Origin of the sequence: uncultured Eubacterium sp. (assembly GCF_937958975.1) — a bacterium.
Classification (GTDB): domain Bacteria; phylum Bacillota; class Clostridia; order Lachnospirales; family Lachnospiraceae; genus Eubacterium_G.
Genome location: NZ_CALGRE010000054.1, coordinates 1 through 57,671, shown reverse-complemented (window position 1 = coordinate 57,671; position 57,671 = coordinate 1). Strand labels below are relative to the sequence as shown.

The 57,671-nt window shown below is 35.2% G+C and carries 47 protein-coding genes, 1 tRNA gene and 1 pseudogene (1 of these 49 running past the window's edge); 45 read left to right on the top strand and 4 right to left on the bottom strand.

Annotation, left to right across the window (positions count from 1 at the left end):
• From groL to Q5O86_RS10120, 6 genes are all read left to right on the top strand, one after another.
• On the top strand, positions 1–1,000 hold the 3' portion of the coding sequence (groL, locus tag Q5O86_RS10145; protein ID WP_302627032.1) for a chaperonin GroEL. 623 nt of this gene lie to the left of the window's left edge; only the last 1,000 of its 1,623 coding nucleotides appear in the window; its start codon lies beyond the left edge, outside the window; the stop codon is at positions 998–1,000.
• A 383-nt stretch (positions 1,001–1,383) separates the two neighbouring features.
• Positions 1,384–4,020: a hypothetical protein gene (locus tag Q5O86_RS10140; RefSeq protein ID WP_302627031.1), complete on the top strand. Its 2,637-nt coding sequence runs from the start codon at positions 1,384–1,386 to the stop codon at positions 4,018–4,020.
• 148 nt (positions 4,021–4,168) lie between these two features.
• On the top strand, positions 4,169–6,199 hold the full coding sequence (gene recG / locus Q5O86_RS10135) for an ATP-dependent DNA helicase RecG (protein ID WP_302627030.1): 2,031 nt from the start codon (positions 4,169–4,171) through the stop codon (positions 6,197–6,199).
• Positions 6,200–6,247: 48 nt separating this feature from the next.
• On the top strand, positions 6,248–7,279 hold the full coding sequence (locus Q5O86_RS10130) for a D-alanine--D-alanine ligase (protein ID WP_302627029.1): 1,032 nt from the start codon (positions 6,248–6,250) through the stop codon (positions 7,277–7,279).
• Between the two features lie 22 nt (positions 7,280–7,301).
• A complete protein-coding gene (gene murF / locus Q5O86_RS10125) occupies positions 7,302–8,681 on the top strand; it encodes a UDP-N-acetylmuramoyl-tripeptide--D-alanyl-D-alanine ligase (RefSeq protein ID WP_302627028.1) in 1,380 nt (459 codons plus the stop codon).
• Between the two features lie 158 nt (positions 8,682–8,839).
• Positions 8,840–9,040 carry an alpha/beta-type small acid-soluble spore protein gene (locus Q5O86_RS10120; protein WP_302627027.1) on the top strand — a complete coding sequence of 67 codons (201 nt, stop codon included), beginning with the start codon at positions 8,840–8,842 and terminating at the stop codon, positions 9,038–9,040.
• 114 nt (positions 9,041–9,154) lie between these two features.
• Here the strand turns inward: Q5O86_RS10120 and Q5O86_RS10115 are convergent, their stop codons facing one another.
• The gene (locus Q5O86_RS10115; protein ID WP_302627026.1) at positions 9,155–10,291 is read right to left on the bottom strand and encodes a ribonuclease H-like domain-containing protein; all 1,137 of its coding nucleotides are present in this window, start codon (positions 10,289–10,291) and stop codon (positions 9,155–9,157) included.
• Between the two features lie 274 nt (positions 10,292–10,565).
• Here Q5O86_RS10115 and rsxC point away from each other — a divergent pair, with 274 nt between their 5' ends.
• The 7 genes from rsxC to Q5O86_RS10075 are packed head-to-tail and all read left to right on the top strand — an operon-like array spanning position 10,566 to position 17,087.
• Positions 10,566–11,879, top strand: coding sequence for an electron transport complex subunit RsxC (gene rsxC / locus Q5O86_RS10110; RefSeq protein WP_302627025.1), 1,314 nt, complete (start codon positions 10,566–10,568; stop codon positions 11,877–11,879).
• Between the two features lie 12 nt (positions 11,880–11,891).
• Complete coding sequence (locus tag Q5O86_RS10105; protein WP_302627024.1) at positions 11,892–12,866, top strand: RnfABCDGE type electron transport complex subunit D; 975 nt, start codon at positions 11,892–11,894, stop codon at positions 12,864–12,866.
• Between the two features lies 1 nt (position 12,867).
• Positions 12,868–13,524 carry an FMN-binding protein gene (locus tag Q5O86_RS10100; protein ID WP_302627023.1) on the top strand — a complete coding sequence of 219 codons (657 nt, stop codon included), beginning with the start codon at positions 12,868–12,870 and terminating at the stop codon, positions 13,522–13,524.
• Positions 13,524–14,213, top strand: a complete 690-nt coding sequence (gene rsxE, locus Q5O86_RS10095; RefSeq protein ID WP_302627022.1) for an electron transport complex subunit RsxE — start codon at positions 13,524–13,526, stop codon at positions 14,211–14,213. The genes Q5O86_RS10100 and rsxE overlap by 1 nt, the downstream gene beginning before the upstream one ends.
• Positions 14,213–14,788, top strand: a complete 576-nt coding sequence (locus Q5O86_RS10090; protein WP_302627021.1) for an electron transport complex protein RnfA — start codon at positions 14,213–14,215, stop codon at positions 14,786–14,788. Before rsxE ends, Q5O86_RS10090 begins: the two co-directional genes overlap by 1 nt.
• Positions 14,789–14,802: 14 nt before the next feature.
• Positions 14,803–15,618, top strand: coding sequence for an RnfABCDGE type electron transport complex subunit B (locus Q5O86_RS10085; RefSeq protein WP_368074771.1), 816 nt, complete (start codon positions 14,803–14,805; stop codon positions 15,616–15,618).
• A gap of 56 nt (positions 15,619–15,674) precedes the next feature.
• Positions 15,675–17,087 (top strand): spore germination protein, encoded by a 1,413-nt coding sequence (locus tag Q5O86_RS10075; RefSeq protein WP_302627020.1) that lies wholly within the window; start codon positions 15,675–15,677, stop codon positions 17,085–17,087.
• A 16-nt stretch (positions 17,088–17,103) separates the two neighbouring features.
• On the opposite strand, the gene Q5O86_RS10070 is transcribed toward Q5O86_RS10075, so the two are convergent.
• Complete coding sequence (locus Q5O86_RS10070; RefSeq protein ID WP_302627019.1) at positions 17,104–18,213, bottom strand: FAD:protein FMN transferase; 1,110 nt, start codon at positions 18,211–18,213, stop codon at positions 17,104–17,106.
• A gap of 203 nt (positions 18,214–18,416) precedes the next feature.
• Here Q5O86_RS10070 and Q5O86_RS10065 point away from each other — a divergent pair, with 203 nt between their 5' ends.
• The 12 genes from Q5O86_RS10065 (at position 18,417) to Q5O86_RS10010 (ending at position 35,149) form a co-directional block, all read left to right on the top strand.
• Positions 18,417–18,794 (top strand): NusG domain II-containing protein, encoded by a 378-nt coding sequence (locus Q5O86_RS10065; RefSeq protein WP_302627018.1) that lies wholly within the window; start codon positions 18,417–18,419, stop codon positions 18,792–18,794.
• 23 nt (positions 18,795–18,817) lie between these two features.
• A complete protein-coding gene (locus Q5O86_RS10060; RefSeq protein WP_302627017.1) occupies positions 18,818–19,321 on the top strand; it encodes a Gx transporter family protein in 504 nt (167 codons plus the stop codon).
• Positions 19,322–19,359: 38 nt separating this feature from the next.
• Entirely contained in the window at positions 19,360–19,950 is a 591-nt protein-coding gene (ruvA, locus tag Q5O86_RS10055; RefSeq protein WP_302627016.1) for a Holliday junction branch migration protein RuvA, read from the top strand.
• Positions 19,951–19,962: 12 nt separating this feature from the next.
• Positions 19,963–20,961: a Holliday junction branch migration DNA helicase RuvB gene (ruvB, locus tag Q5O86_RS10050; protein ID WP_302627015.1), complete on the top strand. Its 999-nt coding sequence runs from the start codon at positions 19,963–19,965 to the stop codon at positions 20,959–20,961.
• Between the two features lie 70 nt (positions 20,962–21,031).
• On the top strand, positions 21,032–21,433 hold the full coding sequence (gene zapA / locus Q5O86_RS10045; protein ID WP_302627014.1) for a cell division protein ZapA: 402 nt from the start codon (positions 21,032–21,034) through the stop codon (positions 21,431–21,433).
• Between the two features lie 63 nt (positions 21,434–21,496).
• Positions 21,497–23,674, top strand: coding sequence for a U32 family peptidase (locus Q5O86_RS10040; RefSeq protein WP_302627013.1), 2,178 nt, complete (start codon positions 21,497–21,499; stop codon positions 23,672–23,674).
• A gap of 9 nt (positions 23,675–23,683) precedes the next feature.
• Positions 23,684–25,114 (top strand): FtsW/RodA/SpoVE family cell cycle protein, encoded by a 1,431-nt coding sequence (locus Q5O86_RS10035; protein WP_302627012.1) that lies wholly within the window; start codon positions 23,684–23,686, stop codon positions 25,112–25,114.
• Entirely contained in the window at positions 25,041–26,528 is a 1,488-nt protein-coding gene (locus Q5O86_RS10030) for a penicillin-binding protein 2 (RefSeq protein WP_302627011.1), read from the top strand. The genes Q5O86_RS10035 and Q5O86_RS10030 overlap by 74 nt, the downstream gene beginning before the upstream one ends.
• Positions 26,529–26,599: 71 nt before the next feature.
• Positions 26,600–27,064 carry an NUDIX hydrolase gene (locus Q5O86_RS10025; RefSeq protein WP_302627010.1) on the top strand — a complete coding sequence of 155 codons (465 nt, stop codon included), beginning with the start codon at positions 26,600–26,602 and terminating at the stop codon, positions 27,062–27,064.
• Between the two features lie 48 nt (positions 27,065–27,112).
• Positions 27,113–27,742 carry an epoxyqueuosine reductase QueH gene (locus Q5O86_RS10020; protein ID WP_302627009.1) on the top strand — a complete coding sequence of 210 codons (630 nt, stop codon included), beginning with the start codon at positions 27,113–27,115 and terminating at the stop codon, positions 27,740–27,742.
• A 1-nt stretch (position 27,743) separates the two neighbouring features.
• Positions 27,744–29,324: a chitobiase/beta-hexosaminidase C-terminal domain-containing protein gene (locus Q5O86_RS10015; RefSeq protein ID WP_302627008.1), complete on the top strand. Its 1,581-nt coding sequence runs from the start codon at positions 27,744–27,746 to the stop codon at positions 29,322–29,324.
• Positions 29,325–29,743: 419 nt separating this feature from the next.
• Positions 29,744–35,149 (top strand): discoidin domain-containing protein, encoded by a 5,406-nt coding sequence (locus Q5O86_RS10010; protein WP_302627007.1) that lies wholly within the window; start codon positions 29,744–29,746, stop codon positions 35,147–35,149.
• A gap of 131 nt (positions 35,150–35,280) precedes the next feature.
• Here the strand turns inward: Q5O86_RS10010 and Q5O86_RS10005 are convergent.
• Positions 35,281–35,362, bottom strand: a tRNA-Leu gene (locus Q5O86_RS10005).
• A gap of 120 nt (positions 35,363–35,482) precedes the next feature.
• Here Q5O86_RS10005 and Q5O86_RS10000 point away from each other — a divergent pair.
• The 19 genes from Q5O86_RS10000 to hisIE all read left to right on the top strand — a co-directional run bounded on the left by Q5O86_RS10000 (position 35,483) and on the right by hisIE (position 55,710).
• Entirely contained in the window at positions 35,483–35,782 is a 300-nt protein-coding gene (locus Q5O86_RS10000; protein ID WP_302627006.1) for a metal-sensing transcriptional repressor, read from the top strand.
• A gap of 15 nt (positions 35,783–35,797) precedes the next feature.
• A complete protein-coding gene (locus Q5O86_RS09995; RefSeq protein WP_302627005.1) occupies positions 35,798–38,326 on the top strand; it encodes a heavy metal translocating P-type ATPase in 2,529 nt (842 codons plus the stop codon).
• Positions 38,327–38,404: 78 nt separating this feature from the next.
• Positions 38,405–38,758, top strand: a complete 354-nt coding sequence (locus tag Q5O86_RS09990; protein ID WP_302627004.1) for a hypothetical protein — start codon at positions 38,405–38,407, stop codon at positions 38,756–38,758.
• Between the two features lie 15 nt (positions 38,759–38,773).
• Positions 38,774–41,422, top strand: a complete 2,649-nt coding sequence (polA, locus tag Q5O86_RS09985) for a DNA polymerase I (protein WP_302627003.1) — start codon at positions 38,774–38,776, stop codon at positions 41,420–41,422.
• Between the two features lie 25 nt (positions 41,423–41,447).
• The gene (gene coaE, locus Q5O86_RS09980) at positions 41,448–42,038 is read left to right on the top strand and encodes a dephospho-CoA kinase (RefSeq protein ID WP_302627002.1); all 591 of its coding nucleotides are present in this window, start codon (positions 41,448–41,450) and stop codon (positions 42,036–42,038) included.
• Between the two features lie 122 nt (positions 42,039–42,160).
• The gene (locus tag Q5O86_RS09975; RefSeq protein ID WP_302627001.1) at positions 42,161–42,655 is read left to right on the top strand and encodes a MarR family winged helix-turn-helix transcriptional regulator; all 495 of its coding nucleotides are present in this window, start codon (positions 42,161–42,163) and stop codon (positions 42,653–42,655) included.
• Positions 42,648–44,432 (top strand): ABC transporter ATP-binding protein, encoded by a 1,785-nt coding sequence (locus tag Q5O86_RS09970; RefSeq protein ID WP_302627000.1) that lies wholly within the window; start codon positions 42,648–42,650, stop codon positions 44,430–44,432. The genes Q5O86_RS09975 and Q5O86_RS09970 overlap by 8 nt, the downstream gene beginning before the upstream one ends.
• Positions 44,432–46,357 (top strand): ABC transporter ATP-binding protein, encoded by a 1,926-nt coding sequence (locus Q5O86_RS09965; RefSeq protein WP_302626999.1) that lies wholly within the window; start codon positions 44,432–44,434, stop codon positions 46,355–46,357. Before Q5O86_RS09970 ends, Q5O86_RS09965 begins: the two co-directional genes overlap by 1 nt.
• A 127-nt stretch (positions 46,358–46,484) precedes the next feature.
• The gene (locus Q5O86_RS09960) at positions 46,485–47,255 is read left to right on the top strand and encodes a M23 family metallopeptidase (protein WP_302626998.1); all 771 of its coding nucleotides are present in this window, start codon (positions 46,485–46,487) and stop codon (positions 47,253–47,255) included.
• Between the two features lie 70 nt (positions 47,256–47,325).
• Positions 47,326–47,697 (top strand): RidA family protein, encoded by a 372-nt coding sequence (locus Q5O86_RS09955; protein ID WP_302626997.1) that lies wholly within the window; start codon positions 47,326–47,328, stop codon positions 47,695–47,697.
• 95 nt (positions 47,698–47,792) lie between these two features.
• Positions 47,793–48,227, top strand: a complete 435-nt coding sequence (locus Q5O86_RS09950) for a hypothetical protein (protein ID WP_302626996.1) — start codon at positions 47,793–47,795, stop codon at positions 48,225–48,227.
• A gap of 36 nt (positions 48,228–48,263) precedes the next feature.
• A complete protein-coding gene (locus Q5O86_RS09945) occupies positions 48,264–48,962 on the top strand; it encodes a pseudouridine synthase (RefSeq protein ID WP_302626995.1) in 699 nt (232 codons plus the stop codon).
• Between the two features lie 45 nt (positions 48,963–49,007).
• Positions 49,008–50,000, top strand: coding sequence for an RluA family pseudouridine synthase (locus Q5O86_RS09940; protein WP_302626994.1), 993 nt, complete (start codon positions 49,008–49,010; stop codon positions 49,998–50,000).
• A gap of 9 nt (positions 50,001–50,009) precedes the next feature.
• Positions 50,010–50,543, top strand: coding sequence for a Holliday junction resolvase RecU (locus Q5O86_RS09935; RefSeq protein ID WP_302626993.1), 534 nt, complete (start codon positions 50,010–50,012; stop codon positions 50,541–50,543).
• Positions 50,544–50,673: 130 nt separating this feature from the next.
• A complete protein-coding gene (gene hisZ, locus Q5O86_RS09930; protein WP_302626992.1) occupies positions 50,674–51,879 on the top strand; it encodes an ATP phosphoribosyltransferase regulatory subunit in 1,206 nt (401 codons plus the stop codon).
• 8 nt (positions 51,880–51,887) lie between these two features.
• Positions 51,888–52,526: an ATP phosphoribosyltransferase gene (gene hisG, locus Q5O86_RS09925; RefSeq protein ID WP_302626991.1), complete on the top strand. Its 639-nt coding sequence runs from the start codon at positions 51,888–51,890 to the stop codon at positions 52,524–52,526.
• Between the two features lie 17 nt (positions 52,527–52,543).
• Positions 52,544–53,857 (top strand): histidinol dehydrogenase, encoded by a 1,314-nt coding sequence (gene hisD / locus Q5O86_RS09920; RefSeq protein ID WP_302626990.1) that lies wholly within the window; start codon positions 52,544–52,546, stop codon positions 53,855–53,857.
• Positions 53,858–53,887: 30 nt separating this feature from the next.
• Positions 53,888–54,475 carry an imidazoleglycerol-phosphate dehydratase HisB gene (hisB, locus tag Q5O86_RS09915; protein ID WP_302626989.1) on the top strand — a complete coding sequence of 196 codons (588 nt, stop codon included), beginning with the start codon at positions 53,888–53,890 and terminating at the stop codon, positions 54,473–54,475.
• Positions 54,475–55,710 (top strand): bifunctional phosphoribosyl-AMP cyclohydrolase/phosphoribosyl-ATP diphosphatase HisIE, encoded by a 1,236-nt coding sequence (hisIE, locus tag Q5O86_RS09910; RefSeq protein ID WP_302626988.1) that lies wholly within the window; start codon positions 54,475–54,477, stop codon positions 55,708–55,710. Before hisB ends, hisIE begins: the two co-directional genes overlap by 1 nt.
• Positions 55,711–55,940: 230 nt before the next feature.
• Here the strand turns inward: hisIE and Q5O86_RS09905 are convergent, their stop codons facing one another.
• The gene (locus Q5O86_RS09905) at positions 55,941–56,612 is read right to left on the bottom strand and encodes a PHP domain-containing protein (protein ID WP_302626987.1); all 672 of its coding nucleotides are present in this window, start codon (positions 56,610–56,612) and stop codon (positions 55,941–55,943) included.
• A 248-nt stretch (positions 56,613–56,860) separates the two neighbouring features.
• Between Q5O86_RS09905 and Q5O86_RS09900 the strand changes: the two are divergent.
• A pseudogene (locus Q5O86_RS09900) lies at positions 56,861–57,671 on the top strand (B12-binding domain-containing radical SAM protein); the annotation flags it as partial.

The following is a 57,671-nucleotide window of genomic DNA, read 5'->3' as shown; positions in this document are numbered from 1 at the left end:
GATGGAAGCTAATTTAGATGACCCATATATATTAATTACAGACAAGAAGATTTCCAACATTCAGGAGATTCTTCCAATACTAGAACAGATTGTACAGTCTGGTTCAAAGCTCCTTATTGTGGCAGAGGATGTAGAAGGAGAGGCACTTACAACGCTTATTGTTAACAAGCTTCGAGGAACATTTAATGTAGTTGCAGTAAAGGCACCTGGATATGGCGATAGAAGAAAAGAAATGTTAAAAGATATTGCGATTCTTACAGGTGGTCAGGTCATTTCAGAAGAACTTGGACTTTCCCTTGCTGAAACTACGATTGAGGATTTAGGTAGAGCAAAATCTGTAAAAGTGGCAAAAGAGAATACAATTATTGTAGATGGTCTTGGTGATTCCAGTGAGATTGAGGCAAGAGTCGGTCAGATTAAGGCTCAGATTGAGGAGACAACATCAGAGTTTGATAAAGAAAAGCTTCAGGAAAGACTGGCAAAACTTGCCGGAGGTGTAGCAGTTATTAGAGTTGGTGCCGCAACAGAACCTGAAATGCAGGAAAATAAATTAAGAATGGAAGATGCATTAAATGCTACCAGAGCTGCTGTGGAAGAAGGTATTATCGCAGGTGGTGGTTCTGCATATATTCATGCATCCAAGAAAGTTGCGGAACTTGTCAATACATTAGACGGTGACGAGAAGACAGGAGCTGCAATTATTCTTAAGGCATTAGAGTCTCCGCTTTTCACAATTGCAGCAAATGCAGGCTTAGAAGGCTCCGTGATTGTAAATAAAGTAAGAGAGTCACAGCCGGGAACAGGATTTGACGCATTACATGGCGAATATGTTCAGATGGTAGATGCAGGTATACTTGACCCTGCTAAGGTTACAAGGAGTGCATTACAGAATGCAACCAGTGTGGCTAGTACACTTCTCACAACAGAATCTGTTGTTGCGAATATTAAAGAAGATATACCACCTATGCCGGCAGGAAACCCGGGCATGGGAATGATGTAATGCAATAAAATCTTCAAGCACGACAATGCAGAAAGACCGCCGAAAGGCGGCACAAGGATAAAGAGATACCCGAAATCATACATTTATGCATGATTTCGGGTATCTCTTTATCCTTATGTACACATCGCTTCGCAATGTTCTTTCTGCATATTTCTGTATTTGAAGTTAAACAATACAGTTATAAAAATGTGAAAAATCATTTATTGACATAGAGGTTTTTCACATTTTTATAACTGTATCCTTTCCCGGCTTAATCAGTGCCTTTTTACATTGTCATGGAAATATGATGTTTTCTTATACATACTGCATAAAAACATTTTTATAATTGGAATGATTGTGTATATATGTTACAATAAAGAAAATAAAATAAGGAGTAAAAAAGAATGAGTAGAATGAAACAAAGAATTTTTTCTTTAATTTTAGTTTGTACATTGGCTATATCGGGAATGACAATAACCCCTGTGAAAGCATTAGATTTAAGTGCTACACCAATTACAAAACTGACATTTGCAGAAAATGCCGATGGAACAAGTACCATTTCATGGGAGGCGAAAGGAAATGGTTCTTATAATATTTATAAGGCAAAGAGCAGATACGCAAATTATACGAAAGTTGCAAATGTTAAGGAAACAACATATGTAGACAGTGATTATAATGGAGAGTATTATAAGGTTTCTTATGTTGATAATGGTAGAGAGTATATATTATCAACTCCAATTTCATACGAAATCGCAACATTTGGTTATAATACAGACATTTTTGAGCCAACGGATAAAATGAGTGAGATACAGTCTCGTATTAACACAGTTTATAAAAAGACAGAGGCGGGACAGTTTTTGGCAGATCGCTATGACCGTTACGCATTTATGTTTGCACCGGGTACATACAGCAAAGATTTAAATGTAGAAATAGGATTTTATACACAGGTAGCCGGATTAGGAAACTCGCCGGAAGACACAGTCATTGGAAATATTAACTGCAAGGCAGAGTGGATGAAAGGAAAAAAATATGACGGCTCTATTAATTATAGCGCCTTATGTAATTTCTGGCGTTCTGTTGAAAATCTGACAACTACGGCAAACAGAACGATGTGGGCTGTTTCACAGGCTACGTCAATGAGAAGAATGAATATTAGAGGAAATCTTGATCTACATCATGATGGTGGATATGCCAGTGGTGGATTCCTTGCTGATACTAAGGTTGCAGGAAGAAAGTATACATATAAAGATGACAAGACAGGAAAAACAATCGCCGCAGAGGCAGGAATTTCAGGTGGTTCACAGCAACAATGGCTGACAAGAAACACAGAGATGAATAGATGGGATGGCAGTGTCTGGAACTATGTATTTGTAGGTTGTAAAACAGCTTCTTTATATGATTCGGCTACAGTTAAGAATGGTCCGGATGGAGAATGGCCTTACGCTCAGTATACAAAGGTAACAGATACACCGGAGATTCAGGAAAAGCCTTTCTTAATGAAAAAGGATAATGGAGAATATGGTGTATTTGTGCCGTCTGTCAGAAAAAATGTATCCGGAGTTTCGTGGAATAGTGAAGGTAGTGAAGGGGAATTTATCAGCTTAGATAAATTCTATATTGCAAAGCCGACAGATACAGCTGCAAAGATAAATGAACAGATTTCCACTGGTAAAAATCTTATTTTAACACCAGGTATATATGATATCAGCGAGCCAATCCGTATAACAAATGAAAACACCGTTGTTTTGGGGCTGGGATATGCTACCTTAAAACCAACAAAGGGAAATCAGTGTATGACGATTGCTGATGTTGGTGGAGTAAAACTGGCAGGAATCTTATTTGATGCAGGAAGAACAAAGTCATCAGCGTTATTGACAGTGGGTGCGAAAGATAGTAAGACAAGCCATGAAGATAATCCGATATTATTAAGTGATACATTTTACAGAGTCGGTGGTGCAGATAACACACCATGTAAAGTTATAACCTGTGTTATCATAAACAGCAGTGATGTTATTGGTGATAACTTCTGGGTATGGAGAGCTGACCATGGTGCAGGTGTTGGCTGGACAAAGAATACAGCAGATACCGGTGTTATTATTAACGGAGATAATGTTACAACATACGGTCTTATGGTGGAACATTTCCAGAAATACCAGACAATGTGGAATGGTAATGGCGGAAAATGTTATATGTACCAGAGTGAGCTTCCATATGATATCACGAGTCAAAATGTATGGAATGCGTCAGGCTCCTATGGATACACAGATTATAAAGTGGCATCTAATGTAAAAACGCATGAGGGATACGGTATTGGAATTTATTCGTGCTATCAGGCTGCAACCTGTTTCTTAAAATCAGCGATTGAATGTCCAAATGCACCGGGAGTTAAATTTACAAATGTATGTACATATAGTTTAAGTGGAAATGGTGGCATTGATTATGCGATAAACAAGAGTGGTTATGGTGTATATGCAAACAGTGAAATGTGTAAAATAATGTCATACTCTAATGGTAAATTTACATGTGACAAAACAGGGGATAAAGCTAGAAAAGTAATTTGGCTGGCAACAATTAAATCATCTACGGATTCTGTTAAATATACAGGAAAAGAAATTAAACCGAGAGTAACAGTTACATATAAAGGCATCAAGTTAAGAGAAGGTGTTGATTATACCCTTACATATAAAAATAACAAAGAAGTAGGGAAAGCAAAAATTTATGTAAAGGGTATTGGTAACTTTAGAGATAGTGAAACGCTTAAATTTAAAATTAAGCTTGCAAAAACGGCAATCACAAAGAAAAAAGCTACAAAGAAAAAAATCAGCATATCATACAAGAAGATAAAAGGTGCGAATGGATATCAGGTTGTTTATTCGACAAAGAAGAATTTTAAGAAAAAGACAGTAAAGAATACGAAAAAGACTAAGATTTCTTTCAAAAGAAAGGTAAAGGGTACATATTATGTTAAAGTCCGTGCCTATAAAAAAGTTAAGAAAAAATATACATATGGAAGCTATAGTAAGACAATAAGAATTAAATAATTTACTCAAAAGAGTTATCCTGTTACGTTATGAAACAGGATAACTCTTTTCGTGTAATCATAAACTTGAAAATGCTTTGTTGTGGCAATCTAGTTATATATGTGATAAAATAAGCGGTAGGTTTTGAGAGAGAACAAATTATAAGGAAGTGGAAATGATATTAAAAGATTTAAATGGCATTGGTGAGAAAACTGAAAAATTGTTAAATAAAGCCGGTATTTTTGATGTAGAAGATTTATTAGAATATTATCCACGATACTATGATGTGTTTGAGAAACCTGTTTTGATTAGAAATTTGGAATGTGACAGAACCCAGGCAATTCAGGCGGAGGTAGTGAGAGAAATAACTGTAAAACGTATAAGAAATCTACAGGTTGTCAATGGATATTTGCGAGATGGGGAAGGAAATGCTATTAAGGCAACTTGGTTTAATACACCTTATCTGAGAGGAAAACTGAGAGTTGGAGATATATATATTTTTAGGGGATTTGTAAGGGAGATGAGAGGAAATTTTACCATCGACCAGCCTAAAATTTATTCTCTGCCGGAGTATGATAAAAAGATGGGGGAAATGCAGCCTATTTATCCATTGGTGCATGGATTAACCAACAATATTGTTCAAAAAGCCATAAAACAGGCAATAACTAAGGTCAATATAACAGATAATATTCCAAAATCAGTGAGAGAAAAATATGCATTAGAAAATAAAAAAAATGCAATTGTTAATATTCATTATCCTAAAAAAATGAACGATATGTTACATGCAAGAAAAAGGATTATATTTGAGGAGTTTTTTTCTTTTATTATTACTCTTAGAAATTTAAAGGAAAATAATGATATTGTAAGAAATCCCCATGTTTTAGAAGAACCGGAAGAGGTGAAAACGCTGGTTTGTCATCTTCCTTATAAACTTACATATGCTCAAATCCGCACATGGGAAGAAATAAAAAGAGATATAAAATCTGAACGAGTCATGAATCGCCTGGTGCAGGGCGATGTAGGTTCAGGAAAAACAATTATTGCGATTCTGGCATTGCTTACCGCAGCATGCAATGGGGTGCAGGGAGCGATGATGGCGCCAACAGAAGTTCTTGCAAGGCAGCATTATGAAACTATTTGTCAGATGTTGATTGAAAACAATATTTCCATTAAGCCGGTTATTTTGGTAGGGTCTATGACAGCAAAAGAAAAGCGAGAGACGTATGCCCTTATCGAAAATGGTGAGGCTGATATTATTATTGGGACGCATGCTTTGATTCAGGAAGAAGTAAAGTATAAAAATCTTGCACTGGTAGTCACAGATGAACAACATAGGTTTGGTGTCAGACAAAGAGAGACGATATCGGAAAAAGGAGAAAACCCTCATGTTATGGTAATGAGTGCTACACCAATACCGAGAACGTTGGCAATTATTATGTATGGTGATTTGGACATTTCTATTATAGATGAATTGCCGTCCAACAGAAAACCTATCGCAAATTGTGTTGTAGGAACCGATTATCGGTATAATGCATATAAATTTATGGAACAGCAGATTTCACAGGGAAGACAGGTATATGTAATTTGTCCGACGGTGGAATACAGCGAAGCTGTTGAAGGGGAAAATGTAATTGAGTACGCAGAAAAATTGAAACAGATATTTCCTGTGTCCATTCATGTTGAATATTTGCATGGAAGGATGAAAGCATCAGAAAAAAATGATATTATGGATAGATTTGCCAGAAATGAAATACAGATTTTAGTGTCTACTACGGTTGTCGAGGTCGGAGTAAATGTACCAAATGCCACAGTTATGATGGTAGAGAATGCTGAGCGATTCGGTCTGGCGCAGCTTCATCAGTTAAGAGGTCGTGTTGGTCGAGGAAAGCATCAGTCTTATTGTATTTTTATGAATGGCAGTGGAAAGAAAGAGGCAGCTGAGCGTCTGGAAATTTTGAATCAATCAAATGATGGATTTTTTATTGCGAATGAGGATTTAAAACTTAGAGGCCCTGGGGATTTTTTCGGTGTCAGACAGAGTGGTGATTTTGAATTTAAACTCGGAAATATTATGAATGATGCGAAGATTTTAAAAGATGCGGCAGAAGCTGTCACTTTAATGGAAGATGGGAAGTTACAGGTGACAGAACAGGAAAAAACAGTTATGAACAGTAAGATTATACAGACTGTGAATATATAGACTATGAGGAAGGAGTAGTTATTATTTTTTAATAATAAAGAGTAGGTTATGAATATTGTAGTTTTATGCGGAGGAAACAGTACAGAGAGAGAAGTTTCCATTCATTCGGGTTACAATGTATGCCAGGCATTAAGGCGGAAAAATCATAATGCGATATTACTGGATGCTTTTTTCGGAACAGATAAAACTGATATTTTCGAGGAAGCAGAGAAGAGTTATGATATTGAAAAAGAAAAAGAATACATCTGCTCTCTTTCGTGTAAAGTAAACGAGATAGAAGAAATGAGAAATAGTTTTTTTGGGGAAAATGTAATTGAGATATCTAAGAAGGCGGATATTGTATTTTTGGCATTGCACGGAAAAAATGGTGAAGACGGAAAATGCCAGGCTGCTTTTGATTTATTTGGAATCAGATATACCGGTTCAGGACATCTTGCAAGCGCTATGGGAATGGATAAAGCTGTTACAAAACAAATATTTATAGCAAAAGATGTGCCAACGGCAAAAAGTGTATGGATTGAAAGAGGAGACAGCACGAAACTTTCTGACTATGGGATGAAATTTCCGGTGGTTGTAAAGGCATGTAACGGAGGTTCCAGCGTAGGTGTTGTTTTAGTTAAGGATGAGAGTGATTATAAAGAGGCGCTTGATACCTGTTTTGCATTAGACAGTCAGGTTTTAATTGAAGATTATATTGATGGAAGAGAATTTTCAGTAGGTGTAATCAATCATAAAGCTTTGCCGATTGTTGAGATTATACCGAACGATGGCTGGTATGATTATGAGAATAAATATAAAGAAGGCGCAACTGTTCATGTCTGTCCGGCACACTTAGATGAAGAAATGACAGAAAAGATGATGAAGATAGCAGAAAAAGCTTATGCTGCTATCGGATGCGAGCCGTATGCCAGAGTCGATATCATGATGGATTGCCAGGGAAATATGTATTGTTTAGAAGTTAATACATTGCCGGGAATGACAGCAACAAGCCTGATTCCGGATGAAGCAAGGGCGATAGGCATAGATTATCCTACACTTTGTGATAATATTATAGAGTTATCGTTAGCTAGATATCAGTAGATTAAAATATTAGGAGGCAAATATGGGATTAAAAAATATGACACTCAGTAATATTGCAAAAGCGTGCAATGGTGTTTATTTTGGAGACGAAAATCTAAAAGAAAAAGAAATCACTGGTGTTGAAAAGGACAGCAGACTGATAAAAGAAGGATTCTTGTATTTACCATTTGTGGGAGCCAGGGTCGATGGACACGATTTTATTCCACAAGTATTTGAAAAAGGAGCTTCCTGTACATTATCTGAGAAAGATTTAGAAAACGTATGTGGTCCCTATATTAAAGTAGATTCTGTGGCAGAGGCATTAAAAGATATTGCTGAATTTTACAGAGAACAGTTATCTTGTAAAATTATTGGAATCACTGGCAGTGTAGGAAAAACAAGTACAAAAGAAATTATCGCTTCTGTTTTGAGCGAAAAATATCAAGTGTTAAAAACGGAAGGGAATTATAATAATGAGATCGGAATGCCTCTTACAATTTTAAAAATAAGAAATTATCATGAGATTGCGGTAATTGAAATGGGTATCAGTGATTTTGAGGAAATGCACAGATTGGCAAAGGTATCCAAGCCGGATGTCTGCGTGATAACAAATATCGGAACATGTCATTTAGAAAACTTAGGAGATAGAGATGGTGTATTCCGTGCAAAAACAGAAATATTTGATTATGCAAAAGAAGACTGCTTTGTTGTATTAAATGGTGATGATGATAAATTGATTCAAATTCATCAGGTTAAGGGGAAAAGTCCGTTATTTTTTGGAATACATTCAAGACAGGATATCAGTATCATTACATATAAAGAAAATGGTGTTTTAGGTACAGAGGTAGAAATAAAATATTTCGATGATATTTTGAAAACAGTAATACCAATTCCGGGGTTTCATATGCTTTACAATGTTATGGCAGCAACATGTATTGGTGTACATTTTGATATGACATTGGAGGAAGTTGATAGAGGAATTAGAAAATTAAAGGCTATTAATGGTAGAAATAATATTTTTACTGCACATGGAATAACTGTCATTGATGACTGTTACAATGCGAATCCTATGTCGATGAAGGCTTCTTTAAATGTGTTGTCCAAGGCACAAGGCAGAAAAGTTGCTGTTTTAGGAGATATGTTTGAATTGGGAAAAAATGAAGTAGAATTACATGCGCAGGTAGGAGAAGAAGCGGCAAAACTCGGTATTGATTTAGTTATCTGTATTGGAAATTTGTCAAGAAATATTGCAGAAGCAGCAAAAAGGGGAAGTGGGCATGTTTTGCATTTTGCCCATAAAGAAGATTTTATGACAAAAATTGAAGACTATATTAAAGAAGGTGATACTGTTTTAATAAAGGCATCAAACGGTATGAAATTTAGTACAATAGTTACTAAGTTAAAAGAAAAAACATTATCATAAAAATTATATTTGAAACAAGTAAGAAAAAAATGTCAAATTAACAACAAGTTACCAGTTTATTAATCTTCTTTTTTCACATAATACTATTGTAACAAAAATTCAATTGAAGCTTGGTTACAATTTCTAAATTTCTAATATGAAAAATGGAGGTAATTGAAATGAGTAATTCAAACAAGGTTAATGTTCCAGAAGCAAAGAGTGCTATGAACAGATTCAAAATGGAGTGTGCATCAGAAGTAGGTGTTCAGCTTACAGATGGTTACAATGGTAACTTAACATCAGCTCAGGCTGGTTCTGTTGGTGGACAGATGGTTAAGAAGATGATTGAAGCTCAGGAAAGACAGATGAGCGGTAAATAACATTTTGTTTTTTCTGAAACAGAGAGGTTCACTTAGATGTGAACCTCTTTCTTTTTGTGATGGCGACGAGGAAAATGGAAATCATGCTTGCATAGATGGACATTTGACGGCCGCTTACAATCCCGGAATGCGGCTGATGCCGCTTCCGGTCATTTGAGGTTTTTCGTTTATATAATCCAGAATAGAGTACACATAGGAAGAGATATTATTATCATTCAGGGTATTGGATTGGATAAATCCTGATTTTGATTTATAATCTTCTTTTAAAATATGTGTCCAAGCTGAATTTTTCAAATCAAATACGGGTAAAAATTCTCCGGAAAACTTTTCATAACATGTAGAGGCAGTTGCCTGTTTTCGATATTGTTTATCTACAAAACCTGAAATACTTTTGTGGACTGCTTTATCTTCCAGGATAAGATAATAATAATCCTTTGGATTCGAGAAAAAGTATTTGTAGGTACCATAAATAATAGGAATCGTTATAACTGCCCGATTATCATTTGCGTTTAAATGGATAGTGTAATGATAGGATAACGGAAAGGGAATAGGATTCTCTAATTCTAAATGAATTAATAATTCTTTTTCAACTTCTCCATTTATATTTTTGTAATCTTGAAATTCATAATCGATTAATGTGAATTTTTTCTCAAATAAATCGCCAATGGATAGAAGAGATATCAGTTTTCCCATATTGAACACATCTTCGCGATTGTGGAGGAGTAATGGAAAAATGAGGCGCTCATCCTTTGTTTCTACATATTGTTTATAAACTTCTATTAAATCTCCACCGGAGAATGGGTCTTCACGATGGATTGATAATTTTTTTTCAAAGGATTTTTGCTTGAGATTTTCCATTTTTAAAATATGATTGAGTCTGGACAATGGTTTGTAAATATCAATACTTTTAAAGTTTTCAAAACAAAAGTCTAATTTATATTTTGCGCCACGTTCTTTTACAAAAGGTATGTCAAAATTATTTCCATTAAAATGTATGATTGTATTAAAATTTTGTATAAATTTATGGAAAGCCATGAGGACGTTTGCCTCATCATTGAAATTCTCGGCAAGCCATTGTATGTACGATAATTCTTTTCCTGAAAAATACATACAGCCAATTAAATAAACATTACAATATTTTCTAGAAAAGCCGGTTGTCTCAATATCAAAAAATAAAACTTTATCGGTATCTGCTATCTCAGAAATTGGATATTCAATTTTTGTATTTGCTTTATCTCTAATTACTAACATATATTTATATTATCATATTTTTTTTGTAATTGACAATATAAATTAGAATACTGTTTTACTCTTTTGAGAATAGCAGCATTTTCTTATGTTTGCTTGAATAACTTTAAATAATTCATTTTATTTTTTTGAAAAATAAGTACTAGCCTTTCCCATTGAAGAAATTGACAAAAAGTATTATTATAGAACAGATGGGGATTTATAGCGAAAAATGGGTTTTGATATATATGCCATTATTATTTATTGGTATTGAAATAAATTGAAAAGAGGTATTAAAATGTCTATTCTAACATTTAAAGGCGGAGTTCATCCATATGATGGAAAAGAACTGTCGAAAGACGTGTCTGTTAGGCAGATTTTTCCGGGAGATGAAGTGGTATTGCCGCTTTCCCAGCATATTGGTTCTCCGGCGAAGCCTGTTGTAGAAGCAGGACAGAGAGTCTTAAAAGGGGAACTGATTGCTGCGGCAGATGGGTTTATATCAGCAAACATTCATTCCTCCGTGTCAGGGATAGTAAAGAAAATCGAACAAAGGCTTGTACCAAATGGAAGCAAAGTGCTATCTGTTATAATTGAAAATGACGGAGAATATGAAGAGTTTGTGTACGAGGCAAAAAAAGAGCCTTGGACGAAAGAATATATCAGGGAAGCCGTAAAGGATTGTGGAGTGGTAGGTCTAGGAGGTGCATGTTTTCCTACACATGTTAAGCTGGCACCTAAGGATGAGAATGCTATTGATTATGTTATTGTAAATGCGGCGGAATGCGAACCATATATTACTTCTGATTACAGGAGACTGGTGGAACAGCCTCAGGAAGTAATAGAAGGATTAAAAATAATGTTACAGCTTTTTGAAAATGCTAAAGGCGTTATTGCGGTGGAAAATAATAAACCGGATGTAATAGAAAATTTAAAAAAGCTTACAGATAATGAAAATAAAATAGAAGTTGCAGCTTTAAAGACGAAATATCCACAAGGGTCAGAGCGGCATATCATTTATGCCATAACACATAGAAAAATCAATTCCTCAATGCTTCCGGCAGATGCGGGTTGTATTGTTGATAATGTAGACACTGTCTACAATATATACAGAGCGGTAAAGTTTTACAAGCCTTTGACAGAGCGAATCGTTACTGTTTCCGGTGACGGGATAGGTCAACCGTGTAATTTAGAGGTTCCTTTTGGAACAAGCCATGCTTTGGTTGTGGAGGAAGCAGGCGGAATAAAAGAGAATGTAGAGAAAGTTTTATCCGGTGGTCCAATGATGGGGCAGGCAATGTTTACGCTAGATGTTCCGGTGATAAAAGGTTCCTCAGCGATTCTTGCGTTTCAACGGGATGAGATTGCACATGCTACAGTCACAAATTGTTTAAACTGTGGTAAATGTGCTCAGGTATGTCCGGAGGGGCTTATCTGTGCAAAGCTTGCTCAGGCTGCGGCGGCAGATGACATGGAAAGCTTTGTGAAAATGCATGGTATGGAGTGTATTGAGTGTGGAACTTGTAATTTCAACTGTCCTGCGAATAGAAATATTACACAGTCAGTTAGAACGATGAAGAAAAAAGTGCAGGCAGCACACAGGAAAGGGTAAGGGTGAGTAAAAATGTATAATGTATCTTCAAGCCCTCATGTAAAGGCGAAACTAACAACGCAGACCATTATGCGTGATGTGATTATTGCATTACTGCCGGCAACAATTTTCGGAATATACAATGCAGGGAATCTTTTTGGAATGAAGTATGCAGTTCACTCAGCATTACTTATTATAGTGACAGTGATATCCTGTGTGGCTGCTGAATATATCTATACGACAATTTCAGATCAAACAATTACAATTTTTGATTTGAGTGCGGTAGTAACCGGTATGATTTTAGCGCTTAATCTGCCTTGTACGTTTCCTTATTGGAAGGCAGCGCTGGGCGGAGCCTTTGCAATCATTATTGTAAAACAGTTATTTGGCGGATTGGGGCAAAATTTTATGAATCCGGCGCTTGGTGCCAGATGCTTTTTGATGCTTAGTTTTGCAGGGAATATGACGGCATTTTTCCCGAAAGACGTAAGCGGAGTAGATGCTGCAACCAGCGCTACACCTCTTACGGCATTGAAAAACATGGGAGAAAGTTCTTCTCCGCTACTTGATATGTTTCTTGGTAACCATTCGGGTACAATTGGCGAAACGAGTATTATTGCACTATTAATAGGCGTATTGTATCTTACTGTAAGAAAAATAATTGATTTAAGAATACCGATTACATATATTTTGGTTTTTGCTGTTTGTATTATGTTGTTTCATGGCAGTACGGATATTGAATTTTTATGTATGCATTTATGTGGTGGTGGATTGATTTTTGGTGCTTTCTTTATGGCGACAGATTACACTACATCACCTATCACAAAATCAGGGAGATATATTTTTGGAATTTGTTTAGGTGTTCTTACAGCTGTTTTCAGAACTTTTGGAAATACAGCAGAGGGTGTGTCCTATGCAATTATTTTCTGTAATCTTTTGGTTCCACTCATTGAAAAATGGTCGATTCCAAAGGCTTTTGGTGTGGTTAAGATGAAAGGAGGCAAATAATATGAAAGCGATTATTAAAAATACATTAATATTGTTTGCCATTACATTGGTGGCGGGACTTGGACTTGGCTTTGTATATAACGTGACATCGGAAGCGAGAAAAAATCAGGAACAAAAGACTATGTTAGCGGCATATGAGTCTGTAATGCCGGGAATGGAGCGATTTGATTATATAAAAACAGATTTTGCTAACGCAGATACACCCGCATATCAATTTATTCAGGATAAAGTAAAAGAAAATGAAAGTAAAAATAATATCTCAGCAATAAAGTCATTTAATGCAACGATAGACAGTGTTGCTAATGCTTATGATAAAGAGGGAAATAGTATCGGTTATATTGTGACTGTTACAGATCATGAAGCCTATGATGGCTCGCTCCAAATGACTGTAGGAATTAAGGAAGATGGTACTGTGATTGGAATCTCGTTCCTCTCTCTCTGTGAAACACCGGGACTTGGAATGAAAGCAGATGCGGATGATTTTAAATCGCAGTTTGGGAATAAAAAGGTTGATTTTTTTCAATATGAAAAAAGCGGCGCATCGTCAGATAATGAAATTAATGCTATCAGCAGTGCCACAATTACTTCTAACGCAGTTGTTCATGGTGTGAATGCGGCAATTTATTGCGTTGAATATATCATAGGAGGTGGCAGGTAATGGGAAAATGTATAGAGCGTTTATATAATGGTATTATCAAAGAAAACCCTACTTTTGTACTGGTTCTCGGCATGTGTCCGACTCTTGCAGTTACCTCTTCTTTGATAAATGGTGCAGGAATGGGTTTGAGTACAACGGCTGTATTGGTAATGTCTAATCTTGTAATATCATTGTTGAGAAAAATAATACCGAACGGTGTCAGAGTACCTGCATTTATCGTAATTGTAGCAAGTTTTGTAACAATTTTACAATTTTTGTTAGAGGCATATTTACCATCACTCAACAGTGCACTTGGTATTTATATTCCTCTTATTGTAGTAAACTGTATAATTTTGGGAAGAGCAGAAAGTTTTGCATCCAAGAATCCTGTGTTGCCATCTGTATTTGATGGAATCGGTATGGGACTTGGTTTTACGATTGCTTTATCATTGCTTGGTGGTTTTAGAGAAATATTAGGTGCAGGAACCATCTTAGGGGTTTCCATACCTCATTGGGATGGTATCGGAATTTTTGTTATGGCGCCGGGTGCATTCTTTGTATTGGCATTTATGATAGCAATTCAAAATCAGATTCGGTTGAGCAGAGGAAAGAAACCAAGGAAGCTGCAGTGTGAAGCAGGCTGCGCGGGCTGTTCCGGTTGCGGAAAAGAATATGAAACTTGTAATAAAGATGAAAAGGAGGAAGCATAATGGTAAATTGTATGTTGATTGCAATCGCTGCTGCGTTGGTTAATAATGTAGTTCTCAGCCAATTTTTAGGCTTGTGTCCTTTCATTGGAGTATCAAAGAAAACGGATACTGCGGCAGGAATGGGAGCAGCGGTTATTTTTGTTATTATGATTGCTTCGGCAGTTACTTATGGATTGTATTATGCATTGCTTGTGCCATTTCAATTGGAATATTTACAGACCATTGTATTTATATTAGTTATTGCAGCTTTTGTTCAATTGGTAGAAATGGTACTAAAAAAGTTTGTCAAACCTTTGTATCAGGCGTTGGGAGTTTATTTACCACTGATTACAACAAACTGTGCGGTTTTAGGAGTTGCTATTTCTAATATAGACAGTGGTTATGGGTTTGGTGAAAGTATGGCAAGTTCACTTGGAACATCTGTTGGATTTTTGATTGCTATTGTAATTCTAGCGGGAATTAGAGAAAAATCAGAAAATAATAATATTCCGAAAGCATTTCAGGGAACACCGGTGGTTCTTTTGGCTTCCGGACTGATGGCAATTGCATTTACCGGATTTACCGGTGTGATTTAAGGAGGCGTAATAATATGGGATTATTAGCGATAAGTGCTACAGCAAAAGGCATATTGCTTGCAATAGTTATTGTAGGTGGTGTTGGGCTGATAGTAGGAATAGCACTTGGAATTGCAGGTAAGTTTCTTGCTGTAGAAGTAGATGAGAAAGAAGCAGCTATCAGAGAAGTACTTCCGGGAAATAACTGTGGAGGTTGTGGTTTTCCGGGATGTGATGGTCTGGCCGCTGCAATAGCAAAAGGTGAGTGCGAACCGTCTGCATGTCCTGTTGGTGGTGAACCGGTGGCTAAGTTAGTTTCTGAAATTGTCGGTATAGAAGCAAAAGTTGTCAAAAAGGTTGCTTATGTTGCCTGTTCTGGAGATTGTGACAAGGCGAAAGATAAATACAATTATTATGGAAATATGTCATGTCAGGATGCTGAAAATATTCCAGGTGGGGGTGCAAAAGCGTGCGGTTATGGGTGCCTTGGACTTGGAAGCTGTGTAAAGGCATGTGAGTTCGATGCTATACATATTATAAATGGAAAAGCGGTTGTAGATAGTGATAAATGCAAAGCGTGTGGAAAATGTGTAAGTGCATGCCCGAAAAATTTAATAACGATAATATCTGCGGACACGCAGTATATGGTAAAATGCAGTTCTCATGATAAAGGAAAAGACGTTATGCAGGCATGCAGCGCCGGATGTATTGGATGTGGACTATGTGCAAAGAATTGTCCACATGATGCCATTGATTTTGGTTATAATCTTGCTACAATTGTTCAGGATAAATGCCAGAACTGTGGGACTTGTGTACAAAAATGTCCAAAAAAAGTTATTGAAAAATTATAAATATATGAATAATTAAAATGAAAATTCTCACACTAATACTAGTGTGAGGATTTTTTATGGAAAATTTTATTAAAAAAAGTGTAAAAGAAAATATTAAGGTTTTTGATAACATTTTACATGTAGACGAGAGCTTCGATATACTAAAGCGTGAGTTTGTTGTAGGTGGAAAAAATGCGGTCATGTATTATATCAATGGTTTTTGTGACAATGATATGATACAAAAGGTACAGGAGTTTTTTACGGGACTGACAGAAGAAGATTTGAAGGTGCCGGTGGATAACTTTGCAAATAATAAAATACCTTATATACAAATTGACTTATATAGTGATAAGTATAATGTAATGACGCTTCTGTTATCAGGTGTTATTTGTCTTATGATAGATGGCTATGAAAAGGCTATGTTGATTGATGTGAGACAGTACCCGGCAAGAAACGTTCAAGAACCGGAAAAATATAAAGTTTTGAGAGGTTCCAGAGATGGATTTGTGGAGACACTCATTCTCAATACTGCGTTGATTAGAAGACGTATCAGAAATCCTGAATATATGTGTGAAATAACGAGGGCAGGTAAGAGTTCCAGAACCGATATTGCTATCTGTTATATGAAAGACAGAGTAGATAAAAAATTGTTAGACAGAATAAAAAAACAGATTGATAAAATTGATGCAGATGCTTTGCCAATGAATCAGGAGAGTCTTTCAGAGTGTATTCATAAAGGACATTGGTTTAATCCTTTTCCGAAATTTCGATACACAGAAAGACCGGATACGGTTGCTGCAGAAATATTGGAAGGACAAATTTGTATTTTAGTGGACAATTCGCCGGCAGCTATGTTACTGCCTACGACAATTTTTGATGTCATAGAAGAAGCAGATGATTATTATTTTCCACCTATAACTGGAACGTATTTGAGATTGGCGCGGGCAGCAATTACAGTGCTATCTTTATTGCTTACACCACTTTTTTTGCTTTATGCAAATAATCCCGTATATTTACCGGATTGGCTATCGTTTACACGGATAACCGAAGTGCAGTTTGTGTCGATTTTTTGGCAGTTGTTAATCTTAGAACTGGCAATTGATGGTTTGAAGCTTGCGGCAATTAATACACCAAGTACGCTGAATACACCTTTGAGTTTGATTGCGGCTATTGTTATCGGGGAATTTGCAGTAAACACAGGATGGTTTAATCAGCAGACAATGCTTTATATGGCGGTAGTGGCAATTGCTAATTTTACGCATGAAAATTATGAATTTGCATATTCGATTAAATTTTTTAGATTAATATTATTAGTCTTAACAGAAATATTTGGTTTATGGGGACTGATTGGAGGAATTGTTATATCTGCTTTGGCAATTGCAATGAATAGGACAATCGCACAGACAAGTTATATATATCCATTAATTCCATTTGATTTTAAGAAATTCATGTTGAGGTTTTTCAGAGTCTCAATTAAGAGGAAACAATAAGGAGCTTTATAGCTCCTTATTGTTCTGCTGTTGTTTCAAGTTGAATATTTTTATCTTCTGATATTTCAAGACCGTTTGTGAGATGTAATTGTCCATCCCAGGTGATAAAGATTGCTTCTGTTTTATCCATTCTATTTATAAGAGATATTCCTTTATCTAATCCTAATGCAAAAGCAGTTGTGCTCAATGCATCACCGTCCTGAGAGGAAGTTGAGAGAATTGTGACGGACACAAGTTCATTTTCTACAGGATAACCGGTTTTTGTGTTTAAAATATGGTGATATATTTTACCATTTTCTTTAAAATATCTCTCATATATTCCTGAGGTCACAACAGATTTATCTCTTATAGCTAATTTAGCACAATACTCATCATTGTTTGCATTATAATCGATTGTTTTTAGGGAATTTTTCGGTTGAATATCTTTATTATTATAAAATGGATTTTTAATTCCGATTATAAAATCAGTATCATCTGGTTTATTTCCGATTGTAAGTATATTTCCACCTAAATCAATAATTGCCGAGGAGACGCCTTCGGCTGTCATATAGCTTTTTAGTTTATCGGCAACAAATCCCTTTACAATGCTCCCTAAGTCGAGCTTCATGTTTTTATCTGAAAGATAAACTTCCTCGTCATCACATCCAATATTTTTATAATTAACATGTTTCAGTGCATTTCTAATTTCTTTTTCTGATGGAACAGACGGTGAATCACTGTTCATATTCCACAATTTAGTGAGTGTTCCAATAGAAATGTCAAAAGCACCGTCAGAGATTTTACTGTATTCAAGGCTGTCGTTAATGATATCTGAGACAACATGGTTCACTTTACAGGGTTTACCTTTACTTTGGTTAATGAAAGAAATATCGCTTTCTTCAATCGTTTTGCTGAAAAGTTTTTCAAAATGATTACATAATCCGAAACATTCATTAATTATATCTTTCTTATCGGATTCTCCTGCATATTCATATATTGTGATTTTTATTACGGTATTAAAACAGAAATGGGTAAGTGAAACAGGTGAATCTCCAGTTGTTTTACAACCGGATAGATTGAAAATAAATGCTGAAATAATAAAAATGATAAGTGTTTTTTTGAAGTATTTTTTATATAAAAAACTCATTTGTGTCCCTCCGGAAATAAAAAATGATTTATTCAAAAAAATTATATCATATATAAAAGAAAAAGTAAGGGGCGGGAGTGTTTTTGTACATTTAGGAAAAGTAAATTATATTTGTATAAAAAAAACATATATGATATGATACTTACGGTAAACATTCGTTCTTGTGCAAAAATGTTTGATTTGTTTATGAAGTGAGATTTATCATGAAAAAATATAAAGCAGATATTGTTTTAATCGTTATATTGGTCATAATAGCATTTATCAGTTATATTGTGATTTATAATTTTATGTCCAAGCAGGGTGATGTTGTTGAGGTTTATTTAGAGGCAAAATTGATTAAAAAAGTTCCGTTAGATACAGATACAGAATTTGAGGTTAAAATAGATAACCATGTCAATGTAGTTCGAGTAGAGAAAGGTTTCGTATTTATGCTTGATGCTGATTGTCCGGATAAACTTTGTCAAAAACAGGGAAAAATCCATAACAGCGGAGAAACAATAGTATGTCTGCCCAATAAAATAGTTATCAGAGTTAATGCAGAGAAACAAAACAGTGATGCTGTTGATGCGAAAGCACAGTAGTGAAAGAGGGGAGATATGAAGTTATGACGAAAAAGGTCTCCATACTTGCTTTATTTTCAGCTTTTGCAATTATATTAAGCTATATAGAAAGTTTTATTCCGGTGTCGGGCATTGGGGGGGCAAAGCTTGGTCTGGCAAATTTTGCGGTTATAATGGCAATGTATCTTCTTGGAAATAAAGAAGCACTTTTTATTAATATTATACGAATCTTTATTATAGGATTTATGTTTGGAAATCTTTTTAGTATTTGTTTTTCTATTGCAGGGGCAGTGGTAAGTTTTATTGCAATGATTTTGTTAAAATATTTTAAAAGGTTTTCTATGATTTCTGTTGCGGTTATGGGCGGTGTTTTTCACAATATCGGTCAGATTATTGTTGCTGCATTTGTTGTAGAAAATATAAGTGTTGTGGTTTATATTCCAATATTGATAATTTCCGGTATTGTAACAGGCTTTATTATTGGCATTCTGTCTAATAGTATTTACTTAAGGGGAAAGAAACATTTTTTCGTATTATTAGATAAATAAAGTACAGTAGTTCTGATTAAATCATTAGGAGACAGATTATGATTGCATATATAAAAGGGGTTGTTGAAAATATAGAAACAGATAAAGTTATTTTAGATAATAACGGTATCGGTTATGGAATTTTTATGCCCGCCCATGAGTTGGAACATTTGGGTATCGGAGAAGAAATCAAAGTATATACATATTTTAATGTTCGTGAGGAGGCCATGCTTCTCTTTGGCTTTTTGTCAAAAGAGGAATTGAAGTTTTTTAAAATGTTGATTGGTGTCAGCGGAGTCGGACCAAAGGGGGGACTGGCAATTATCTCAGCATGTCCGGGTGATATGCTTGCCATGTCTATTATATCCGGCGATGCGAAAGCAATAGCAAAGGCGCAGGGAATCGGAAATAAAACAGCTCAGAAGATTATTTTAGAATTAAAAGACAAAATAGATATAGAAGAGATGGTTATAGCTGCAAACAGCAGCGAGGCCGTAGTGGATAGCAGTATTTATGGAGATGTAATAGAAGCATTAACGGCGCTGGGATATGCTAAGACTTCAGCATATAATGCTATAAAGCAGGTGAAAAATGCAGAAGATATGGATGTCGAGGAATTGTTGAAAAATGCATTGAAACATATAGTATAATGAGGAATTTTTATGAATAAAAGAATTATTCAGACAGAAATGGCGACAGAGGATGTCGTAATGGAAAAAGGGTTAAGGCCAGCGCGTCTGGAACAATATATAGGACAGGAAAAAGCAAAAAATAACCTTAGAATATTTATAGAGGCAGCAAAGACAAGAAATGAACCGTTGGACCATGTTTTGCTGTATGGTCCTCCTGGATTGGGAAAGACAACTCTTTCTACAATAATTGCCAATGAAATGGGAGTAAACATTAAAATAACTTCCGGTCCGGCAATTGAAAAACCGGGAGAAATGGCAGCTATTTTGAATAATTTATCAGAGAATGATATTTTATTTATTGATGAAATACACAGATTAAACAGACAGGTAGAAGAAGTTTTATACCCTGCAATGGAAGATTTTTCTATTGATATTATGATTGGAAAGGGGCAGGCTGCACGCTCTATCAGACTGGATTTGCCTAAATTTACTCTAGTAGGAGCGACGACAAGGGCAGGACTTCTCACAGCACCTTTAAGAGACCGTTTTGGTGTGATAAACAAATTAGAGTTTTATACAGTTTCTGAGTTGGAAAAGATTATAATAAGATCTGCAAATTTACTGGGAGTAGAAATCGATAAAAATGGAGCATTAGAAATGGCGAGACGTTCGAGAGGAACTCCAAGACTTGCAAACAGGATTTTAAAGAGAGTGAGAGATTTTGCGCAGGTTAAGTATGAAGGTGTTATCACAGAAGAAGTTGCAAATATAGCATTGAATTTGCTCGAAGTAGATAAGCTGGGACTTGATCGGGGAGACAGGAGTATTTTAGAGACAATTATAATGAAGTTTGCAGGTGGACCGGTAGGATTAGATACTCTGGCGGCAGCGCTTGGTGAGGATTCCGGAACTTTGGAAGATGTTTATGAACCATACCTGATTCAGAATGGATTAATACAGAGAACACCGAGAGGAAGAATTGCTACAGAAGCAGCATACAGGCATCTCGGTTTCCCATTGGAACAATAAATTTACATTTAACGCATTTTATGATATTATTATAAAAGTTTTTTTAGGTTGTACAATTAAGGAGAAAAGTATGTCGTCAAAGAACTATATAGATGTTATTATAGATGGAAAAATATATAATATCGGAGGCTTTGAAAGTGAGGCTTATTTACAAAAGGTGGCTTCCTATATTAATAATATGATTTTGGAGTTTAAACAAAATGAGAGTTATCGTATGCAGAAAATGGATATGCAGCGGATTCTCTTGGAAATTAATATTGCAAATGATTATTTTAAAGCAAAGAAACAGGCAGATTTGTTAGAAAATGATTTAGAAATGAAGGAAAAAGAAGTTTATGATTTAAAACATGAACTGATTGTTTCTGATGCAAAAGTGGAATCTACTACCAAAGAATTAGAGGATGCTTTAGAAAAGATAAAAACATTGGAAAAAGAGATTGTAAGATTACAGACAGAATTGAAAAATGAGTGATTAGAATATAATAGCGATCAGGTAGCACCTGGTCGTTTACTTTAGAAATATTTGGAGATTGCTATGAATGTTGAACTTTTAGCACCGGGAGGCTCATACGACAGTACAATCGCAGCATTAAACGCCGGAGCAGATGCTGTTTATACCGGAGGTGAGATGTTTGGTGCAAGAGCCGGGGCTGATAATTTGACAGAAGAACAGTTAATAGATGTTATTCATTATGCCCATATACATGATAAGAAAGTGTATTTAACAGTAAATACATTGTTAAAAGATGAGGAAATATCACAAAAATTATATGATTATATTTTACCGCTTTACGAAAATGGTTTAGATGCCGTAATTGTTCAGGATATCGGTGTAATTGAATTTTTCAGAAAACAATTCCCAAAGCTACATATACATGCCAGTACGCAGATGACAGTCTTTGGAAAGACAACAGCAATGGAATTAAAAAAAATGGGAGTTACCCGCGTTGTCATGCCCAGAGAATTGTCTTTGGGTGAGATTCAAGACATATATGATAATACGGGAATTGAAATTGAAAGTTTTGTACATGGTGCGTTGTGTTATTGTTATTCCGGACAATGTTTTCTCAGCAGTTATATTGGTGGAAGAAGCGGAAACAGGGGAAGATGTGCACAGCCCTGCCGAATGGAATATGATATTATAAAGGATAATGAAGTATTAAATAACGGGGATCAAAAATATGTTTTAAGTCCAAAAGATATTTGTACCCTTAGTATTCTCCCACAGATTATTTCATCGGGTGTATATTCTTTAAAGATAGAAGGAAGGATGAAAAAGTTAGAATATATTGCCGGAGTTGTAAGTATTTATAGAAAGTATATTAATTTATATTATGATAGTTTACAAAAGAATATGGCTTATAAAGTGGATGAAAATGATAAGAAACTTCTCTATGATTTATTTAACAGAAATGGATTTCATGAAAGTTATTATTTGAAACATAACGGACGTGAGATGATATCGCTTTGTAAACCTAAATTCAGAATTGAGAATGAGGAGTATACTTCTTATTTAAGAGAAAAATATTCCGGAAAAAGACTAAAGAAACAAATTGATATTAATATCTCATGTAAGAAAAATCAACCATTTAAAATTACCGCATATTTAGATGGAAAATGTATAGAAGCCAGTGGGGAGATGCCTGCTTCAGCACTAAAACGTCCGATGGATGCAAGCAGTATAAAAAAACAGATTTGTAAAACAGGAAACACAGATTTTTCATTTCATAATGTTAAAATAGAGTTGGATGAAGGTCTATTTGTTCCGGTTGGTGAGATGAATAATATCAGGCGGAAATTTATTGATAAAATTTGTGATGAAATATTGTCATCCTATCGTCGGGATAAAGTAAAATTAGAGAACAATTCTAAGATAAAAGAGGAGCACTTTTCGGGGATATCCGTTCATGCATCCGTTAGCACGATAGAGCAGTTAAATGAAGTTGTAAAAAAGAATTTTATAGATACAATATATATAGAAATACAGGATTTTTCAAAGAGAGATTTGCATAGTGCCATACAAAAGATATATAATGTATCGAAAAAAAGCATGATTGCCCTTCCTTTTGTTTTTAGGAAGGATAATATAGAATATTTTAAAAAAAATTATATGGGGTTAATTCGTCAATTATCCGATAAAATTGATGGTGTGTTAATCAGAAATATAGAGCAGTATTTCTATTTAAAAAATACAGGTATCGTAAACAACTATATTTTTGATTATAATGTATATACATATAATCAGAATGCGAAAGAGTTTTATCGCAGCTTTGGAGATGTTAAAACCACTGTACCAGTGGAGCTTAATTATAAAGAATTGAAACTAAGAGGCTGCAGTGGGGAGGAAATGATTGTATATGGATATATGCCGGTTATGATTTCAGCGGGATGTGGTTTGAAGACTACAAATCACTGTATCGGTAAAAATTCAATATATCAGTTGAAAGATAGAAAAAATAACATCTTCCAGACGAAATGTATATGTGAATACTGTTATAATATTATGTATAATAGCAATCCTCTGTCATTGTTTAAGTTTCATAGCAAAATACAGGGGTTAAATGTAAGCAGCGTAAGGATTTCTCTTACATTTGAAAATAAAGAAACAACCAATGAAATTCTTGCGAGGGCAGAAAGTGCTTTTGTTAATAATAAATTGGTCTATGAAGATGATAAATCTACAAGGGGACATTTTAACAGAGGTGTTCTCTAGGAGGCAAAGATGGATACTTTTGTGATTATTGTAACAAAATATTTGTTTATTCTATTGATGCTTTTTTATACATGGGAGTGTTTTAGCGCACTCAGATGTAAAAATCCATATAAGGCATCAGGAATATTCCAGCGTCAGAATGGTATAATATTTGCCACATATCTGCTTGGAATTACAACAATATTTTTAAATCAGACAGAGACAACAGACATCGTGATTATTGTATTAGGTGGGGCGCAATTATGTTATTTAATTGTCGTACTTGGGATTTTCCCAATTATTTATCCTAATATTAACAAAGCTGTTCTGAGTAATATGTGCATGCTTTTGACAGTAGGGTTTATTATTTTGGCAAGGTTAAGATTCCAAAATAGTATAAAACAATTTATCATTGTTGCCATTATTTCAATGGCATCATTAATCGTACCGTATCTGATGAGTAAATATGAAATGTGGAAATCTCTTACATGGATATATTGTTTTGTTGGATTAGGATTACTCCTGTCTGTCTTGGTTTTGGGTAAAAAAACGGGAGGAGCGAATCTGGCAATAAAGTTTCCGGGCGGCTTTGCTTTTCAACCATCCGAATTTGTAAAAATTATTTTTGTATTTTTTGTTGCCGGACTTCTTGCCAAATCTACGAGTTTTAAGAATATAGTGCTATCGGCAGTTATGGCGGGAGCTCATGTAATCATTCTTGTCCTGTCAAAAGATTTGGGCAGTGCACTGATTTTCTTTATGATATATGTATTTATGGTATATGTGGGAACAAGAAAAATAGGTTATGTCTTCATAGGTTTTGCAGGATTGTCCGTAGCATCTGTTTTTGCATATAGAATTTTCTATCATGTGCAGGAGCGGGTAATAGCGTGGCAGGATCCATGGTCGGATATTAATGATACCGGATACCAGATTACTCAGTCTTTATTCGCCCTTGGAAATGGTGGTTTTACAGGTACAGGATTATATCAGGGGAGACCAAAAGATGTACCGCTGGTAGACCAGGATTTTATTTTTTCAGCTATCGGTGAGGAATTTGGAGCAATATTTGCTATTTTAATCATTCTGGTATGTCTCAGTTGTTTTATCGCATTTTTAAATACAGCAATGCAGCAAATAAGTCTTTTTAACAAATTAGTTTGTGTAGGACTGGGGATTCAGTATGCTGTTCAGATTATTGTTACAATTGGAGGGGCAATAAAGATGATACCTTCGACGGGTGTAACATTGCCGTTAATTAGTTATGGTGGTAGTTCAATTTTAAGTACATTAATAGTATTTGCAATTATCCAGGGGCTTGCTATTGTCGGAACTACAACGACAAGGAAGCCGGTGAGAAGGAAAGTGCCAATGGAGGGAACAGGAAATGTCACAACGAGAAATACAGCCAAAATCAGAAAAACCTCGCACACGCAGGAAATCAAAATCAACAGGCATTGAGAAAAAAAAATTAAATCGTCAGGCGATGGTTACTACAATAGTAATTTCAGTCATATTCATTTTTATGATTGGGTATTATGCCTATTTTATTATTGTAGATAGTCCTAAAGTATTGAGTAACTCTTCTAATAAAAGGATTGACAGCAAATCTTCTTCGGTTATTCGTGGAACTATTTACAGCAAAAATGGTAAAAAACTTGCATATACAGACACAAAGGGAACCGATAGGGATTTGTCAGATGATACAAGAGAGTATCCTTATGGAAAAACATTTGCACATGCCGTTGGGATTACAACACATGGTAAGTATGGTTTAGAAAAGATGTGTAACTTTGATTTGTTATCCTCTGAGAATAATGCATTGTCTAAGATTATCAATGATTTTACAAATACAACAGAGATGGGATGTGATGTCCACACGACTTTAAGTGTTGGAATCCAAAAGTCTGCATATAATGTTTTAGATGGCTATAAAGGTGCCGTCTTTGTGATGAATCCGGATACAGGAGAAATATATGCGATGGCGTCAAGACCATCATATGACCCGATGACAATAGACGATATTTGGGATGAACTTGTGAATGACCCGAAAGATTCAAGGCTTGTTAACCGTGCAACTCAGGGAAAATATATTCCCGGTTCCGTATTTAAAATCGTGACAACGCTAGAATACATGCGTGAAAACAAAAATTATAATAATTTTAAATATTATTGTGATGGAAGCGCTAAGTTCGGTGGTTTTACCATTAAATGTTTCGATGGAAATTCTCACCATAATGAAGATTTAAAAGATGCATTTGCCTATTCCTGTAATAGCGCATTTTCTACGATTGGTGATAAGCTAAAAGTATTAAAATATAAAAACACGGCAGAACAATTGATGTTTAATGAAGCGTTGCCACTGGATATGGATTATAACCAGAGTGTATTTCCGCTTACAAAAAGTTCAACGCAGTTTGATATCACACAGACGAGCATTGGACAGGGAAAGACTACGGTTTCACCGGCTCATATGGCAATGATTGCGTCAGCTATTGCGAACAATGGCGTTTTAATGAAACCGTATATTATTGATTATATTGAAAACAGCAGTGGAAATGTTGTGAAATTAACAAAACAGCAGGAATATAAGAGATTGATGAAAAAGTCTGAAGCAGAACAGCTGAAGGAATATATGCACGCAGTATGTGAGTATGGAACCGGAAGAGTATTTTCGGGCGCAAATTATCAGGTCTATGGAAAAACAGGAACCGCTGAAGTTGATAAAAATGACAATGTCAATTCATGGTTTGTGGGATATGCAAAGAAAGGCAAAAAGAAGCTTGCCATTGCAGTTGTCATAGAAAATATGCATGAGGGCAGTACCTCGGCGACAAATTGTGCAAAAGAAGTGCTTGATTCATATTTTGATTAAGTTTCTTGAAATGGATGGATTCATACGGTATACTTAAATTATGTACACACGAAAGAACAGGAGGAATCGCAATGAAGAAAGCGGTTAGCTGTGGCGGTGTGGTTATATTTCGTGGCAAAATTTTACTGTTATATAAAAATTATCATAATCGCTACGAAGGATGGGTTTTGCCAAAAGGTACTGTGGAAAATAATGAATGTTATGAGGAAACAGCACTGAGAGAGGTATATGAAGAAACCGGAGTAAAAGCAAAGATTGTTGAGTATATTGGAAAAAGTGAATACTCTTTTAATACACCATCAGGTATGGTGGATAAGGAAGTTCATTGGTATTTAATGACAGCAGAAAGTTATTACAGTAAACCACAACGTGAAGAATATTTTTATGATTCGGGATATTACAAATACATTGAAGCATATCATTTGTTAAAATTTCCCAACGAAAAAAATATTTTAGAAAAAGCATATGAGAGAAGTATGTCATTATTTAGAAATAATGGAAACAGGATTGTAACATACAGAAATAATGGCAGATAATAAAAAAAGGACAGGCTCTTTCCTGTCTTTTTGTGAGCAGGTTTCAATATGAATAAAATAAATTATCAAAAAGAATTAGAGAATGAATTAAAAATCATACAAGAGAAAAAAATCATTCCTAATTTGTTATTGCATGTATGCTGCGCACCTTGCAGTAGTTATGTGTTAGAATATTTGACAAATTATTTTAATATTACCGCGCTATTTTATAATCCTAATATATCCAGTGAACAGGAATATTTACATAGGGCGCAGGAATTAAAACGATTTGTAAATGAAAAAAAATTTGTAAATAACGTAGAAGTGATAATTGAAAACTATCTGCCGAACGAATTTTATAATGTAGTTCAAGGATTAGAGGATTGCAAGGAAGGTGGGAACAGGTGTTTTCAATGTTACAAATTACGCTTAGAGAATACGGCATTGAAAGCTTCCAAAGAAAATTATGACTATTTTACAACGACATTATCTATCAGTCCGTTGAAAAATGCTGAAAAGTTAAATGAAATCGGAAAAGAACTGTCAAAACAGTATAATATAAAATATTTATATTCTGACTTTAAAAAGAAAGAAGGATATAAACGTTCTATTGAATTATCGAGAGAATATAACTTATATAGACAAAATTTTTGTGGATGTAAGTTTTCCAAAATGAGTGTAGAAGGAAAGGAAAAATAGTATGATTTGTCCAAATTGTGGTTGTGAATGTGATGAAAATCAAATGTTTTGTACGAAATGTGGTACAAAAATTAATTCGTTTGAAAATGATATTGTGACAACTCCACCGGATGATACATTTGAAAATATATTAGGTGGTATTTCCTCACGAGTACCGGTAAAAGAAGAGAGTGACAGTGGTCGTAATCGCAAACAAAACAAAAAATACACTTCTGACCTGCACACTGAGTTTATGGAAGAAGGTCAGGACAGAGAGCGAATTAAATCAAAGGCTGTTTATCAAAGTGACAGCGATATTTCAAAGGATATGTATTCTACAAAGAATAAGAAAAAAATTTCAGGAAAGAAAAAGGTTGTACTTGTAATTTTACTTGCAATTGTGCTAGTAGTTTCTGCTGTATTTATTACATTGGCAATTAAAAAGGCGAGTATGACAAAAAAGTTTGACAGATATTATTCTATTGGCAGTGAGTTTTATGACAATAAGAATTACAAGGATGCAAAAACACAATTTATAAATGCCTCAAATAATGCTTTTACAAAAGAACAAAAAATAAAAGCATATGAAATGGTATATGTTATTGATGGAATTATCGGTGGATATGACCAGGAAGAAATCAAATATTTAGAGTTATTAATTGATGTGACAAACACAAATATTGATTATTACAAGGAATTGATTGTCTTATATCAAAATAATGATATGGAAAATAAAATTGACCCATTAATTAATTCAGCGCCGGAAAATCTTAGAGATGAGCTGAGAAATTTTGATGGAACGATACCGGTTGCCAGTGAGGAGGAGGGAAATTATGACAGACCTCTCGAAGTCAGCCTTACAGCCGAAGATGATGTGAAAATTTATTATACAACTGATGGTAGTAATCCCAAAGAAAGCTCCAGTAAAACGGAATATGTCTCACCAATAAAATTTGAAAATGAAGGAACATTTACACTGAGAGCCTATTCTGTAGATAAAAATGGAAAATCAAGTAAGGAAATGTCTGCAAAATATATATTGGACTTTAAAAAAGTTGAGGCACCGCAAATAGAACCGAAAAGTGGAAACTATAGTTCGGCGGAAGAAATTTCAGCAACAGCTGAACGTGGCTGTAAAATATATTATACGACGGACGGAACAGTTCCTACAGAAAAGTCTAAATTATATAAAAAGAGTTTAGAGATGCCAAAAGGAAATAATATATTTTATTTTGTTGCCATTGACGAAGAAGGCGTGACAAGTAGTGTGGTTACAAGGGCATACAATTATACACCGGAAAAGATTTCTTATAATCAGGCGATAAACAGTCTTACAAGCACTTTGGTATCCAGTGGAAAACTGGAAAACAGCAGTGGGGATTTTGAGAATGGCGATGTTGCTTATTTTAATTATGAAAAAATAGAAGAAATAAACAAACAGGAGTATTATATTATTACCTTAGAAATAGAAAATAAAAGTGGAAAGAATAAGACATCAGAGACTTATGCGGTTTCCTGTGAAGATGGGACGAGTAGTAAAGCGGTGAGAAGTGGAAATTCTTATCAGATATCATCTGTTGGCAGAAATAATGGGGATGAATAATATAATTATTTAGGATAAAAAATAATAAAATTTAAGATAAATAGAAATGTTGCACTGGAATAGTGTGGCATTTCTTTTTTTCTATTCAATCCGTCAAGTGGTTACCATACTTGTTGTAGTAATGAGGAAAAAAGTAATTCGTAAAAGTATTTTTATTTGTATTTTGTAAATTTTAAATATAATAGAAAAGATATGAAATGAAAGAAGTATTATAAAAACATATAATGTAAACAAATAAATCTAAGAGTAAAATTGTAAAATATGGTAAAAATTGTACAAAGTGCATAAAAAAAATGAAAAAATTACATTTTTTTGGTTATTATATTGCAAAAAATATTTTCATAAAATAGACTTTATGTATAAAGAAATGAAGGGGACTTTATTATGTTACTTTACTCAAAAAAAGGAGGGAAAGTAATATGAAACGTAAGCATTTAAAAATGCTCAACAAAACACTGGCTATTACATTGAGTGCGGTAATGGCAGTTGGTAACATCAGTTTCACTTCTGTTCAGACGAAGGCAGCGGACAGAAGTAAGCCTTGGATATTGTCTACGGGCAGACCGGCATATTCTTCGTCGGTTAACGGTGGAGATATTGCCAGCTTTGCTACTGACGGTAAGCTCGGAACACAGTGGGGAGCGGCAGCTAACAAGGCGAATCAGTGGTTAGATGTTGACTTAGGTGGAAAAGCCGACATTAGCAAAATTGTAATTGATTGGCAGAATGATGCCAGTTATGGTGTAGCTTATCAGATTCTTGTCTCAAACGATGAAATAAATTGGACAAAGATTTATGAGACAACAACAGGTGACGGTGGCAATGTTAAGCAAGTGTTACGAAATGACGGAACCGAAGATTATAAATACTACGAAGATGTATTAAGTACGGATGGAAAAAATGAGCATCGATTGGATGCGAAGAACGGAAGATATGTAAGAGTTTTAATTAATTATAGTAAATCTCAGTCCGGTTCGGATGACAAAAAGTCCGGATGGGGAGCATCTATTAGAGAAATTAAGGTATACGGTATCGGAGATAAAGACTGTGTACAACCTGTTTCAGAGGCAGAAAATATTGCACTGGGAAAAAATGTAACAGTAACATCCTATTCACAGCCTTGGTGGGCATCACAACCATTAAGTGGTGCGAATGCAGTAGACGGCGACTATGAATCCTATTGGTTGTCGGAGGGAGACGATGATGTCGCAAGTAAATGTAATCAGAGTCTTACAGTAGATTTGGGCAAAACATATACACTCGGTCGAGTGTTGCTTCAATGGCAGGTTGAATATGGAAATATTTGGGACCTTCAGGTTTCAGAGGATGGAAAAAACTTTAAAACGGTTTATCGCCAACTGGAAGGTAATGGTGAGGATGAGGAAATTAGATTTTACGAAGAAAATGTAAGATATGTGAGAGTACAGGGAATCCTTATGGGAAGAGGTTCAGGGTATTCCATCAGAGAACTTCAGGTTTATGAATATGAGCAGGGAGATGAAAAGATTACAAATACAATTGGTGAAATTCCGGAAAAGAAAGTCGTAAATCTTGGAAAAGGAAGTTATGTGATTGATGATGCCAATCTTTTACAGCCGAGAGAACCTAAATATGTAACAAAAAATATTACAAAAGCAGTACCATCCAATGACTGGTGGACATCAATTCTATACACGAAATACAGTGATACAATGCCCGCACTTCCGATGGTATACAAATATTCTTCCACAGGTCTTGGAATGTATTATGCTGATGGTTTTTATACAAGAACAGATAATGGAGGAATGGGAGCTGACAGCAAATATTATGATATCACTGTAGGAGCTTCCAATATTACCGGTGAAGCATCTGCGAAGCTTGATGGTTATGGAGACTGGTCGGTTAATGTATCTTTCAGTGACGATGATACACCAAAAATGCTGACAACATTAGTGAAAGGTTCCCCTTATGCATACACGAAATTTGCAGATAGAAATGCCGCTGAAATTAATGTCAGCAGTTTGGTAAAATTCTTTGATAAAGATGGAAAAGAAATTTTAACAAAAGATGGCGAAGAAGTAGTGACAGACCATTTTGGTGTGGAGGCAGCCAATGAGAGTGAGGCACCGGGTGATGGAAATAAAAAGCAGTATCATTATTATGGTGTATATATGCCGGAAGGCTCTCATGTTACAAAAGTTGGTAATAAGTTGAAAATTCATCTTGGAAGTAATGAAAATTATATGGTGGTTAGTACATTGTGTGTTGATGAAGCAATCCCATTACTCTCAAAAGAAACAGTCAATAATGCTGAAACATTAAGAGATAAAGAGGCAGTAGAACAACTTCAATTTATGTATCAGCATGCATATTCATATGTGACAGATACGGAAGTAACGTATGATTATGAAGAAAAAAAGGCAGATTGTACTACAAGTTATAAGTCTATAATAGAACAAAAGCGTACTGGAAATGATATTAAAAACACTACACTCATGTGTATGATGCCTCATCAGTGGAAGTATTCTGATGCATCGTATGTATTGAAAGAAAATAAACCATTGAAATATACTTCTGTTCGTGGAGATATGAGAATCCATGAAGGTAACAGCTTTTCATACACACAAAAATTTAATGGTGTTATTCCGCAATATACGACGCCTGACGAATCAACAAGTTATAATAAGGAATGGATGTATGCATATTTAGAACAGTTTACAGATAGCGCATTAAAATCTTATTGGGTGGCGGACCCTTATTGGCAGGGTAAAAAGTCACATCCGATTGCGATGGGGATTTTAATTGCAGACCAATTAGGAGAATATGAGACGAGAGACAGACTAATTAGCGTGCTGAGAAAAATTATGGAGAATTGGCTTACATATGATGGAGAAGAAGATTATCCGTATTATATGTATTATCATACGAGCTGGGGAGCTGTCAGTGGTGACGGTGGTGACCATGGTATGGCAATTAATCTGTCAGACCATCATTTTCTATGGGCATATTTTATCTTTCCGGCAGCGGTACTGGCATCTTATGACTCACAATTTGTAAATGATTATGGTGAGATGGTCGAGTTATTAATCAGAGATGCAATGAATCCGGACAAGGATGATACATTACTCCCTTATATGAGAAACTTTGATGTATTTGAAGGACATTCCTGGGCAGGTGGCTATGGAGACAATAATAGCGGAAATAATCAGGAATCTGCATCGGAAGCGACTTTTGCATGGGCAGGACTGTATTTGTGGGGATTGGTAACGAAAAACGACAAATACCGGGATGCAGGCATCTGGGGATATACATCGGAAGTGAATGCCATTGAACAGTATTGGTTTAATATGGATGAAGGAACAGAGAAAGATAGCAATAACTGGGCACCGGGATATGGTACAGATGTATATGGTGATAAAGATTGTGATGTTCTACCATATACGGGAATGGTTTGGGGCTTAGGTTACACCAATGGTACATATTTTTCAGGAAATCCATGCTGTATTATGGGAATACATCTTCTCCCTGTGACACCTGCAATTACATATATGGGTTATGATAAAGAAAAAGTAGGTGCCATCTGGACGCAGTACGAGAGAATACAGGAAGCATATCAGAAGAAAATAGAAAAAGAGGGAGCTTCTGACCCGGAAGGCTGGTATCATATTTTGTGGCCATTTATGGCGCTCAGTGATGCCGAGGGAGCTGCACAGAGATTTGCAGAAGAATATACATCGCATATCAATGAGAGTGGAGATTATTCAGGTGGGGTACTTTCCACAGATGAAATGTTTAACTCCTACTGGTATATCCAGAATATGTGTGCAAAAGGTTATATTGCCACCGATATATGGAGCAGTGATTACACAAGTTATCAGGTATTTGCTAAGACAGAAAACGGAAAAACGACCTATACCGCTGAAGTATGGAATCCGTTTGATGAGGAAATCACAGTACATTTTGCCAATAAAGATGGGGCATTAGGAAGTGTCAAGGTACCTGCACATTATACAGTAGACACAAATCCGACAAAACACGAAGATAAGACAATAGATGAGAATGGCAATAAGATAAAATATGTACCTGTAAAAAATTATGATGCAGTGAATGAAATTTCAGGTGTAGTGGAAGCAGAAGATTACTATACAAACTTTAGCTGTGAGCCGGCAGAAGATGCAAATGAAGGTGGCTATGTAGGTTGGATTGATGATGGTGATTCTCTGATTTACACAATTGATGTGAAAGAAGAAGCCGATTATGTAGTAGATTATCGTGTCCAGTGTGTTGATAAAAATAAAAACAGTGCAATTAAGTTAAAGACGGATTATGATAATGACTACATATTAACAACAGCGTTAGGAAACGATACGACAGAATGGAAAAATGTTAAGGATACGAATACGATTCATTTAAAGGCAGGAACGTATAAGATGAAACTGCTTTTAGTGGATGGTGGATTCAATTTAAATTATATCAAAATTTATAAGAAAGGAACAAAACCACCGGTTGCGGCTTCAGATGATGTGACAAAGGCTGACCTCTCAGAATATCCGGAGATTTCTTTAGACGATGCAAAAATAATTGATATATCTTCTGTTGCAAATGATTCCAATACAGGAGATAAAATCATTGATAATGATTATAATTCGAGATGGGAGTCGAAAGCGGAGGACCCACAGTATTTTACAGTTCAATTGCAGAAAGAGCAAAAAATCGGTGGAATAAAACTCTACTGGGAAGGCGCCGCTTCCAAAAAATATATCATTCAGACATCGAAAGATAATAAGGAATGGACAACAGTATTTACACAGAACAGAGGTTTGGGTGGAAGAGATAATGGAGATGAAAACAGAAGTTCAGGTCTAGAATCCATTATTTTTGATAAAGTGACAACAGCAAAATATGTGAGACTTTATTCCACAGAGAGGTTGACCGGATATGGCGTATCTTTATATGAATTAAAACTATATGGTGCAACCAATGATGTGGAGGAACCAACAAAGCCGGAAGATTACGGAGAGGTAGCAGATGGAAATGTTGCTGAAGGAAAAGAGGCATATGCTTCCAGCAGAGAAGGGGAAAATGTTGCCGCAAAATATGCTTTTGATAACGACAAGGGTACAAGATGGTCATCAGGTTTTGACGATGCGCAATGGATTTATGTTGATTTGGGCAAGGCATACAGTGTCAACAGAGTTGTTCTTAGCTGGGAGGCTGCATACGGAAAAAATTATGAGATTCAGGTATCAATGGATGGAAATACATGGAAAACAGTAAAGACGATGAAAGAGCAAAATGGTGGTGAAGATATTATTGAGTTTGAGGCAGTAAAGGCGAGGTATGTAAAGATGAATGGCATAACCAGAGGTACCGGATATGGATATTCTCTTTGGGAGATGCAAGTGTTTACAGGAAAACCGCAGAGCGGCAGTACAGAACAGGAGCCTTCTGTTTCAGGAACAAATATTGCACTTCATAAAGATACCGAACAGTCAGGTTCCGAATCAGATTCTATGGCAGCGGATAAAGCGGTAGATGAGGATACAGGAACAAGGTGGTCATCAAACTTTGATGATAATGCATGGATGAGCATAAATTTAGGCAAGATTTATGAAATTAATAAAGTAATAATCACCTGGGAAAACGCATATGGAAAAGACTATGACATTCAGGTTTCGACAGACGGTAAAAATTGGACGACAGTAAAACAGCTTCGAAATCAGGACGGAGGTGAGGATGTTATAACATTTAATGCAGTGAAAGCAAAATATGTAAAAATGCAAGGGATTACCCGCGCAATAGGTTATGGATATTCGATTTGGGATTTCCAGGTAATAGCGAAATAAGATAAAACAAGTTATAGATGTTCTTTCCTAAAGTCAAGGCTCCTGCGGGAGTCTTGATTTTGGTATTTTAGAATTTCCTATATAAAATAAAAAGCTCTCATTAAGAGAGCTTTTTTAGTGCAAAAAAATAATGCGGATGGCGGGACTTGAACCCGCACGCTTTGTGGGCGGCAGATTTTGAGTCTGCTGCGTCTGCCATTCCGCCACATCCGCATAGCAATAAAAATATTATCATTTTACGATTAAAATGTCAAGAGAAAAATTTTACAATTTTAAATTGACATATACCCCATCGGGGTATAATATATATAAAGAAAATAGTTGGAGGTTCATATGTGTAAGGATTGTTGTAATAATAAAAGCAAACAACGGGAAGATACAGAATATAAAGATTTAATCCATAGATTAAACCGTATTGAAGGTCAGGTGCGGGGAATAAAAAAAATGGTTGAAAATGATGCCTATTGTACAGATATTTTAGTTCAGGTATCTGCGATTACAGCTGCACTTAACAGTTTTAATAAAATATTGCTTTCTAATCATATAAATACCTGTGTTGCAGATAATATAAAGATGGGAAATATGGAAGTAGTAGATGAACTTGTAACTACACTTCAAAAATTAATGAAATAGTACGAGGTTATATCAATGAAAAAATATAATGTTACAGGAATGAGCTGTGCGGCATGTCAGAATCGTGTAGAAAAAGCGGTATCAAAAGTTGCCGGTGTTAATTCAGTTTCTGTGAGTCTTCTCACCAATTCCATGCAGGTGGAAGGAAATGCCGGAGATAATGAAATTGTTTTGGCAGTGGAAAAAGCAGGTTACAAAGCCGCTCCCATGACAAAAGTAAAAGAAAAAAATGCCGATTCATTTCACGATACCGAAACACCATTGATAAGAAAAAGACTCATTGCATCGGTTATTCTTCTGATTCCATTAATGTATATTTCTATGGGAAATATGATGTGGGGCTGGCCGCTTCCGGTGGCATTAGAAGAAAACCATCTGGCAATGGGACTCATACAGCTTCTCATTACATTGTTTATTTTAGTAATTAATCAAAAGTTTTTTATTAGTGGAGTAAAAGGAATACTGAACAAATCTCCCAATATGGATACTTTGGTAGCCTTAGGTGCGGGAGCTTCCTTTGGATATAGCACATATGTATTGTTTGCTATGACGGATGCCGTGATGAAAAACAATCATGATATGGTCATGAAATATATGCACGATTTTTATTTTGAATCAGCTGCAATGATTGTAACTTTAATCAGTGTTGGAAAAATGCTTGAATCATATTCGAAAGGCAAAACAACAGATGCATTAAAGGGACTGATGGACCTGGCGCCCAAAACGGCGACTCTTATAAAGACCGATGAGAATGGAAAAGAATATGAAGAACAGGTCCTGCTCGAAGAAGTCTCAAAAGACAGTGTATTTGTGGTAAAGCCCGGTGAAAGTATACCTGTAGATGGTATTGTGATAGAGGGAGCCAGTGCAATTGATGAATCAGCGATAACCGGTGAGAGTATACCTGTGGATAAAACAGTGGGTTCCCAGGTCACATCTGCCACAATAAACAGTTCCGGATATCTAAAATGCAAGGCGACAAGAGTTGGAGAAGACACAACGCTTTCCCAAATAATTAAGATGGTAAGTGACGCAGCGACTTCAAAAGCTCCGATTGCCAAAGTTGCAGACAAAGTTTCAGGGATATTTGTTCCGATTGTAATCATTATTTCTATTGTTACAATGATTGTATGGATTTTATCGGGGCAGAGTATTGGGTTTGCTCTGGCTCGGGGTATCTCGGTTCTTGTAATAAGCTGCCCCTGTGCGTTAGGACTGGCAACTCCGGTAGCGATTATGGTCGGAAATGGAATTGGAGCAAAGAATGGTATTTTATTTAAAAATGCCACAGCGATAGAAAACACCGGAAAGACGGATATTATTGCATTAGATAAAACAGGAACAATTACGGCGGGAAAGCCGCAGGTGACGGATGTGATAACAGCAAACGGTATTTCAGAAAAAATATTGATGGAATCGGCTTATTCATTAGAGAGTAAAAGTGAACATCCATTGGCAAAGGCAATTGTTTCTTATTGTAATGAAAAAAATATAATAAAAAGAAGTATATCAGATTTTCATGCGGAGATTGGAAATGGTTTGTCAGGATATATAGAAGATGAAAAGTTTATTGCAGGAAATTTGAAATATGTAGAAAAGTATGTTTCTATTTCAAAAGAATTGATGTCGACTGCTGAAAGTTTGGCGGAAGAGGGAAAAACGCCTATATTTGTGGCAAGTGAAAAGCAGATATATGGAATTATTGCTGTTTCGGATATTATAAAGCAGGAAAGTGCGGACACAATTTTGAAATTAAAGAAAATGGGACTTCATGTAATTATGATTACCGGAGACAATGAGAAAACAGCAAAAAGCATCGGGGCACAAGTTGAGATAGACCATGTTATCGCCGGAGTGTTACCGGACGGAAAAGAACAGACCATAAGAAAACTCTCAGAAAAAGGAAATACTGTTATGGTGGGAGATGGTATTAATGATGCTCCGGCACTTACAAGGGCGGATATTGGTATAGCAATCGGTGCAGGAACAGATATTGCAATAGACGCGGCGGATATTGTTCTGATAAAAAATAGTTTAGAAGATGTTCCGGCAGCAATTAATTTAAGCAGGGAAGTCCTTAAGAACATTTACGAAAATCTGTTTTGGGCATTTATATATAATGTGATTGGTATTCCGCTGGCAGCCGGTGTATGGTATCCTTTTTTTGGAATTACACTCAATCCTATGTTTGGTGCAGCGGCTATGAGTTTATCAAGTTTTTGTGTTGTGACAAATGCGCTTAGACTGAATTTAAAAAATATATATAAAATAAAAAATAAGAAAATAGAACAAAAAGCAGTTCAATTTAAGGAGGAAAAGAAAATGAATCAAAATTTAGAAAAAGTAATGGAAATTGAAGGAATGATGTGTGGTCATTGCGAGGCGGCAGTTAAGAAAGCATTGGAATCTATTGACGGAGTAGAAGAGGCATGCGTAAGTCATGAGAAAAATCAGGCTGTTGTAAAATTGAAATCGGATATTTCGGATGAAATTTTAATACAAGCGGTAGAGGAAAAAGATTATAAAGTTATTTCAGTGAAATAACATATGATACTTGTATATAAAAAAAATAAAATGTATAATTGTCAGGTAACTTGATTTTGGAAATATATAGGTATTCATATGGATTGTACAAAGTTTCAAGAATTAATTAATGATTTTATTTTTGATAAAATAGAATATTCCGATGATTTGCAAGAGTTTTTAGAACATGCGAAAACCTGCAAAAGCTGCAATGAAGAATTAACTCTATATTATACGATTCACAGGGGACTGGGCGATGTTCCTGTTCCTGAGGAGAGCGAAGAGAGTGCAGATGCAGAGGAGGAATTAGAAAACATTAAAAATTTTTATGAAGAATGTTTTACAAAGCAAAAAATCATGAAAAAAGCCGGAAAGATTTCCGTCAGTGTTTTTCTTGTGATGATTTTATGTACAATCGTTTATATATATTTAAATTTATTCGGATATATATAAAGCTTTGGAGGAAGAATGAGCAAATTAGTTTTAGTAGATGGACACAGTATCCTGAATAGGGCATTTTATGGTGTGCCGGTTTTTACAAATTCAGAGGGGATTCATACGAATGCAGTTTTTGGATTTTTAAATATTTTATTTAAGTTAATGGACGAGGAACAGCCGGATTTTCTGGCTGTTGCTTTTGATGTACATCATCCTACATTCAGACATAAAATGTTTCAAGAATATAAGGGAACAAGAAAGCCCATGTTACCCGAGTTGAGAGAACAGGTTCCTTTGATAAAAGAAGTATTAAATAAAATGAATATTACAACAGTGGAGCTTCCGGGATATGAGGCGGATGATATTATTGGTACCCTGTCTAAAAGAGGTGAAAAAGAAGGTCTGGATGTATGTATCTTCTCGGGGGATAGAGATTTATTGCAGTTAGCTTCCAATAAGGTTATGGTTTGTATTCCAAAAACAAAAAAAGGACAGACTACGATTGAAAAATATAAGACTGAGCAGGTAAAAGAGCTGTATAAAGTTACTCCTCAGGAGTTTATCGATGTGAAGGCTTTGATGGGAGACTCCTCAGATAATATTCCCGGAGTACCTGGTATCGGGGAAAAGGGGGCCACAGCAATCATAGAACAGTTTGGCTCGATTGAAAATGCTTATGAACATGCGCAGGAAATTTCAAATACCAGAAACAGAAACGCTCTCTTAGAACATTATGAAATGGCACAGATGAGCAAAACACTGGCAACAATTGATATTGATTCTCCGGTAGAAATCAGTCTTGAAAGCTGTAAGATGAATGACATTTATACGGCAGACGCTCTGGAAATGATAAAGAAACTAGAGTTTAAAAGTATGATACAGAGATTTTCGGATGTATCGGTTGAGACAGATTTTGAAGAAAATTTTAGAAAAATAAATAATTATATAGAAGCAGAGGAAATTTTTTCAGAAATTGCTAAAATGGAACGAATCGGTTTGTATATCTATAAACCAAATGATGTTGCGGCAGTGTCTATATGCGTGAGTGAAAAGAAAATCTATTTTATTCCGGTAGAAGGATTTATTACTAAGGAATATATTATTTCCAAGATTCAGGAGATTGTATTATCCCAAGTAGTAATTTCTATAGCAGATATCAAAGAAAATAACGGTATTCTAAAAAAAGATATATTATCGAATGAAGAAAACAATAATATTTTTGATGTATCTATTGCGGCTTATCTGCTAAATCCACTACAAAATACTTATGACTACGATGACATCGCAAGAGATTATTTGGGGATTACTGTTCCATCAAAAGAAGAGATTTTCCCAAAGACAAAAAAAGGAGAAACGCCATCAGAGGAAATAGAAGAAAATATTTTAAAATTCTGTTGTTATAATGCAATGGTCTGTTATCATGCTGAGCCTGTTTTAAGAGAGAGATTATCAGAGCAGGAGATGGAAAATGTTTATGATACTATTGAGATTCCATTGACTTATGCACTTTATGATATGGAAAATGCAGGTATCATGGTAAAACCGGATGAACTTAAAGTATATGGTGAAAAATTACAGAAAAATATTGAAGTCCTAGAGCAGGATATTTATAAAGAGGCAGGACATGAATTTAATATAAATTCACCAAAGCAGTTAGGAGAAATTTTATTTGGAGAAATGGGACTTCCGGGTGGAAAGAAGACAAAGACCGGCTATTCTACATCGGCCTCAGTTTTAGAAAAGTTAGAACCGGATTATCCGTTTGTAAGTAAGATTTTAGAGTATCGCCAGTTATCCAAATTAAAATCCACATATGCTGACGGTTTGGCAGTGTATATAGAAAATGACAGCAGAATACATGGCAAGTTTAACCAGACCATTACGGCCACGGGACGTATTAGTTCCACTGAACCGAATCTGCAAAATATTCCGGTCAGGATGGAGCTTGGAAGAGAAATCAGAAAAGTGTTTGTTCCCCAAGAGGGCTGTATTTTTCTGGACGCCGATTATTCACAGATAGAACTTAGAATTTTGGCACATATGTCAGATGATACAAATTTAATTCATGCTTATAAAGAGGCAAAGGATATCCACGCATCTACTGCATCTCTTGTATTCCATGTACCTCTTGATGAGGTTACAAAGACTCAGAGAAGCAATGCAAAAGCTGTAAATTTTGGTATTGTATATGGTATTAGCTCTTTTGGACTCAGTCAGGATTTATCTATTAGCAAAAAAGAGGCAGAAAAATATATCCACGACTATTTTGAAAGTTATCCGGGAATTAAAAATTATTTGGATGGTGCCGTGAATGAGGCAAAGAAAAAAGGCTTTTCTACCACAATATTTGGCAGAAAGAGACCGATTCCCGAACTAAAATCAGGAAACTTTATGCAGAGACAGTTTGGGGAGCGTGTGGCAATGAATGCACCAATTCAGGGAACCGCCGCTGATATTATGAAAATTGCCATGATTGATGTGGCAAAAGAATTAAAAGAACACAATTTAAAATCTCGGATTGTACTTCAGGTGCATGATGAATTATTAGTCGAGACTGTTCTAGAAGAAGAAGCGCTTGTCAGGGATATTTTGAAAAGAAACATGGAAAATGCCGCAAACCTTCATGTAGCTTTAGATGTTGAAGTTCAAAGTGGCATTAACTGGGATGAGGCACACTGATAATTGAAGCGTTAGGAGACGGTTTATGGTGATTGGAATTATGGGGGGCGTAGGAAGTGGAAAATCAACGGTATTGGATTATTTGCAAAAAAAGTATGATGCGTTGATTATTCAATCAGATTTGATTGCAAAAGAAATTATGTCAAAAGGGCATAGTGTTTGTGAAAAAGTTTTGAGAGTATTCCCGGAAGTTGATAGAAACGGTAGTATAGATAGGGATAAATTAGCACAAATTGTTTTTCAGGATAAAGAAAAGTTACAAATTTTAAATCGAATTACCCATCCGGGAACGGTAGCAGAAATTCAACAGCGAATAGAAAATAATTCGAAAAAGCTGATTATAGTGGAGTCTGCATTATTGATTGGTTCAGGAATTGAAAAAAAATGTGATGAGTTATGGTATGTTTATTGTGAAAAAGAAGTGAGAATCCACCGTTTGATGGAGTACAGAGGATATTCAAGACAAAAAGCAATCGATATTATAAACAGTCAGCCTTCTGAGGAAGAATATAATTTTTTTGCGGATGAGTATATTGATAATACAGGAAGTGTAGAAAGAACACAGGAGCAGGTAGATTTCGCCATGAATAAAGAGGGGTGTTCATTTCATGTATAATTACAAAAAATGTTAAAACTTTGTGAACAAATTTTATTTGTGTTGACTATAAAATTTAAAAGAGTTATGATGTGTAGCATGCTACATATTATAACTCTTTTTGTATATTATGGAGGAACGTTATGGAATATTTTGGACATAAATTAAAACTGATTAATCAATTGTTCAAACTTCGTATGGATAAAAATTTAGAACAGCTGGATATTACAATTGCTCAGATGCATGTCCTGCTTTATTTATATCACAGTCAGAGTAAAGTGACACAAAAGCAGTTATCCGAAAGTTTTGGTGTCAAACATTCTACGATGGCAGGGATTTTGAATAGGTTAAAAGAAAAAGAATTAATTGAAATTGTTGTAGATGAGTACAATAAAAAATTTAAAAATATTTTTCTAACAAATAAAGCCATAGAGATAAAGGAAATTCTCGATAGACAGAGGAATGAGACAGAATCAATTTTAATAGAAGGGTTTTCACAAAAAGAGGTTAATGCCTTAGAGGGATATTTAGATAGAATTTATTATAATTTAATCAATGGTACTGAGATATCAGAAAAAGATATAAAATGTTTTAATAAAGATATAAAACAACTGGAAAGGAGACATGAAAATGATTAAAACTTTAGGAAAACAGATTAAAGAGTTTAGTGGTCCATCCATATTAACACCTTTGTGTATGTTAGCGGAAGTGATTGTGGAAAACTTTATACCGCTTTTAATGGCTGTTATTATTGACTCTATTGGAACAGGTGATTTGAAAAAAATTTATATTACTGCAGCTATTATGCTATTTCTCGCAGTTGCAGGATTAGTGGCAGGAATTGGCGGCGGCGTTTTTGGAGCAAAAGCTTCTACGGGATTTGCAAAAAACTTGAGAAAAGCGATGTTTCAAAATATACAGACATTCAGTTTCTCAAATATTGATAAGTTCAGTACCGCAGGTCTGGTCACAAGACTGACTACAGATGTTACAAATATGCAGAATGCTTATCAGATGATATTGAGAATGGCTGTAAGAGCACCATTTAGTTTGCTTGTCGCGATGATTATGGCGTTTACTGTTTCGCCGAAAATGGCAAGTATATATCTGATTGCGGTTATTATATTAGGAATGATACTTGCTTTGATTACAACAAAGGCGTACAAATATTTTAGTCAGGTATTCAAAAAATACGATGCATTGAATGAGAGCGTTCAGGAGAATGTCACCGCTATGCGTGTGGTTAAGGCTTATGTGAGAGAAGATTATGAGAGAGGGAAATTCGGTAAGGCAAGTTATAATGTCTATAAAATGTTTATCAAGGCAGAGGGCATTGTATCTTTAAATGCACCGATAATGATGACTACAGTATATACATGTATACTGTTAATCAGCTGGCTCAGCGCACAGGCAATTGTTGCAGGTGGAAATATGGCGCCGGGCTTGACGACAGGTAATCTTACGTCACTTCTCGCATATTGTATGAATATTCTGATGAGCCTTATGATGTTATCTATGGTCTTTGTAATGATTACAATGTGTTTATCCAGTGGTAAACGTATTGCGGAGGTATTGGAAGAAAAGGCTGACATCGTAAATCCTGAAAATCCAGATTATAATGTTCCTGACGGAAGTATTACTTTTAAAAATGTTAATTTCAGATATAACAGGACGAGTGAGAAACCGGTGCTGGAAAATATTAATATTCATATCAAATCCGGTGAGACCATCGGTATTATGGGAGGAACGGGCAGCGCAAAATCCAGCTTTGTGAATCTTATAAGCAGATTGTATGATATTGAACCGCCAAAAGATGAAGAAACGGAAAGTTATCTTCTTGTAGGTGGCAAAGATGTGAAAACTTACGACCTGGATACGCTAAGAAAAGAAGTGAGTGTGGTATTGCAGAAAAACGTTCTGTTTTCAGGAAGCATTCTTGAAAATCTCCGCTGGGGGGATTCTAATGCTTCGGAGGAGGAATGTATCAGAGCATGTAAATTAGCATGCGCCGATGAATTTATCGAACAGATGCCCGATAAATATAATACACATATTGAGCAGGGTGGTGCGAATGTTTCTGGTGGACAAAAACAGAGATTATGTATTGCGAGAGCATTATTGAAAAAACCTAAAATTCTTATTTTAGATGATAGCACCAGTGCAGTTGATACTCTCACGGATAGCAAAATCAGAAAAGCATTTAGAGAGGAAATTCCCGATACGACAAAGATTATTATTGCGCAAAGAATTTCCAGTATTATGGATGCAGACCGAATTATTGTTTTGGATGATGGTAAGATAGATGGTATAGGTACTCATGAAGAACTTCTGGAAAATAATGAGATTTACAGAGAAGTATATTCACAGCAGACAAATGATAATGCTGATTTTGACAGAGAGGGAGGTGAGGCATAATGGCAGAATCAAAAGTTATTAAGGGACCGGGCAGAAGAAATATGGGACCGGGCCAGAAAATTGAACATCCATTTAAAATATTAGGACAGATTATGAGATTTGTAGGTAAATATTATGCTCCTCATCTTATTATTGTTGTACTGTGTATTGTTGGAAGTGTTTTTGCCAATGTACAGGGTACATGGTTTATGAAGGCACTGGTAGATCAGTATATTTTGCCAATGGTAAAGAATGGAAGCACGGATTTTTCTCCATTGCTTGGCGCAATGGCAAGAGTGGCAGTATTTTATGGAATCGGTATTGTGGCTGCATTGGTTCAGGCAGAATTGATGGTATTTGTGACTCAGGGAACACTAAAACGTTTGAGAGATGCTATGTTTGACCATATGCAGGGACTCCCGGTTAAATATTTTGATACACATTCGCATGGTGATATTATGTCAATGTATACAAATGACATTGATACACTGAGACAATTAATCAGCCAGGCTGTTCCACAGATGCTTAATAGTATTATTACCGTTGTATCTGTACTCGGATGTATGTTTGCACTCAGTATACCTCTTACGGTTATTTCGCTTGTTATGATAGGAGTAATTATATTCGGCTCAAAAACTCTAACTTCTTTATCCGGAAGATATTTCTTATCACAGCAAAGAGATTTAGGTATGGTCAACGGATATATCGAAGAAATGATGGGTGGTCAGAAGGTTGTAAAAGTATTCTGCCATGAACAGCAGGCTATCGATGAATTTAATGAATTAAATGATAAATTGTGTGAATCGGCAAATAATGCCAATAAATTTGCCAATATTATGGGACCTTGTAACGCACAGCTTACAAATGTCAGTTATGTAATTTGTGCCTGTGTTGGAGCAATTATTGCGATAAACGGTATTTTAGGATTTACAATGACACCGGGTGCGTTAATTAGTTTTTTAACTTATAACAAACAATTTGCACAGCCAATTAACCAAATTACAATGCAGATGAATAGTATTGTAATGGCGCTCGCAGGTGCTGACAGAATATTTAAGTTATTAGATGAAAACGAGGAAGTAGATAATGGATATGTCACTCTTGTCAGAGCTAAAAAGGAACATGGAAATATTGTAGAGTGTTCGGAGAGAACAGGTATGTGGGCCTGGAAGCATTATCATAAAGATGATGATACTACAACATATACTGAGATGAAGGGTGAGATTGTATTTGATGGCGTAGATTTTGGATACAATGATGAAAAGATTGTATTGCATGATGTGAAATTATATGCAGACCCGGGACAAAAACTTGCTTTTGTAGGTTCCACAGGCGCAGGGAAAACTACCATTACCAACCTGATTAACAGATTTTATGATATACAGGATGGAAAAATCAGATATGATGGTATCAATATTAATAAAATTAAAAAAGCAGATTTACGGCGGTCTCTGGGAATTGTTTTACAGGATACTCATTTATTTACGGCAACTGTCATGGAAAATATCAGATATGGTAATTTAGAGGCAACAGACGACGAGGTGATTGCGGCTGCAAAACTTGCAAATGCTGATAGTTTTATTCGAAGGCTTCCTGATGGATATCATACAATGCTCAAAGGGGATGGTGGAAATCTATCTCAAGGTCAAAGACAATTACTTGCAATAGCAAGGGCTGCTGTGGCGAATCCGCCGGCATTGATTCTTGATGAGGCAACTTCTTCTATTGACACAAGAACAGAGCGAATCGTCCAGGAAGGAATGGATGCGTTAATGAAAGGACGTACTACATTTGTAATTGCTCATAGACTTTCTACTATAAAAAATAGTGACTGTATCATGGTTTTGGAACAGGGTAGAATAATTGAACGTGGAAGTCATGATGAGTTGATGGATGCAAAAGGAACATATTATAGATTGCAGACAGGAAGTAGTGCAAGTGAATAAAGAATAGTTTTTATTTTGGCAACATATATTTTATACAAAATGTATGTTGCCAATTATTATGAAAAAATCTTATTATGTTTTTCTTATACTATTATTATCTATTATATGTGTACATTTGACAGGTATTATGATTACATCCTGTTTCTATATTCCAAGCAATATTGAAGAGACAGATTTGTTTCGGAATAACAATATATCTCAAAAAGCAATTGTGAAAGCATCGGAAATTGCAAAGAAAAATGATTGTAACATTTCAGAAGTCTTGCATACAAATTATTTATTCCATGATTGCTGCCTGAATAAAATAACCTTATCCGGTAAAATGTTCCGTGAAGTAAAAAAAGAATATCGGACATTGTACCCAAAAGAATACAGTAATTCATTAAAAGTCATGGCAGCAATATATGATGACATTAAATTTTTTCCGGTCGCAAAAAGCTCCAAATCGCAATATTGGGTGGGATTTGACAATTCTTATGGCGCTGACAGAAATTATAACGGAAAGTATCAGCATGAAGGTATAGATATTATGGCAGAAAATAATGTGAGCGGTTTTTATCCTATTGTAAGTGTTACGGATGGGGTAGTTGAAAATATGGGCTGGTTGGAAAAAGGAGGATACCGAGTAGGAATTAGGAGTGATTCCGGAGGGTATTTTTACTATGCACATTTAAGTTCTTATGGAGAGATAAAAAAAGGGGACAAAATCAAAGCAGGCACGCTATTAGGTTACATGGGTGACACAGGATATGGTAAAATAGAAGGCACAACCGGTAATTTTGCTGTTCATTTACATTTTGGAATCTATGTAGAAACAGAGAATTATAAAGAATTAAGTGTAAATCCTTATTCTGTATTAAAGTACTTAGAAGATTCGCTTATAATTGCCAATTATTAACTCTTTGGCTTGTAATAACGAAAGTTAAAGTGTAAAATGTAAAAGAGTTTAAAGAAAGAAGGTAATTATCATGAAAAAAATTAGTACAGAGAAAGCACCGGCAGCAATCGGACCATATTCACAGGCTGTTATGACAGGAAATTTATTATTTACATCTGGACAGATTGCATTAGACCCGGCGACAGGAGAAATTGTTGGGGAAACGATTACAGAGCAGGCAGAGCAGGTTATGAAAAATCTGGGTGCAATTCTTGATGAGGCGGGTATTACATATGAAAATACGGTAAAGACCGTGTGCTTTTTGGCAGATATGAATGATTTTGCCACGTTTAATGAAGTCTATGGAAAATATTTTACGGGAAAGCCGGCGAGAAGCTGTGTCGCAGTAAAAACCCTTCCTAAAAATGTACTCTGTGAAGTAGAAGTGATTGCTGAAATTTAGGCAGATATAGTGAGGTTGAAAGAAGTAATGTAATATAAAAATTACTCTTTCAACCTTTGAATTACATTTTAGAAATAAGAAAGGTTGGGTACATAATGAAAAAAGAGTTTTTTTGTGATAACAATTTAGAGGTTTCCAGTTTTAGCGGGGAAGGATATTTACCTCTTATTGATTATGAGAGTTGGAGGGTCGCCGAACTCAGATATTGTGAAGAATTGGAAGTTGATAAGTTGAAAGATATGCAAAAACACGATGAATCGGATGAAGTATTTATTTTACTGGAAGGTGATTTTACATTATTTTTGGGTGGACAAGGTGATACAATTGGAGAAATTGAGGCAGTTAAGTTAGAACCATTAAAATTATATAATGTAAAAAAAGGCACATTTCATACACATACACCGGAAAAGAACTCCACTGTTTTAATTGTAGAAAACCAAAATACATGTGACGACAACTCTCCCAAAGTAAAATTGACAAGGGAACAAAAAGATATTATTGAAGATTTATATAGACAGGTAAATGCTTAGATAGTAGCTTATTTCATAAGGATTGTGAGAAATTTTATGCGATTAGACAAATATCTTGTAACACTTGAAATTGGTTCACGAAGTCAGGTGAAAGAAATGATAAAACAAAATAAAGTGATTTTGAATGGTAAAATTGTCAACAAACCGGATGTGCAAATAGATGAAAGGAAAGATACAATAAATTTTGACGGAGTAAATTTAGAGTATCAAAAATTTTATTATTATATGTTAAATAAGCCGGCGGGAGTTGTGTCGGCTGTCAGTGATAATGTAAATAAAACAGTCATAGATTTACTGAATGTAAGACCTAAAAAAGGATTATTTCCCGTGGGAAGACTGGATAAGGATACCGAGGGTCTGCTCTTAATTACCAATGACGGTGAACTGTCACACAATTTGCTCTCTCCCACAAAACATGTAGATAAAAAATATTATGTGGAGTTGAATGGAAGCCTGATTGCATCTGATATAGAGTTATTTCAGGAGGGATTAGATATTGGTGAAAAAAATCTGACCAAACCTGCGAAGCTTGAGATAATCGGTGAAGAGAAAAATAAAGCTTATATTACAATTACCGAAGGAAAATATCATCAGGTCAAAAGGATGTTTGCGGCAATCGGATTAACAGTAACCTATCTAAAGCGTATTGCGATGGGAGCTCTTGTTTTAGATGAGCAATTAAAGTCAGGAGAATACAGAAGACTCACAACGGATGAAATTCAAAGTTTGAAATAGTATAAAAGATGTAGGAATAATATTAAGAAGGCATGGATTTGATATATGCAGGAAATTGTCATAAACAACAATGAGGCAGGACAGAGATTTGATAAGTTTTTATTCAAATATTTTAAAGAGGCCTCCTCAGGATTTATATATAAAATGTTACGAAAGAAAAATATTCTTTTAAATGGTGCAAAATCCGATGGAAAAGATAAATTAAATGTGGGTGACACTGTAAAGATATTTATGTCCGATGAAACCATTAAAAAGTTTAGGGGAGAATGTGAACAACAAATATTAGAACAGATAGAGATAGATAAGCTAAATATCGTATATGAGGATGAAAATGTAATTATCATCAATAAAGAGGCCGGAATGTTGAGCCAAAAGGCTGAAAAAAATGATATCTCAGTCAATGAATATATTATTTCATATCTGTTAAAATCAAACCAATTGAGTAAGGAACAGTTAAAAACATTTATGCCCGGTGTATGTAACCGGTTGGACAGAAATACAAGCGGTCTGATTGTCGCCGGAAAGTCACTGCTTGGGTTACAGGTTATGTCGGACATGTTTCAAAATCGAACGATGGATAAATATTACCTTACGATTGTTTCCGGGAAAGTAAGACAGAAAGAAAAGGTAAAAGGATATTTGGTTAAAGATAAAAAATCAAACAAAGTATTTATATCAAAAAATGAAAATAAAGATGGACAGTTGATTGAAACAGAATATGAACCATTGGGATTTGGAGAAAAGGTAACCTTATTAAAAGTAAAGCTGCTTACGGGAAGGGCACATCAGATTCGTGCGCATCTGGCTTCCCTGCAACATCCTGTCATTGGGGATTTTAAATATGGAAACAGAGAAATAAATCAATATTATAAAGAACATTATGGATTGAAATACCAGTTACTTCATTCCTGGAAAATCAGTTTTCCCGAAATGGATAAGGGATGTGATTCTCTCTCTGGAAAAACAATAACAGCACAAGTCCCTGAGATTTTTCAAAAAATCATTGCGGATAAAATAACTCAGGGTGAATTTATTTAGGAGGCAGTCATGGGAACCTGGTCATCGAGAGGTCTTCGAGGCTCTACCTTAGAAGATATGATTAATATGACAAACGAAAATTACCGGCAAAAAAATCTCGCATTGATACAAAAAATACCTACTCCGATAACCCCTGTCAGGATTGACCAGAGTACAAGACACATTACTTTGGCTTATTTTGAAAAACAGAGTACCGTAGATTACATTGGCAGCGTTCAGGGAATCCCTATATGTTTTGACGCAAAAGAATGTGCGGTAAAAACATTCCCAATGATGAATATTCATGAACATCAGGTGACATTCATGGAAGATTTTGAAAAGCAGGGAGGTATTTCGTTCATTTTATTATTTTTTAGCAATTTAAATGAAACCTACTATATACCGTTCAAAGATATCAAATTCTTTTATGACAGAAGCATCCAGGGTGGGAGAAAAAGCTTCACATATGATGAGATTGACAAATCTTACCTGATAAAATCAGCACCGGGAGCAATGATACATTATCTGGAGGGGATTCAGAGAGATTTAGACAGCAGGGGATGAGATGATTTTTTATCTATTGACATGGATAGATATTTATTGTAAGATACCTTTTAGTTTAGTAATAAGGTAGCGAATTACCACTTTAAAGTAATAAAGTGTGAGAGCTGACGTTAAAGAAAGGTTAAAAATAATGAAAAAAGTTTTATTACATACACCTGTTGGTGTTCGGGATGTGTATGGAAAAGAATGTGCAGTCAAAATGACAGTGGAAAATAAAATTAATAACATCTTTAATTTATATGGATTTCATAATATTCAGACGCCGACGTTTGAGTTTTTTGATATATTTAGTAAAGAGAGAGGTTCTGTCGCATCTAAAAATTTATATAAGTTTTTTGACAGGGAAGGAAATACTCTGGTTTTAAGACCGGATGTAACCCCTTCTATTGCCAGGCTGGCTGCAAAATATTATATGGATGTTAATGTTCCGATTAAATTATGTTATAATGCGAATACATATATAAACAATTCTGAATTACAGGGAAAATTAAAAGAAATTACACAACTTGGATGTGAATTAATCAATGATGCCTCAGTGGAGGCAGATGCAGAGATGATTGCTCTCGTGGTAGAATCGATAAAATCCACCGGATTAGAGGAATTTCTTGTGGAAATCGGACATGTTGATTTCTACAAGGGAATTTTAAAGGAGTGCTGCCTTGACGAAGAGACAGAGCAGGAATTAAGTGATTTTATACAGAATAAAAATGATTTCGGTGTGGAGGAGATTTTAAACCGAAAAAACGTAACGGGTGAAGCAAAAAATGCTATGTTAAAATTACCGGAATTGTTTGGCTCTGTAGAAGTATTAGAAAAAGCAAAACAGTTAACATCAAATAGTCAGGCGCTGAATGCCATTGCGCGTTTAGAAAAATTATATTCAATTTTAGAAGATTACGGTGTATCGAAATATATTAGTTTTGATTTGGGAACACTAAGCAATTATGGTTATTATACCGGAATTATTTTTAAGGGATATACATATGGAACCGGTGATAAAATTGTTGCAGGAGGTAGATATGATAAATTACTTTCTCAGTTTGGAAAGGATGCGGCATCTATAGGATTTGCGATTTATATGGACCAGATTATGGTTGCTTTAAACGCAAAATCTTATCGTGAAAAGACAGATTATGAATATGAAGTGATTTTATATGATGCTAAATTTAGAAAATATGCGCTGTCTATTGCAACCGATTTGAGAAGTAATGGAATCAAAACAGAACTAATTCCAAAAACGGAAGAAATTTCCATAGAGGAGTATTTAAGATTCAAAAAAGAAGACGGTGCCTCAAAAGTTACATATGTGACAGAAGACGGTGCTGTAGAATTGTAGGTGATTATATGAGATATTTAACTTTTGCATTAGCGAAGGGCAGGCTGGCTAAAACAGCCATGAAAATGTTTGAAGATATCGGCATTGAATGTGAAGAAATGAAAGATGAAAAGACAAGAAAGTTAATTTTCGTCAATGAAGAATTAAAATTGAAATTCTTTTTAGCAAAGGCGAGTGATGTGCCTACTTATGTGGAATACGGTGCGGCAGATATCGGGATTGTAGGAAAAGATACTATTCTGGAAGAGGACAGAAAATTATACGAAGTAATGGACTTAGGATTTGGAAAATGCAGAATGTGCGTTTGCGGTCCTGAATCTGCAAAAGAATTGTTGGAAAATCATAGTATGATAAGGGTTGCATCTAAATATCCGAAGATTGCAAAGGATTATTTTTATAATAAAAAACATCAGACGGTTGAGATTATTAAACTAAATGGTTCCGTAGAATTAGCGCCTATTGTTGGATTGTCAGAAGTTATTGTTGACATTGTGGAGACCGGTACTACATTGAAAGAGAATGGTCTCGGTGTGTTGGAAGAAGTTTGTCCATTGTCAGCCCGAATGGTAGTAAATCAGGTGAGTATGAAAATGGAAGACGAAAGAATCAGAAAGATTATTTCAGACCTAAAAAAAATGAAAGGTTGAGAAAGAGGAGAACGGTAATGAGAATTATAAAATTAGATGAAACATCCAAGAAAAATATTTTAAATGATTTGTTGAAAAGAAGTCCAAACAATTATGACCGGTTTGCGGACAGTGTCAATGAAATTTTAGATAATGTTAAGAAAAATGGTGATAGTGCATTATTTGATTATACAGCTAAGTTTGATAAGGCAGATATTAATGTTTCAAACATTATGGTTACGAAAGAAGAAATCGAGGAAGCTTACAATTCTTTAGAAAATCCTGAATTGGTTGATATTATTAGAAAATCCCTAAAAAATATAAAAGATTATCATGAAAAACAGAAACAATACAGCTGGTTTGACTCAAAGACAGACGGTTCTATTTTAGGGCAGAAGGTCACAGCATTAGAGAGAGTCGGTGTATATGTACCCGGTGGAAAAGCAGCTTATCCTTCATCGGTTCTTATGAATGTGATTCCGGCAAAAGTTGCGGGAGTAGATGAGATTGTAATGGTAACTCCTCCGGGAAAAGACGGAAAGGTAAATCCAAATACATTAGTTGCTGCAAATGAAGCCGGTGTGGATGTGATTTATAAAGTTGGCGGAGCGCAGGCAATTGCCGCTCTCGCATATGGAACAGAGACAATTAAAAAAGTGGACAAAATTGTTGGTCCGGGAAACATTTATGTAGCATTGGCAAAAAAAGCAGTGTTTGGATATGTCAGCATCGATTCTGTGGCAGGTCCCAGTGAAATACTTGTCATTGCAGATGAGACAGCAAATCCGAGATATGTTGCGGCTGATTTATTATCTCAGGCAGAACATGATGAATTGGCCTCTGCTATTTTAGTTACAACGAGTAGAGAATTAGCAGATGAAGTTTCCAAGTGGATAGATATTTTTGTATCGAAATTAAAGAGGACAGATATTTTACAGAAGTCCTTACAAAATTATGGTTATATTCTAGTGGCAGGTACGATAGAAGATGCAATCGATGTGGCAAACGAAATTGCATCGGAACATTTAGAAATTCTTACAAAGAATCCTTTCGATACAATGACAAGAATAAGAAATGCAGGAGCTATTTTCCTTGGAGAGTATAGTTCGGAACCGCTTGGAGATTATTTTGCAGGGCCAAATCATGTTCTTCCAACAAATGGTACGGCAAAATTTTTCTCCCCTCTCAGCGTTGATGATTTTATTAAAAAGTCAAGTATTATCAGCTATTCGAGACAGGCTCTCGAACCGTTGAGTGAAGATATTCAGAAATTTGCAAAAGCTGAGGGACTAACAGCACATGCAAATTCTATTCGGGTTCGATTTGAAGAAAATGACGAAGGAATCGAATAAGAGACAATATAAATATTAATGGAGGTGTCTATGGGAAGAATTGGTGAATGTTCAAGAGATACAAAAGAAACGCAGATACAGGTTTCTATTGACTTGGATGGCACAGGAAAGGCAGAAGTAAGTACCGGTATCGGATTTTTTGACCATATGCTTGTCAGTTTTGCAAAGCACGGTTTGTTTGATTTGCATGTGAAAGTGACAGGAGACTTATATGTGGACTGTCATCACACAATTGAAGATACGGGAATTGCCTTAGGTGTTGCTATCAGAAAAGCTTTGGGGGACAAAAAATCTATTCAGAGATATGGAAATGCAATACTTCCTATGGATGAGTCTCTTGTTCTCTGTGCACTTGACTTGTCGGGAAGACCTTACCTTGTATTTCGTGTCAATTTTACAACAGACAGAGTTGGATATTTTGACACAGAAATGGTGAGAGAATTTTTCCATGCAATTGCCTATACAACCGGAATGAATCTGCATATAAAAATGTTAGAGGATGGGAATAACCATCATATGATAGAGGGAATTTTTAAAGCATTTGCAAAAGCATTAGATCAGGCAACTATAAAGGATGACAGAATTACTGATGTTTTGTCAACGAAAGGAACATTATAATGAGTGAAGTCAAATTAATACCAGCCATATATTTATATAACGGAAAGGCTGTAGATAAAACAACAAAAGAAATTGTAAAGGATGGCGATGCAGTCAAAATTGCTGCGTCATTTGATAATAATGGGGCTGACGAAATATTGATTTTTGATATATCCTCAAATGACAGTGAACATGAAGCAAATATCAGCACAATGATTCAAATTGCAGATAATGTAGATATTCCAATGCTTGTGGGCGGAAATGTAAAACGTTTAGAAGACGTAAAAAAATATATTTATACCGGAGCAAAAAAGGCCATTCTCTGTGCGGAAGAAAATTTAGAACTTTTAAAAGAAGCTTCGGATAGATTTGGAAAAGAAAATATAGCATTATTTATCGCCGGTACGGACATTGATTTAGATTTGAATAATATTAGTTCTTACATTTCATTGATTATATCAGATGGAGATATTAAGACAGATGTTCCGGTGTTAAAGTATGATTATGACTCAAAGAATGATAAGGAAGTTGATAAATATTATGGTATCAGCTCCGAAAACATGAATATGAAATACGATTTTATGTCTGAAAAATATATTTTAAAAGAACAAGGGGTCAATGTTAATGTTTTTGAGAGTCCAATGTCATTTTCAGAGTTTAAGACCAATGCAGACGGAATGATTCCTGTGATTGTTCAGGATTATAAAACAGAGCAGGTTTTAATGCTTGCATATATGAATGAAGAAGCATTTTCCCTTACAATTAAGACTGGAAAAATGACTTATTTCAGTAGAAGTAGAAATGAGTTATGGGTAAAAGGCGAGACTTCAGGCCACTATCAATATGTAAAAGAGCTATCCATGGATTGTGATTTAGATACGATGTTAGCTAAAGTTCATCAAATAGGGGTACCTTGTCATACCGGGGCATCAACATGTTTTTTTAACTCACTTGTTAAAAAAGAATATGATAACACAAATCCGATGAAGGTATTTGAAGATGTGTTCCGTGTAATACTTGATAGAAAAGAAAACCCAAAAGAAGGTTCCTATACCAATTATCTATTTGATAAAGGAATCGATAAAATACTAAAAAAAGTGGGAGAAGAGGCAACAGAAATCGTAATTGCAGCAAAAAATCCGGATGCCCAGGAAGTGAAATACGAAATATCCGATTTCCTATATCATGTCATGGTATTAATGGCAGAAAAAGAAATATCCTGGAAAGAAATCACAAAAGAACTTTCAAGAAGATAAGCAGTTACTTGCGAATCTGGATATATAAAAGAAATCCATCATGCTTGCATGAAATGGATTTCTTTTATATATCCGGATTCATTAGAATGCAAGAAGTGACGAAATAGATACGAAGTATCTATGAGTTACATTCTTGCGTTCGCAAGTAACGTAAAGATAAGAAAAGTGACGAATTGGATGCGAAGCATCCATGAGTTACATTCTTGTATTCGCAAGTAACGTAAAAACAGTTAATTTGTATATATCAACTGTTTTGGTCCGTTTTCTTTTATCAGTGTAATATAGTCATGAATATTCTCAAACTTTTTTTCAACTCTTATTCCAGAGCATATAATTTCATGATGATGACTATCCGCACCGGCTGTCATAGGAAGTTCGTATTGTTTCGCATACATGTATGCACGCTGGTTTTCTTCCTCAAAATTACATGCGTTATAAACTTCCACACCATGAACCTGTTTCGGAAAAAGTCTAATTTTAGGAATATATGGTCTGTCTCTGAATGGATGTGCATGAATAACAAGTCCACCAAGCTTTGTAACTTCCTCATATTGTTGTTTTATCGTCCAATGTTCCACTTCAGGATGGTTCAACAACCAGTCTTTGTCTAATCCATAAACCAAAAAATCCTGTCCGTCAAAAGTCTCTTCCCATCCGAAAAAAACCTGTAGACCTATCTCATCACCGGTCTTTTTCGCCTCCTCATAACCATGACAAAAAAGCCCGACCCGTTCTTCCCATGAGAGTGTATTAGGAACACATGTATTCCCTCTAAAAAAATGGTCTGTAATAATAATTCCTGTGTATCCCGCGTTTTTATATGAAATAGCCTGTCCTTTTCCGGAAATAGAAGCACATGCACTTCCATATTTTGTATGTAAATGTGTTTCGTATTTATACATAATAGTCTCCATAGTTATTTTAAATAACAGTTTTATTGTAAAAAATCATTCTATATAGTATTATATTTAAGGATAATATTATACAAAAAATAATGAATCAATAAGTTATCTAATATTGATACCCAATTGAGAAGTATACCATATTAATGTTTTAAAAACTATACACAAATTTTTATGCAATATTTTATTAAAAAAAGAATTGTGTAGAAAACATGTAATAATAATTTATGAGAAAATAAGGAATTTATATGAGAAAATTAGCGCTTTCAGATGAAATATTAATGAAAATAGAAAAACCGGCGAGATACATTGGCAATGAAGTAAACATGATTGTAAAGCAAACTGATAAAGTTGATGTGAGATTTGCCATGTGTTTCCCTGATGTATATGACATAGGTATGTCTCATCTTGGTATACAGATTATTTATGATATGCTAAATAAGAGAGAAGATGTGTATTGTGAAAGAGTGTATTCGCCTTGGGTTGATTTAGACCAAATCATGAGAGAGCAGAATATTCCATTATTTGCAATTGAATCACAAGATGACGTAAAGAAATTTGACTTTTTAGGTATCACACTTCAATATGAAATGTGCTATACAAATATACTACAGGTTCTGGATTTAAGTAATATTCCACTTTTGGCAAGTGATAGAACGGAAGATGACCCCATTGTAATCGGAGGGGGTCCCTGTTCTTATAATCCTGAGCCTATTGCAGATTTTTTTGATATTTTTTATATCGGAGAAGGTGAAACAGAATATTATCACTTGATTGATTTATATAAAGAAAATAAAAAAAATGGCGGAACAAAAAAAGAATTTTTAGAGCAGGCGGCAGAAATCCCATGCATGTATGTTCCTGCATTTTATGATGTTTTTTATCATGAAGATGGAACTATTAAAGAAATGATACCAAATAATTGCCATGCACAAAAAAAAGTAAAAAAAGATATCGTAATTGATTTTGACAAGGTAGAATATCCGGAAAAACCTTTGGTACCATTTATTAAAGTGACTCAGGATAGGTGTGTTCTTGAAATACAGCGTGGATGTATCA

What these genes read in the sequence shown, in the direction of transcription:
- Q5O86_RS10140 (WP_302627031.1), top strand. Translation starts at nt 1,384, where the DNA reads ATGAGTAGAATGAAACAAAGAATTTTTTCTTTAATTTTAGTTTGTACA.
- Q5O86_RS10130 (WP_302627029.1), top strand. Translation starts at nt 6,248, where the DNA reads ATGAATATTGTAGTTTTATGCGGAGGAAACAGTACAGAGAGAGAAGTT.
- murF (WP_302627028.1), top strand. Translation starts at nt 7,302, where the DNA reads ATGGGATTAAAAAATATGACACTCAGTAATATTGCAAAAGCGTGCAAT.
- Q5O86_RS10120 (WP_302627027.1), top strand. Translation starts at nt 8,840, where the DNA reads ATGAGTAATTCAAACAAGGTTAATGTTCCAGAAGCAAAGAGTGCTATG.
- Q5O86_RS10115 (WP_302627026.1), bottom strand. Translation starts at nt 10,291, where the DNA reads ATGTTAGTAATTAGAGATAAAGCAAATACAAAAATTGAATATCCAATT.
- rsxC (WP_302627025.1), top strand. Translation starts at nt 10,566, where the DNA reads ATGTCTATTCTAACATTTAAAGGCGGAGTTCATCCATATGATGGAAAA.
- Q5O86_RS10105 (WP_302627024.1), top strand. Translation starts at nt 11,892, where the DNA reads ATGTATAATGTATCTTCAAGCCCTCATGTAAAGGCGAAACTAACAACG.
- Q5O86_RS10100 (WP_302627023.1), top strand. Translation starts at nt 12,868, where the DNA reads ATGAAAGCGATTATTAAAAATACATTAATATTGTTTGCCATTACATTG.
- rsxE (WP_302627022.1), top strand. Translation starts at nt 13,524, where the DNA reads ATGGGAAAATGTATAGAGCGTTTATATAATGGTATTATCAAAGAAAAC.
- Q5O86_RS10090 (WP_302627021.1), top strand. Translation starts at nt 14,213, where the DNA reads ATGGTAAATTGTATGTTGATTGCAATCGCTGCTGCGTTGGTTAATAAT.
- Q5O86_RS10085 (WP_368074771.1), top strand. Translation starts at nt 14,803, where the DNA reads ATGGGATTATTAGCGATAAGTGCTACAGCAAAAGGCATATTGCTTGCA.
- Q5O86_RS10075 (WP_302627020.1), top strand. Translation starts at nt 15,675, where the DNA reads ATGGAAAATTTTATTAAAAAAAGTGTAAAAGAAAATATTAAGGTTTTT.
- Q5O86_RS10070 (WP_302627019.1), bottom strand. Translation starts at nt 18,213, where the DNA reads ATGAGTTTTTTATATAAAAAATACTTCAAAAAAACACTTATCATTTTT.
- Q5O86_RS10065 (WP_302627018.1), top strand. Translation starts at nt 18,417, where the DNA reads ATGAAAAAATATAAAGCAGATATTGTTTTAATCGTTATATTGGTCATA.
- Q5O86_RS10060 (WP_302627017.1), top strand. Translation starts at nt 18,818, where the DNA reads ATGACGAAAAAGGTCTCCATACTTGCTTTATTTTCAGCTTTTGCAATT.
- ruvA (WP_302627016.1), top strand. Translation starts at nt 19,360, where the DNA reads ATGATTGCATATATAAAAGGGGTTGTTGAAAATATAGAAACAGATAAA.
- ruvB (WP_302627015.1), top strand. Translation starts at nt 19,963, where the DNA reads ATGAATAAAAGAATTATTCAGACAGAAATGGCGACAGAGGATGTCGTA.
- zapA (WP_302627014.1), top strand. Translation starts at nt 21,032, where the DNA reads ATGTCGTCAAAGAACTATATAGATGTTATTATAGATGGAAAAATATAT.
- Q5O86_RS10040 (WP_302627013.1), top strand. Translation starts at nt 21,497, where the DNA reads ATGAATGTTGAACTTTTAGCACCGGGAGGCTCATACGACAGTACAATC.
- Q5O86_RS10035 (WP_302627012.1), top strand. Translation starts at nt 23,684, where the DNA reads ATGGATACTTTTGTGATTATTGTAACAAAATATTTGTTTATTCTATTG.
- Q5O86_RS10030 (WP_302627011.1), top strand. Translation starts at nt 25,041, where the DNA reads ATGTCACAACGAGAAATACAGCCAAAATCAGAAAAACCTCGCACACGC.
- Q5O86_RS10025 (WP_302627010.1), top strand. Translation starts at nt 26,600, where the DNA reads ATGAAGAAAGCGGTTAGCTGTGGCGGTGTGGTTATATTTCGTGGCAAA.
- Q5O86_RS10020 (WP_302627009.1), top strand. Translation starts at nt 27,113, where the DNA reads ATGAATAAAATAAATTATCAAAAAGAATTAGAGAATGAATTAAAAATC.
- Q5O86_RS10015 (WP_302627008.1), top strand. Translation starts at nt 27,744, where the DNA reads ATGATTTGTCCAAATTGTGGTTGTGAATGTGATGAAAATCAAATGTTT.
- Q5O86_RS10010 (WP_302627007.1), top strand. Translation starts at nt 29,744, where the DNA reads ATGAAACGTAAGCATTTAAAAATGCTCAACAAAACACTGGCTATTACA.
- Q5O86_RS10000 (WP_302627006.1), top strand. Translation starts at nt 35,483, where the DNA reads ATGTGTAAGGATTGTTGTAATAATAAAAGCAAACAACGGGAAGATACA.
- Q5O86_RS09995 (WP_302627005.1), top strand. Translation starts at nt 35,798, where the DNA reads ATGAAAAAATATAATGTTACAGGAATGAGCTGTGCGGCATGTCAGAAT.
- Q5O86_RS09990 (WP_302627004.1), top strand. Translation starts at nt 38,405, where the DNA reads ATGGATTGTACAAAGTTTCAAGAATTAATTAATGATTTTATTTTTGAT.
- polA (WP_302627003.1), top strand. Translation starts at nt 38,774, where the DNA reads ATGAGCAAATTAGTTTTAGTAGATGGACACAGTATCCTGAATAGGGCA.
- coaE (WP_302627002.1), top strand. Translation starts at nt 41,448, where the DNA reads ATGGTGATTGGAATTATGGGGGGCGTAGGAAGTGGAAAATCAACGGTA.
- Q5O86_RS09975 (WP_302627001.1), top strand. Translation starts at nt 42,161, where the DNA reads ATGGAATATTTTGGACATAAATTAAAACTGATTAATCAATTGTTCAAA.
- Q5O86_RS09970 (WP_302627000.1), top strand. Translation starts at nt 42,648, where the DNA reads ATGATTAAAACTTTAGGAAAACAGATTAAAGAGTTTAGTGGTCCATCC.
- Q5O86_RS09965 (WP_302626999.1), top strand. Translation starts at nt 44,432, where the DNA reads ATGGCAGAATCAAAAGTTATTAAGGGACCGGGCAGAAGAAATATGGGA.
- Q5O86_RS09960 (WP_302626998.1), top strand. Translation starts at nt 46,485, where the DNA reads ATGATTACATCCTGTTTCTATATTCCAAGCAATATTGAAGAGACAGAT.
- Q5O86_RS09955 (WP_302626997.1), top strand. Translation starts at nt 47,326, where the DNA reads ATGAAAAAAATTAGTACAGAGAAAGCACCGGCAGCAATCGGACCATAT.
- Q5O86_RS09950 (WP_302626996.1), top strand. Translation starts at nt 47,793, where the DNA reads ATGAAAAAAGAGTTTTTTTGTGATAACAATTTAGAGGTTTCCAGTTTT.
- Q5O86_RS09945 (WP_302626995.1), top strand. Translation starts at nt 48,264, where the DNA reads ATGCGATTAGACAAATATCTTGTAACACTTGAAATTGGTTCACGAAGT.
- Q5O86_RS09940 (WP_302626994.1), top strand. Translation starts at nt 49,008, where the DNA reads ATGCAGGAAATTGTCATAAACAACAATGAGGCAGGACAGAGATTTGAT.
- Q5O86_RS09935 (WP_302626993.1), top strand. Translation starts at nt 50,010, where the DNA reads ATGGGAACCTGGTCATCGAGAGGTCTTCGAGGCTCTACCTTAGAAGAT.
- hisZ (WP_302626992.1), top strand. Translation starts at nt 50,674, where the DNA reads ATGAAAAAAGTTTTATTACATACACCTGTTGGTGTTCGGGATGTGTAT.
- hisG (WP_302626991.1), top strand. Translation starts at nt 51,888, where the DNA reads ATGAGATATTTAACTTTTGCATTAGCGAAGGGCAGGCTGGCTAAAACA.
- hisD (WP_302626990.1), top strand. Translation starts at nt 52,544, where the DNA reads ATGAGAATTATAAAATTAGATGAAACATCCAAGAAAAATATTTTAAAT.
- hisB (WP_302626989.1), top strand. Translation starts at nt 53,888, where the DNA reads ATGGGAAGAATTGGTGAATGTTCAAGAGATACAAAAGAAACGCAGATA.
- hisIE (WP_302626988.1), top strand. Translation starts at nt 54,475, where the DNA reads ATGAGTGAAGTCAAATTAATACCAGCCATATATTTATATAACGGAAAG.
- Q5O86_RS09905 (WP_302626987.1), bottom strand. Translation starts at nt 56,612, where the DNA reads ATGTATAAATACGAAACACATTTACATACAAAATATGGAAGTGCATGT.